Below are 57,671 nucleotides of genomic sequence, written 5' to 3'. Positions count from 1 at the left end.
CAGACTGACAGGCCTTTATGCCTCATAGGTAGGCACGAAGCATCAGCCCCGCCCCAACCCTCCCCGGAAACGAGGGCCGTAAGAATTTATCAAGTCTCCCATTCCGGGGGAGATTTAGAGGAAGCTTGCCCCGCAATAATGGCGAGACATCTACTTAACTAAAAGGCAATAAACTGAAACAATTTCCCGGTTATTTCCGTACCATGTAAAACACTGATTAACTTAAAACAAAAGCCATATAGCCTGCGGCATTTATTATAAAAGCAAAAAAAATAAAATCCTTTCCATTATTAATAAGTACCAGCCCGGCACTTTTATAAAAACTGAAAATTAAAAAACAAAATGGCAGTTACCCATCATTTAAATAAGTAAACTATTAGTATACTAAAGCCAAAAAAACGCGTTTTTTTATAATGGTAATTTATTATTTTAGCGAAGGTCATCCTATGAGTTAACAAACCAACATAATTACAATTTGGCTTATAGCTTGTATTGTTTATTTTAACCATAAGTTAACCGCAACATACATTTACAAGAAAAGCACCAACACCATAAAATGAGGCTGATATTTCTTTTTTTTTCGTGTATATCCCTGCTTTACTCCGGCCTGTGTTACCCGCAATCGCAAAGTCCGCAATTTAAACGACTTAGTACCAATGAAGGCCTTTCGCAAAGCCATGTAACTGCCATTATTAAAGACAGCCGCGGCTTTATGTGGTTTGGAACCGAGGATGGCCTAAATAAATACGATGGCTATCATTTTACACACTATAAACACGACCAAAAAAACAAAGCCACCATTATTGACAATTATGTATTGGCTATTATGGAAGATGGTGCCGGTAATTTATGGATTGGAACCGAAAGCGGCCTTGACAAATTTGACCGCGCAACAAATACATTTATCCATTACTCAGGTAACAATTTAACTTTCTCCGTCCGGTCTGTTTTTTTAGATAATAAAAAGAGGATCTGGCTGGGCACCAGTAAAGGCTTGTATTTATTTAACGCGGCAAATGGTTCATTTAAAAAATTCACACATACAGATAAAACCACCAACGGTTTAGTTAACGATTTTATAAACCAGCTTACCCAGGATAATAATGGCTGGCTATGGATAGGAACCGATGATGGCCTTTATCATTTTAATCCCCAAAACGGTAAGTTTGTTGGCTATGTTCATGACCCTGCCAACAATAAAAGTATTAGCGCCAGCTGGATAAAAGCTGTATATAAAGATGGTAAGGGCAATATTTGGATAGGAACGCATGGCGGCGGGCTGGCATTATACAACAACAAAAACGATTCATTTATAAATTTTAAACATAACCCCAATAATAGTAACAGCATCAGCCATAATGATATTCTTTCGATGCTGGAAAGCGGCGACGGCAAACTGTGGATAGGAACCGAAAATGGCGGAATTAGCGTACTTGATTACAAGGCTAATAAGTTTGTTAGTTATAAATTTGATGCAAATGACCATCACAGCCTTGGCAGTAACTCTGTTTATTGCTTATATAAGGATGATACAGGAAATACCTGGATTGGCACTTACTCAGGCGGTATAAACTTTTTGCCCGGGTTTGGTAATAAATTTACCTCCTACAGTCAAAACCCAAACAACCCAAATAGTTTAAGCAACAATATCGTTCTGGCCATCTCGGGCGACGACACAGATGAAAATATTTGGATTGGTACCGATGGTGGCGGCCTCAACTTATTTAACAGGAAGAAGAAAACCTTTACTCATTACCTGCATGACGACAACAACAGCAATACCATAAGTAATAATTATGTAATGGCAATTGTACCATTAGATAAAAACCTTATTGGTATTGGCTATCATATAGGAGGTTTTGATTTGTTTGATAAAAAAAAGGGAACCTTTACGCATCACATGCCCCAGGCTAACAATCCGCGCAGTCTTTCCCTTTCAGATATCAACAACATGTATAAAGACCATGACGGCAATATATGGATAGGAACCTGGAAAGGCGGCCTTAATTATTATGACGTAAAAACCGGCCTTTTTACCCAATACAGGAACAATCCCCGGGATAATAACAGCCTGAGCGGCGATATTGTTACTACCGTATACCAGGATAAGCAAGGCAATATGTGGATAGGTACCGATAATGGCCTGGATATATTAAACCCTAAAACCGGCCGTTTTACGCATTACCGGCATGATGAGGAAAACAAACACAGTATATCAAACAACACTATCGAATCTGTTACCGAAACAGATGATGGCGAGATGTGGATAGGTACAAATGGCGGCGGCCTTAACCATTTTAACAAGCGCAGCCATACATTTACGATATATACCGAAAGGGAAGGGTTGCCAAATAATGTGATCTACACTATTGTGAAAGATGGGAAAGGCAACTTCTGGTTAAGCACCAACAAGGGGATTTCCAGGTTTAATCCCAAAACTAAAATCATCAGAAACTATGGCATTTCTGACGGGTTGCAGGGAGATGAGTTTAAAGGCCACTCCCGTTTTCAAACTGCAGATGGGCAAATGTTTTTTGGCGGCGTTAACGGATTCAGCACTTTTTATCCCGATAGTTTAAAAGACAATAACTTTATTCCTCCCGTTTATATAACAGGTTTGCAGATTTTTAACAAACCGGTTATCGCGGGCGGTAAAAATTCACCGCTTCAAAAAGATATTAGCGAAACAAACGCCATAAATCTTTCTTACAAACAATCGGTATTTACATTTGAATTTGCTGCCCTGAACTATACCATTCCCGAAAAAAACCAATATGCTTATAAGCTCGAAAACTTTGATAAAGACTGGAACTATGTGGGCAATAAGCGAACAGCTACGTATACCAACCTCGATCCGGGTTATTATACATTCAGGGTTAAGGCATCTAATAACGATGATAAATGGAATAACAAAGGCGCATTTATCAGCATTTATATTAAACCTCCTTTTTGGCTTACCTGGTGGTTTAAGCTCATCATTATCTTGATTATTGTTGCAGGTGGGCCTACATTTTACCTCATCCGCACGCGCGCTATATTGAAACAAAAAGACGAACTGGAACGCCAGGTTAAAGAACGCACTGCGCAATTGGCCAAAGCAATAGAAATTGAAAGAAAATCGGCCCTTGAAGCAGCGGAAGCTAACAAAGCTAAAAGTATATTTTTGGCCACAATGAGCCACGAGATCCGAACGCCTATGAATGGGGTTATCGGGATGGCTTCTTTACTTGCCGAAACGCCTTTAGATGAAGAACAACGTGCTTTTACCGAATCGATACAAACCTGCGGCGAAGATTTGTTGGCGGTGATCAACGATATTTTAGATTTTTCTAAAATAGAATCGGGTAATATGGAGCTGGAGGAAAAAGATTTCAACCTGCGTACCTGTATTGAAGAAGTTTTTGATGTTTTTGCTTTAAAAGCTGCCCACTTAAAACTCGACCTGGTTTACCAGATTGACTACGATGTGCCGTCGCAAATTGTTGGCGATAGTTTAAGGCTTCGCCAAATCCTGATCAATTTAATAAGTAACGCTATTAAGTTTACAAAAAAAGGCGAGATTTATGTAGCAGTACACCTGCTCAGCGCTTCAGAAGACAACCACATCGAATTAAGCTTTGAGATAAAGGATACAGGTATTGGCATTTCTGCCGATAAGCTGCACAGGTTGTTCAAAGCGTTTTCGCAGGTTGATTCATCAACAACCCGCCAGTACGGCGGCACCGGCCTTGGCCTTGTTATAAGCGAACAACTGGTAAAACTAATGGGCGGCAAAATCAGCGTTGAAAGCGAAATTGGCAAAGGAAGCACATTCCATTTTTCCATCCTCTCGCACAAAAGCCTGCTGCCCGATCAAACCCAGGTACACCATAGTATGAATGGTTTTGAAAACAGTAAAATTTTGGTTGTTGATGACAATGATACCAATTGCCGCATTTTAAAAGGTCAATTGGAACAGTGGAAGCTAAGCCCGGTAATTGCTAATTCGGGTAAACAGGCACTTAGTATATTATCACAACATAATAATGATTTTAAGCTGGTTATTACCGATATGCAAATGCCGTTTATGGACGGAATTGAACTGGCAACCTTAATACGCAACAAATACCCCGAATTACCCATCATGCTTTTGAGCTCCATAAGCTATGTTTTCCATAAAGATAATCCCGGCCTTTTTTGCTCTATATTAACCAAACCTGCCAAGCAACATATTTTACATAAGCATATTGTAAAAGAACTTGGTAAACACTTAAATTTACCCATTCATGAACTACTGCATGCCGATGCCGCAAAACATAAGTTACCTGATAATTTTTCGGCAAAGTACCCTTTGAATATTTTGGTTGCCGAGGATAACCAGATGAACCAAAAACTGATTATGAAGGTTTTGAATAAACTGGGATATGAAGCTGATTTGGCAGCAGACGGACTGGAAGCCCTGGATTTGGTTAATAAAAAAACATTCGATATTATTTTAATGGACGTACAAATGCCAAAAATGGACGGCCTGGAAGCTACGCAAATAATAAAAAAACGTTTCCCGGCACGCCCCTTTATTATAGCGATGACGGCCAACGCACTTCAAACCGACTTAAAAATTTGCATGGATGCAGGTATGGACGACTATATAAGCAAGCCATTTAAGTTAGATGATGTGGTTAATAAGCTCGAAAAATGGGCAGTGCGTGCTAATGAATCTCCCTCATAAGTTAATGCGCCGTAAACTCAATAAAACTCCTGCAAACATTGGGTATAGGTGGCCCCGATAGGTATGATATGATTGCCAATATTCCGGGCCCCGCAAACAAATCATAGCAAAAAATCTGCACATCTAAAATCCGCACATCTGCACATCTATTCCTCCGTCTCCTTCAATTCATCTTCCTTCTTCCCTTTACCCAGGTGAACAATTGGCTTATCCTGTGTGCCGGTAATGGTCATAGGGATGCCAAATATACCCAATGGCGGCAGGCCAAGGCGAAACTGCAGGTTCAGCTTACCATCAAAACTTACCTGCCCCTCAAACCGCGGGCGGAAACCGGCCATACGCATTTTGGTGCGCTCAATGGTGATGATATTATTGGCTATAGTGGTTTTAATATCTACTTTACTTACATCGTTTTTGCCGCCCAGGCTATCGCGCCCGGTTTGTTTACCTACCGCGCCAAACAGTTTAAAACCCTTTACTTTAACCTTTTTTACCGATAGTACTCCCCCACCTTTCAATGATGGATACACCGGTTTCATATCGCTGTTGAGTTTGCCGCTCAGTTTATAATCAAGCGATACAATACCCTCGGCATTTGCTGCAGATGTGGCCATATCATGAAATAGCTTTACCTCGCGGTAGGCCCTTTTTATATCAAACTCCCTGGCGTCAATATGGTAATCAAAATATGCTTTTTGCGGGTTGATGCTGCCATAGGTGGCATCCATGGTTACAGGGGCGCCTATCAAGGTAAAACCGGTTTGTTTTAAAACAATCTGCCCTTTGCTAATGCTCATTTGCCCTTTGGCATCGTTAATATCCAGGCCATTGTATTTTACCTTTTTTACATCGGCAGTAAAATTCAAATCGAGGTTGGCGGGTACCAGGATAACACCCGGTTTAGCGGCTTTTGGCGTTGACGGGCCGCCGGCAAAGACCATAAAATCATCGGCGATAATAAGTCCGCTTGTTAGTTTAAACTCCCCTTTTAAGGGTGAGTTTGGTTTAAGGGCATAATCTATCACGTTTGATAATGCGCCATCCAGCACGATAACCGATTTACCGTAGTTGGCCGTAAACTTATCAAACTTCATTTTATCCTGGTTAAAGCTAAACAGGCCTGTTTTAACCAGGAACGGCTTAGGGAACAAATCGGACGTGAGCGCAATATCCTTCACCTTCATGGTACCCGAGTTAGCCAGCTGATTATACCGGCCGGCAGTGGCATCGCTTTGCCTGCCTTTTAAGGATAGGTTGGTGCTGATAAGGCCTTTTACATTGTAGCCATCCAGAGCAAACACCTTGTAAATTTTACCAATATCCAGCGAGCCCTGCGATTTGATGCTATAATCCAAGTCGTCGAAGTTTTTGAGGTTAGCCTTCAGCATAAAGGGCTGGCCTTCAAACGTAAAGGATACCGGTTTGATATTCACCTTCAATCCTTTTAATGAGCCGGTATTATTGCTGATAGCTGTGCTTACCTCAATATTTTGCAGCGGGTGCGGGTAGTATTTGGTTTGAATATATCCGCCATGCAGATCAATCTGCGCGTTGGTAACCGGGAAGATCCTTCTTTCGGGAATATACCTGCCTTTGGTTTGCACATCAGCATCAAGGTTGCCACGCAGGTCGATGCTATCCACAGGGTAAAATTGTTTAATATCACTTAGGTTAAATTTCGCTTTCAGGTTGGCATCAATCGTAGCGCCGGCTGTATTGCTCAATTTTAAATAGCCTTTTATATAGTTATTTAGTGCATTAATGTTAAGGTTGGTCATGGCCATGGTGGCGTGCGCAGGGTTATGGTCGGGGCAATTGGCATCCAGGTTAAAGCTGATGTTTTTCATGCCTTCGGGTAATTTGGAATACTTAAAATATCCATCCCTGAAACCCGAGTGCAGCGTAAATTTAGGTATGCTGGTTATCACCGTATCAACGTGATGCCTTATGCCTGTCTTTTTTATCCCGGTAGTGTATTTACCATCGGCTATCATGTGCAGGGAGTACCTGCCCCTTACATCAAATGCTTTAACACCAAAGGCCTTGTTCCATTTCTCCAGGTCGATCTCTGTATTGATCTTGGCAAAAACAGTTGGCGATTTGATACCTTTTACCTTAATCACCGAACCAAAATAATCTTTCCCGATATTGAAATATACCGAATCAATATTCAGGTTAAGACTATCGGGATTACAACCGGGCACTTTGGCATCCATATTGAGATACAGATTTTTTACCGGTTCGGGTGTGTTTTTATTGGCTATAAAACCATTACGCACCTTCATGCTGAAATCCAGGTCGGGCATGGTTTTGGTTGCGGCAATGTATTTACCAATAAGCGACATGGTGATTTTGCCGGTTCCGTTCAGCTCGGTATCATCAATCCATTTGGCGTATTGAGCAGGCAGTGCGGTAAAAATATCGCTCAGGTCGCTTTGCTCAGATTTAATCCTGAAATCCATACCATAGCCATCTTTTAAAAACTCAAACCGGCCTTTAAACTCAACAGGCAGCTGGTTAATCATCAGGTTATTTTTTTGAAATATAAACGCAAACGATTTTGTATTAATGCTGGTAACCAGGTCGGCATTTACTTTTTTATGAAAGATGTAAGGCTGCCCCGCGTAAGTAAAATCTACCGAGCCAATTTCGGTATGGGTGTACAGGTCAAACACATCTTTACTTAAGTCGCCGCTGCCTTTGTAGTTAAAATCGCTGGCATTAACCAGCATTGGTATTGATCTGTCGTTATAAACTAAATGGCTTTTCTCTATCAATATCTGCTCAATACCTAATGAGGCGCTTGCAGTATCCGCCGCCGCGGCAGGCTGCGCGTTTTTTGATTTGTACACATTATAATTGGCATGCCCTGCACTATCTACCTCAATATTGATGGTAGCTTTACTTAAATAAATACGGTTGATATTGATTTTGCTTTTAAACACCGACGATAGGTCAATTGCCAGTGAAACCTCCTTAGCTGCCACCAACGTATCACCCTGAAAAGGCGCACTGCCGTTAAGCGAAAAATCATTCAGCGTGAGTGTAAGCGCCGGGAATTTTTTAAAGAACGAAAGGCTGGTACCCGAAAAATTGAGCTTGCCATTGATACTGCCACCAGCCCATTGTTTTATTTTATTGGTGATGGTTTGCGGGAAAAGGTAGGGCAGCAAAAACATTAATGCTAACAGGCTCACCAGGGTAACGCCAAATATTTTGAGTGTTTTTAATATGACTTTTTTTATAGGTAGGGGCATAAAAATATAGCTAATGGGATGCCATAAAGATAATGGTAAAAGCGGAGGGCACAACGAAAAAAATATTCCCCTAAAAAGTCCCCCTTCCGGCTAATCTATACACACAACAAGTAATGTGATATTAGTATAAACTACGGATTGACTTTTATTTAAGCCTCACTTCCGGGGAGAGTTTGGTTGGGGCTCATGCCCCTCAAATATTCGGCAATAGCTATAAAGTTCCTTCTCACCTGTTCGTCCGGGCTTTCTTCCTTTTCCATATACTCTGCCCAGCCTAATGGCGTTCCTTCGTAAACCTTATCTTTTAAATCAAGCCTTGCGCCGGCCTCAACCAATAGTTTCACCGCATCAAGCGAACCTGAGTATACAGCCTGGTGCAGCGGCGTAGCATGTGTATGAAAGCCGGCATTGTTTTGAGGATAACCATTTGGATCGGCCCCTAAACTCAATAAATAGGCTACCATATTGGGTTTCCCATAAAAACCGGCCACAGCCAACGCCAGCAATAATTCCTCCTTACCTGCGGTTGCTGTCATATCAATAACATCTGGCATCCTATCAAGGCCAATTGCTACGGCCAAGGTAAGTTTACCACCCCGATCAATAAGGTGTGCAGCGGCTTCCATATTGCCGTGTGCCAATGCGCCCAAACCGCCGCCGGGCTTTGCACCCGCATCAATCAGCACATCAATCATTTCAATTTGTACACCGCATTCTTTAGGGATCCGTCCGGTTGCAACCAGCCCCAGGGTATAATCCAGTTGCATCTGCGCGGTATCCGCGGCCTTATTTTTTACAAACCCTATGAGTAGCCTGGTTATGTCAACAATATTAACTGCTAATTTGCCCGTGCGGATAGGGTTATCGGCAACAAACCACAGCAGGTACGGATCCTTAAAATATCCGGGGTCGGGATAGTTTAATCTATCATGTATTAACCGCAGGTTTTTTGTTACCAGGTCTTCCAACGTAATTATATCGCCCCGGTCAATAGCTTCTACAGCCTGGCGAAATAGCGGATCTGTGATATCGGAGTTTTCCATTGCGGTAATTAATTAGCCTTTATCAATATAACGATGCATATGTATCTTTCATATACACTAAATTAGCCCTTACAATTACATATTCCGATGAAGAAGATAATTTACCTCGCACTGTTTTTGTTAGTTATTCAAAACGCACAAGCCAAAATACCCGCCGATATTATAAAACGATACAGACAGATAGTAAGGCTTATAAAAACAAATAAAGCGAAGGAATTATCTACGATGGTAACTTATCCTATTAAAAGAGTAAACCCACTGAAAGACATTACCAATGCCAAAGAATTTATCGCCTATTTCCCAGTTTTGTTTGATGAGGCATTTAAGAAAAAGATGACGCTTTATAATGATACCGATATATTTGAGCATAATGGCGAATATGGGTTAGTTGGCGGCTCTTTTGACGGCGACATCTGGCTGAATGAAACCGGCGATTTAAAAGCCATTAACTATAGCTCAAAACGCGAGATCGAATTAAAAAATCAGCTAACCAAAGCAATCCAAAGTAAAATGTACCCCGACGTTAACCATTGGGACGAAAATATACTGGTGCTGCAATCAACTAAATTATTGATCAGACTTGATAGGGTTAATCACAATATCCGTTATGTTTCCTGGAGCAAAGGCCGGCCAAATTCCGAAAAGCCAGATCTGATATTGAACAACGGTCTTGAAGAAGCGCAAGGTACCCAGGGTGGCCGGACATATACCTTTAAAAATGGCGACTGGACCTACGTTATAGACGATGTGGAAATGTGCGAAACAGATAGCCAATGTGGCTTTTTCCTGCGCCTGTATTTTAAGGAGGTGGAAAAAAGTTCGACGAAGTTAAAAGAGATCAAATGAGTAAACACGGGCTTTAAGCAATACCTTAAAACGGAAATATCGCTTTAAAGCTAATATTCCTGCCAATGTTGTAAATGCCCAGGTGTCCGTTTGGCGATGCAGTGTAATATTCAAAATACTTTAGCCGGTTGAGGTTGGACTGATAAGCGGTATCAAACAAATTATCAACCTGTAAAAAAAGCTCACAAAAAGTTTTTTCTGATTTTCCTTTGATGGTTGTGCCTGCGCCAATGTTTATAAGGGTATACCCGGGTGTGGCTGTTTCGGTATTATCCAAAGCGTAGAAACGGTTTTGAGCGGTATATGCATCGGCTTCGGTTTTAAACCAGATTTTTGAAAACATGCCATAAGCCTGTTGTAAAGTAACCTTTAATTCCGACCGGATATGCAGCGGCGGAATAAAAGGCAGGTATTTTGCCGCGCCATTTGATTTATCTATCAGCTGTTGATTTTGATTGATACCGGTAACATAGGACATGCTGTTATTAAACGCAAGCCATTTAATGTGTTGCGGATGCAGGTTAACGGTAAATTCGGCACCATAAAGCCTGGCTTTTGATTGCTGGTACTCATAAGTGCTGTTACCTGCAACAATCACTACCGGGTTGACATTGGCATCGGTGAGCTTAGCCTGGTAAATGTAATTATCAATCTGGTTGTTAAAAAACTCGGCAATCAGGTCAACATCTTTCAAATAGGAAATAATTCCGATATCTTCCTGCAGGCTAAACTCAGGGCTGAAACCGCGGTTGCCCAGGTAAACAATATGCGCGCCCGGATCAAGCCCGTTTGAGCCGATCTCGGTAATGTTTGGTGCACGGTAACCTCTGGCAATGTTTGCTTTTACCAATAAACGCTCGCTGATGTTATATGTTAGTCCCAAACTGCCCGAAAAACCTTTATAAACATGCTTAAACGCCGGGAATTGTAAATGCGCGCCGGCAGTATCGGGTAATTTAACCTGTTGTTCAAAACCGTTTTTGGGGTTAGGGCCTACATAAAAATCATTCCAACTGATATGGCGGTTATCATACCTTATTCCTCCCGAAAGGTCGAGCTTTCCAAAGCTTTTCCTGGCAAAAAAGAATGTTCCGGCATCAAATAAGTTATAATCAGGAATCGGAAAATCTGTACCCGCCTTGCTGCGGTTGGCCTGGTACATACCATTAACACCTACTGTACTTTCTATACCGCCAAAGGTGGGCAAATTGTATTTCAGGTCGTAATTAAGGGTATTGAGCACTACATATAAACCAGCCTGCTGCGCCAAAGTGGGGTGGTTATATTCCCTGCGGATGCTTTGCTGCAAACCCAGCGAAACATCCAGGTTACCGTTGCCCAATTTTACCTGGTTATGGGTATAAACACGGTAATGCTGAATACGCTGGTGCAGCGGCGCAATGGAATAGGAGTTTAATTCATCATTGCTTACCAAAGGTCTTTGTTTAATATTGTCATCAGCAACTTCATTCACCTGCTTGGTAAATTGCCTGGTAAGCGAATCGCGGCTGCCATCTGGAATCTCCTGCCGGTTATCATATAATGTAGCGGCCATTTGCCAGTACCCCCATTTTTTATCAACCCTAACCATGCCCGATAAATTATACTCCCTGAAACCGGTATTGTAAACAAGTCCGTCAATTTTATTACGGTAATCATGTGCTGTTTTGGCCGTGGCCCTGAATGCATATTTCCAGTCATTTTTTTTATAAGCTAAGCCCAGCGATGTGCCTATCATACCGTTATTGGTATGATAATCTGCCACATAATCGCCTTTTAACACACTATCAGCTCCATTGGGAATAGCGGGGATAAGGTTAATTACCCCGGCTATGGCGTCAGAGCCATAGGTTAGGCTGGCCGGTCCTTTGATCACTTCAGCGCGGCCAATACCATACTGGTCAATCTCGATACCATGTTCATCTCCCCATTGCTGCCCCTCCTGCCTGATGCCATCATATAAAGTAAGTACCCGGTTATAGCCCAGGCCTCTAATAAAAGGTTTAGAAATGTTTGGCCCGGTAGTAACCGCGTTTACACCCGGCACTCCTTTTACTATGGCGTCAATAATGTTATTATTCACGTTTTCGTTCATTTCTTTTTTGGTCATTACAGCAATTGGTACAGGGTTACGCCGTAATTCGGTAGCCCGGGACACCCCTGTTATCACCACTTCGTTCAGTTTTGAGCTGCTCTCTTTCAGGTTGACCTTTAAAACTGTAGCCTGCCCGGTATGGATGGCTACCTTTAGCTTTTCGGGGACGTATCCTATTGCCGAAAATGACACTTCGTAGTTACCGGGAGAAATGTTTTTAAGATTGTAATAACCCTTTTCATCGCTTGTGGTGCCCAATGTTGTGCCTGTCAGGGTTACAGAAGCATAGGCAAGCGGTTCGCTTCCAGTTACAAGCCTCCCTTTTAATGCCCCATTTTGGGCTATAACGGCAGCAGGTATAAATAACATTAAAAGCAGGTATAGTATTTTCATTTTACTTTATAAGACTTGTTTAATTTAAAATACAAAACAAATAAAAATAATTAGTCTTACCTAATTTTATTTTAAAATTATAACTAAAAAATTAAGATTGGGCAGGTTTTATGCTTAATGAATACCTGTCGGGAGTATGTTAATGGAAGACTATTCCGCGTAACACATAGAACAGGGGGTAAACCTTATTGCAGGATCAATTAGCATGGTACTTAGTTTTAGGTGGCAAAAGGGGCCGAAATTAAAGCACTACCAATCGGGGTCATCAATATTGGGAAGGACATGTTCCAGTCAGCATACGTGCAAGTTGTTAGCCGGTAGTATTTGAGTTTAGGTGGAATAATAGCTAATAGTCCAGCCACTTCCGGTGCGGAAAAAAACATTCTGGATATGGCGCGGAAAATACCTGCCATGAGTTGATTTTTTTAATCGAGCGTGAAACCAATTCGCATATAAATTTAGGGGATCAAAACACTTTAAAACTCAACAAGTTGATAATAAAAGAGATAAGAATGGATGAGAAAGCGAGAATTGTCATATTTATGCCATAAAGCGTATAGACMTTCACACCTATTTTACACCCAAACTTCACAATTAAAAGGGTTTTACGAATTATATAGGCGTTGTTTTTGAACTATTAGTATTTTTGATCCCCCCCTTAACGACTGTTTTTTTGACAGTAATTTTTTTAACGGAAATTCCTTTGGTGACATTTATTTAAAAAATATGGAAACGAAAAAAACAATTACCCAAACAAGTTTACTCTGCTTAGTACTGGGTGCAGTTCTTAGTTTGGGTAGTTGTAGTAAAAATCAGGTAAGTAACATAAATCCGTTAAACAGCCAAACCTCAACCCCTGCATTAAATATACCGGGAAATGCCACCGCCTCTTTAGCTACAGTAGCAGTTTACGCCATTGATGTATCTACTTTAAGGTTAGATACCGGGTATTGCTATAAAGCAGGACTAATTCCGTTCGCAGGGGATTCAAGTCAGGAACCAACCGGATCAACCCTTAGGCTTTTTGAAAACGGAGTGGAATTAGGCCCGGCACATATTTTTCACGATGATATCCGTCGAATTGGAAGAGGAAGCTTTAGTCATTGGAAAAAAGATTTATTTTTTTCTGCATCCGACAACACAAACCCCCTTACCAATGGCAGAAAATACACTTATACGTTAGCAGGCAAATCAACCGGAACAAATGCTGGTTTGGTAGGATATGCAGCTGTTAACGGAACAACCACAGGGGGTATGGGTGGCCAATCTATAACCGTAACAACCTTAGCAGCTTTAAAAAAAGCAGTTGCAGGTTCAACTCCAAAAATTGTTTACGTCAGAGGCGCAATTAAAGGTTTAGGGTTTGACCCTGTTTATGTAGGTTCCAATACATCTATTATTGGCGAAACTGGCAGCACATTAGAAGGAATAAATTTATTTTTGTTTACTGTAAACAACGTTATTTTACAGGACTTAACCGTGAGAAACTACTTATGGGAATGCAGTTTTTATGTAAAATTCCAGTCTCGGCATATATGGATAGATCATTGTGATTTTGCAACTGATCGTAAACATGGCTGGGATTATTGGGGCAAGGATATCGGTATTACAGAAGGCTCTGATTTAGTAACTATATCCTGGTGTAAATTTCATGATACTAATTTGTCGGTGCTTATAGGATCTGTAACAAGTAATGCCTTAGCCACTAATACAGGTCAGTTACATGTAACTCTGCATCATAATTTTTGGTATAATACAAGCGAAAGAGAGCCTGCATTGRTTTTTGGCACTATACACATGTTTAACAATTACCATTTAAATAATGGGGGTTATTCAATAGGTGCGAGATTTGGAGGTACAGTAAGAACTGATAATGAATATTTCTCTGGATGCATTAAACCTCTTACAACAAATCTTGATGGTGATCCCGCAGGTCGTTTCAGCGGTATTACCACAAATATTTATTCAAATTGCGGAGCCAATGACATCACATCTTCAATTTCAACTTGGGTTCCGGCTTATTCTTACAGCTCTTTTCTTGATCCTGCAGCAAGCGTACCATCTATTGTTCAGGCGGGAGCTGGCTCGCGGTGATAGTTAATTAATTTACTATCTATTTACAGTTACTATCTACTTTACAGGAAAGAGGGGAATAAATTTAAAGATGATCAATCAGGATCATCAGCACGGGGAAGACACCGCACTGCTATTAAACACACTAAACAGCTGCATAAAATTATTGTCGCGAATATAACTAAGGCCATGGGGTATATAACTAATATTTGTTTAAAATTGAGGCAATATTGGTTTTAATGAAAGTTCTTACAGTTATTTCCTGGGAAATTCTACTATAAGATTTATTAAAATAGAAGCATAAGCCTCCTTATTGACACTAACATACAAACTCAAATAGAATATGTTATAATAGTATCGATGGATAGGCAACATTAATCGATCAAAAGCCGGTAAAAGGGCTTCCAACAAATCTTTAAATAGCGGGGTCAGCGGTTTGAATCCTGAAATTATGCTCGTTTACTTCACCTGTCTTACTTGTAATATTTAGCAGGCAAGCATCTGCCATCAGGCAAAATATCAGTGTATACAGGCCTTTTTAAAAATCAATTAGAACGGCTATAATTCCTGGTGTGATCCCATTAGGATTCGAACCTAAGACCTACAGATTAGAAATCTGTTGCTCTATCCAGCTGAGCTATGGGACCATTTACTTTAAATATAATGGCACCATTAAGGAAACCATTGCATTTTCGCGGTGCAAATATGCAAAATTATGCTTAAATATCAATCAAATTTTTAATTTGATTAGGAGCGCTTCCTTTTAACGTATTTATTGTACAGGTATTCTGCGTATCCAACGCTTACATAGTCTGGAAATTTCCACTTAGGATAATAGGTCCTTTGAATATATTTTAAAAAGCTAAAGAACAATATCGCTACTATCAAAAAAATACCCAGCGAAAGCAGAACGGCTCCAAACGCAATAATAAAATTCATTTTAATTTGTAATTTATACCTAATACGGATTTAGTTATAAATGGTTATAGGTTTTTCTGGATGAATGTTATTTTTTTTATTACCAAGCCGATAGATTTAAAAAAATCAGTAAAAACAACAACTGATCCTAATTATCCACATCGGCAAAACCTAAAAACGGCAAAAAATAAAAGCCCCTCGCACTCGCTGCTTGGGGCTTTAAACCTAAACCTTATCACAATTAATAAGTGTGAACCACTTACCTTATGAGGGGGCAAATATATTGTACTTTGCTAAAGGTTGCAACTATGAAATGTAAAAAGGACACTAAACTTCATAAATTTTTCAGAAAAGTTAAATGTTTGCCTGATAGCTAATTGCCATTCTATAAAAGCTATATTCTCTAATTATGCTTAAATGTTATCCAGCTCCGTTAACATTTCCAACCCCTAATTTTTTATATTTGATCTACCCAATCAACCATTATGAACTCAACAAAAGATCTTTTTCCACTGAATGAAGACCATAACCGGCGCAAATTTATTTTCAACCTAAGCAGAGTAGCAGCAGCTACCGCATTTTTAACAGCGCCGCTTGCCGGCAATACGGCCGACTTTTTTAACGTAAAGGAAGATGTTACCGTAGGGCAGATCATCGATAAATTTATAGCCCAGATTCCGGGCGCTCCATTCCCCTCAACCGTTGATACGCTTAAAAGCGGCAGCATGGATATTAAGGTTGCCGGTATTATTACCACCATGTTTGCCACCATTGATGTAATTAAACAGGCCATTGCTTTAAATGCCAATTTTATCATCGCCCATGAACCTACTTTTTATAACCATGCCGATGAAACCAACTGGCTGGCCAACAACGATGTGTACCAGTATAAAGCCCAACTGCTTAAAGAACATAACATAGCCGTATGGCGCAACCACGATTATATCCACAGTCTTAAACCAGATGGCGTTGGTGCAGGTTTGCTAAAGCAATTAAACTGGGCCCCTTTTTATAAGCCCGAACTGGGTAACGTGCTGGTGCTGCCTACTGCTACCTTAGGTTCATTGATTGGATACCTGAAAACTAAATTATCCATCAGCATGGTAAGGTACATTGGCAATCCGGCTCAAAGCTGCCAAAAGGTATTATTTTTACCGGGAGCCGCCGGCGGTAAAAGGCAGATAAGCGAGACCAGCAAGGTAAAGCCCGATGTATTAATAGTTGGCGAAATACAGGAATGGGAAACCGCCGAATATGTACGCGACRCACAGGCCAAAGGCGATAACTTATCGCTGATAGTGTTGGGACACATCGCCAGCGAAGAGCCCGGCTCGGAATTTATGGCGGGTTGGTTAAAAGAGCATTTTCCGGCTATTAAATCCGTTCATATCCCCTCCAAAAATTCGCTATCATTTGTTTAAACTAAATTGTTTTAGCATAATTGCAAACAACTATTATTAATAGATGTTGTTAAATTATCCAACATTACGTACAATTGCAGAAAAACTTACTTTAATGGCCTGATTATTAATTATATGTTTATTTTACATTTATTATAATACCCCAATTTTGTAAAAAATGTGTTGTTAACAATGATAGTTAAGGGCGCTTTAAGTTAGATTTTGTGCAAAAAGACAGTGTTATTAACGTAAAAATGGCAATTTTTATCTTTTAGATTACAAAGTGTTTTTTTTACAATAAGTTAATCATACTTTTAACCAATTTTTTTAATAAAACTTAATTTATGATCATAATTGCTGACGGTGGCTCAACTAAAACAAACTGGTGTCTGGTTACTGAAGAAGGTAAAAAAGTGTATTTTAACACAGAAGGTTATAATCCTTATTTTTCGAGCACCGCGTACATCATACAATCGTTAAACGAAAGTTTGCCTACCGATCTTGAAAAAGATGAAATAACCGAAGTTAATTACTACGGTGCGGGTTGTTCAACCCCCGATATGCGTAACGTTGTGAAGGAAGCTATGGAAGCGGTTTTCACCAAATCAAAGGTGAACATTGGTCACGATCTGCTTGCCGCAGCGCGTGCCCTTTTAGGTAACACCGAAGGCTTTGCAGCCATATTAGGTACCGGTACAAATACCTGTATCTATGATGGTAAGGATGTTGTTCAAAATATTGATTCGGGCGCCTATATCCTGGGCGACGAAGGCAGCGGATGCTACATTGGTAAAAAATTACTGGTTGATTACTTGCGCGGCTATATGCCCGAGCCTGTTCGCGCCCTGTTTTGGGAAACCTTTAAACTTACGCCCGATGATATCAACGAGCAGGTTTATACCCAACCGCGTGCAAACCGTTTTTGTGCCAGCTTCAGCAAATTTGTTTACGATAACAATGTTCATATTGAATACTCACGTAACCTGGTGCGTACCTCGTTTGAGGATTTCTTCCGCAACCTGGTTGCACACTACCCCAATTATCAAAAATATACATTTAACTGCATAGGCTCGGTAGGTTACAATTTCCGTAACGTGCTGGAAGAGGTAGTTACCGAAAACGGAATGGTTGTAGGTAACATCATCCGCTCGCCTATAGATAACCTGGTAAAATACCACCTGGAATTATCGCCAAGCTCTTTGTAAGAACAAGGATTTTTGGATTAAGGATAAAGGATCCTTTTGACAAAAGACAAAGGACTTTCAGACAAAAGACATAAAAAGAAGGGCCGGAAATTAACTTTCCAGCCCTTTATTTTTTATTATCCGACTCGCCTTTATTTCAAATCTTTGCTTTTTGTTCCAAAAAATCCTTTTCCGAAAATCCTTTGTCTGACCGTCCTTTGTCCGAAAGTCTTTTGTCCGACAGTCCTTTGTCTAAAAGTCTTTCATCCTAAAATCCTTGCTCTCTCTACCCCAAACTCATTTCGCCCTGAAAAATCTTGCCGTATTTACGTTTATCAAACTTGTACAGTTTGGCGGCGCGGTATGACACGCCTTTTTGTTTTTCGTCCAGCTCTTTTAAAAATCCATAGCTGAGCATTTTTTTGCGGAAATTTCTTTTATCCAGCTTTTTATTAAGCACCGCCTCATAAAGCGACTGCAATTGGGTAAGTGTAAATTTTTCTGGCAGCAGTTCAAAAGCAATCGGCTGGTAATGCAGCCTCCTGCGGATTTTGTTAAATCCGGTATTGAAGATCTCGCTATGGTCAAAAGCCAGTTTTGGCAGATCGTTAACCGGGTGCCAAATGGCTTTTTTCGCAAATTGGGTTACCGGTCGCAGCTCTTTTTGCCCGTTAATACGGATAAGTGCATAATAGGCAACCGTAATCACGCGGCCCTGCGGGTGCCTGTTCACCTCACCAAAGGTATGAAACTGCTGCATATGCAGATCGCGCAGGCCGGTAAGCTCGTACAGGATCCGTTCTGCGGCATCATCAATACTTTCATCCTGCTCAACTATATAACCGGGCAGTGCAAACCAGTCTTTATAAGGCTCTTCGTTTCGCTCGATTAATAAAATCTTAAGTTCGCCGGCTTCAAAACCAAAAATTACGCAATCTATAGAGAATACGGAATCAAACTTGGGTAGCATTAGTTCCAAAATAGTTGTTGAGATTTAAGTTAACAGTTTAAATATAGGTTCTTAATTTCTAATCTAAAAAAAAACAAATAAATTTAATGGTGTAATTTACACACTGTATCTTCGTAGCACAAATTTAGTGACGTAAAAAATGCATAAAATTTCAAAACTTGCTGTTTTAACCTCTGGTGGTGATGCCCCCGGTATGAACCCATGTATTCGTGCGGTTGTTAGAACAGCGATTTACAATGGCCTTGAGGTAGTGGGGATAAGACAAGGTTACAAAGGCCTTATCGAGAACGACATGTACGACATGAACAAACGCTCGGTAAGCAATATTTTGAGTTTAGGAGGTACAATTTTAAAAACAGCCCGCTGTTTACCTTTTAAAGAAGATGAAGGTATGGCCGTGGCCTACCAACATTTAAAAGAGCACGGTATTGATGCCCTGGTGGTAATTGGTGGCGATGGCACTTTTACAGGTGCCCTGCGTTTTTCAAGAAAGTATCCTGATATTGCGGTAATAGGCGTTCCCGGCACTATTGATAACGATCTTTGCGGCTCAACCTATACCCTTGGCTTTGATACTGCTACCAATACCGTTATACAGGCTATCGACAAAATACGTGACACTGCTGATGCACATGACCGTTTGTTTTTTATTGAAGTAATGGGCCGCGACTCGGGCGCTATTGCCCTGCGTGCAGGCATTTCCTGCGGTGCTGAAGCCATTTTACTGCCCGAAAAGCAAACCGCTATTGAAGATCTTATCCAAAACCTGAAGGAAGGTCATATGAACAAAAAGTCTTCGAGCATTGTTATTGTGGCCGAAGGTGATAAAAACGGCGGTGTTTATGACGTTGCCAAAGCGGTACAAAAAGAAGTTAAAAACTACGACATTAAAGTAACTATATTAGGCCACTTGCAAAGAGGAGGCAGCCCATCAAGTTTCGACCGTATTTTGGGCAGCAGGCTGGGCTTTGCAGCAGTTAACGCTTTGATAGCCGGGGAATCACAAAAAATGGTAGGTTTGCAAGCTAATAACATTGTGCTCACCAGTTTGGAAGATGCGCTTAACCACCATGAGTTTAAACTGGAAGCAGACCTTTTACTCATGGCGGATATATTATCGATATAATAATTAATGATTGCAGTAGTTTACAGCGGATCGTATTTTGCACATTGGCGCCTGGCAGCTAAGGGAAGAACTATTGCTTCTTTTAAAACCAATGGCATCAATCCGTACTTTAACGACGAAAAGCACATACTGCAACTCCTCAACAAAAACATTAATCTTATACACCACGCCGAGCAAATAAAACGTATTTATTTCTTTGGCGCAGGTGCATCGTCTGACGAACGCAAGCAGGTGATCCATAACGCCCTATCCGCTTTCTTCAAGTTTGGCAAGGTAAGCGTTGAGCACGATATTACAGCGGCGGCCATTGCCTGCTGCAAAAACTCGCCGGGTATTGTAAGCATTTGCGGCAGCGGTTCAAACGCCGCCTGGTACGACGGTAAAAAGGTTGAACCCAACAATTACGGTTTAGGTTACGTGCTGGCCGATGAAGGTAGCGGCAACTGGCTTGGCAGGCAGCTCATCAAAGGTTTTATGAACGAAACCCTGCCGGCAGGCATCCGCAAAAAGTTTGTTCATAAATACGATGCCGACCGCAAAACACTTTTGGAGAAGGTTTACCGGCAAAAACAACCCACTTTATTCCTGAGCTCGTTTACCGAATTTTACCTGGAAAACCGTGCAGATAACCATCTCCAAAACGTCATAAAAAAAGGATTTAGCACGCTAATTTCGACATATTTATTACCTTTACATAAGCAACATCCCGAAGCCTCCATTTATTTTGTGGGCACGGTTGCTGCCAATTTTCAGGAACTTTTATATGAATCAGCGGCTGAAGCCAATCTTCAAATAGCCAATATTATTAAAGAACCTATAAATAATTTATTAACCTACTATTTAAATAAAAATTAAAAAAATCATGAAAATAGGAATTAACGGTTTCGGCCGTATTGGCCGCCTGGCATTCAGAGCCGCAATTGAAAGATCCGACATTGAAGTTGTTGGTATTAATGACCTGGTTGAGCCAGATTACATGGCTTACATGTTAAAATACGATTCAACCCACGGACCGTTCAAAGGCACTATTGCTGTTGAAGGCGGACATTTGGTTGTAAACGGTAAAACTATCCGTGTTACTGCTGAAAAGGATCCTGCTAACCTTAAATGGGGCGAAATAGGTGCCGAAGTGATCATTGAATCAACAGGCTTGTTCCTTACCCAGGAAACTGCTCAAAAACATATTGATGCCGGCGCTAAAAAAGTAGTAATGAGCGCACCAGCTAAAGATGATACCCCTACATTTGTAATGGGCGTTAATCATAAAGAATTGAAAGCCGATCAACACATCGTTTCAAACGCTTCATGTACCACCAACTGTTTAGCACCTATTGCTAAAGTATTGGATGATAATTTCGGTATCGAAGAAGGCTTAATGACTACTGTACACGCTGTTACTGCTACTCAAAAAACTGTTGATAGCCCGTCTGCAAAAGACTGGAGAGGCGGCCGTGGTGCTTACCAAAACATCATTCCTTCATCAACCGGTGCTGCTAAAGCAGTTGGTTTGGTTTTACCTCAGTTAAAAGGTAAATTAACCGGTATGTCGTTACGTGTACCTGTTGCCGATGTATCTGTTGTTGACTTAACTGTACGTTTGAAAAAAGGTGCTTCTTACGAGGCTATCAAAGCAGCAATGAAAGCAGCATCGGAAGGCGAACTTAAAGGCATTTTAGGTTACACCGAAGATGATGTAGTATCTGAAGATTTTAAAGGTGATGCACGCACATCAATTTTTGATGCTAAAGCAGGTATCGGCCTTAACGATAACTTTGTTAAAGTTGTATCATGGTACGATAACGAGTGGGGTTATTCAAACAAACTGATCGACCTTGTTCAGGAATTAGGTAAAGTATAATTCCCTTTTTCCCAATCTTAATTAATACCAAAAGCCCTGGCAATAGCCGGGGCTTTTTGATTATGCTATCTCGCTGGCTGTCATTGGCAGGCACCTCAATGGCGGCCTTTTTTGAGAGACCCCAGGGGCACAAAAGTCCTTATTCCTTTATCCAACAGTCCTAACGTCCAAATCCTGTCCGTCCGCTACCTGGTACCGCTGCTGTGCGGACAGGTGCGGACAGCTTTTTCATCCAAAAACGGCGAAGCCCTCACCGGAGTTGATCCTTGCTCCTTGCTCCAAAAGTCCCGCTACCTGCTACCCTACTCGGTTTTCAAACTTTTAACCGGGTTCATCAATGCAGCTTTTACGGTTAATAACGACACCGTAACAAAAGCAATGATAAACACCACTATAAACGGTATAACAAACAATATCCAATTAATGCTGAGCCTGAACGAGTAGGTTTGCAGCCATTTGTTAATGGCATACCATGCCAGCGGCGCCGACACAACAAAAGCTACCACTACTAACACGGCAAAATCCTTATAAAGCAGTTGTAAAATATTGCTCACGGTAGCGCCCAGTACCTTACGGATGCCTATCTCTTTGGTGCGCTGTACAATGGTGTATGATACCAAGCCAAATAAACCCAGGCAGGCAACAAATATGGCTATGAATGTAAATATGCCAAACACCTGGCCAAAACGCTTATCAGCCTGGTATTGCTTGTTAAAATGCTGGTCGAGAAAGAAATAATCAAACTGATCATTGGGGAAATAGGTTTTCCAGTCTGTTTTTAACACACTTAATGTATGCTGAATATCGGCTGTGCTAATTTTAATAGATACCTGGTTGCGCAAATCGGGAATACACCTAAAAATCAACGCGTCATAATCATCCCGTAACGATTGCTGGTGAAAATTATCAACAACACCAACAATAGTATAGGTTTTTCCCCAAAAGTCAATTTGTTTACCTACGGCCTGTGCGGGCTTATCAAAACCCATTTGGTGAATAGCCTTTTCGTTAAACACTACTGAAGCCGTATCGGTGGTAAATTGGGTAGAAAACTTGCGGCCCGCAAGCAGCTTCATATCGTAAAAAGTTAGGTATTCCTGGTCGCCGCCAATAATGCGGTATTGCTTGCCTTGCGACTGATCGGCACCATGAGGCTTAATGCCGCCCGCGTTCCATCCCACCGGTTCGCCGGGCACCGTGGTTGAAACTGTCATCCCTTTAATAGCCGGGTTAGTGAGAATGTTATTCTTAAAAGCCATCATATTGCGGTAAAATGAATCAATTTTGGCTATCGGCGGCTTAATCACAATGGTTTGATTGATATTAATACCCAGGCTTTGGTTTTGCATGTATTGAATTTGCCTGAATACCGTTAACGAACCAATAAGCAGGAAAATTGATGCTGCAAACTGAAATACTACCATCCCCTTTCGCAAAATTATGCCCCGCGGCGATGCCGACAACTTGCCCTTCATTACTTCAACCGGCTTAAAAGATGATAGCACCATGGCCGGGTAAAAGCCCGAAAAGAACGAACCTACCAGCAATATGCCCGCCACCGTTATCCAAAACACCGGATTTAAAAACAGGCTAAAGCTGATATGCAGGCCCGATATATTGGCAAAAACGGGCAAAAAAACAACAATGAGTATAACGGCAAGCAGCAGCGCCAACAGGTTAAGCAACCCCGCCTCCAGCATAAATTGTACAATAAGCTGTTGCTTTGCCGACCCTAATGTTTTACGTACGCCAACCTCTTTTGCCCGGCCTATCCCTTTGGCGGTAGCCAGGTTAATATAGTTTATCCAGGCTATAATAATTACAAATACGGCTATGCCCAGCAGCAGGTAAACAGCATTACCATCGCCATTGGGCTGCAGTTCATACATCAGGTTGGAGTACAGGTGAATACTGCTTACCGACTGCAGCGTATAAATACCACTGTCGCCCGTACCCTTAAATTTATCATACGCTTTTTTTACAATGGGAATAAACTTAGCTTCTAAGGCTTTAGGGTTAACACCCGGCTTAAGCAGCAAATAGGTAGTGCAGCCGTCATTTTGCCATTGGTTATCAATACCTGGCGCATAAATTTTTGCCAGGGTTGCCCACGACTGCAAAAAATCCAGCTTCATGTGTGTATTTTCGGGCATATCCTCCATTACACCCGTAACCTTCATGCCCTTATCATTATAGGTGGTAATAGTTTGCCCAACAGGGTTTTGGTTGTTAAACAGCTTTTTGGCCACACTGCTTGATATAACCACCGTATTAGGTTCGGCCAGGGCGGTTTTAGGGTCGCCGCTGAGCAGTTTGTACGAGAAGATATTGAAGAAGGAACTGCCCACAAAATAATTATTGGCTACCGTCATTTTTTGATCCTTATAGCTCAGCAGGATATCGCCCGCCGGCGATAATTTCACCATATCTTCAATCTCGGGCAAATCGTTCTTAAATTCCGTGCCGGGCGCAAAAGCCCCGCCGGCCCACCGGGTGCTTAGTTTGCCATTATTATACCTATCCTGGTTAATGCGGTAAATGCGGTCTTTCTTTGTCTGAAAATTATCAAAGCTCAGTTCAAACGTAACATATTGCAAAATTAAAAGGCATGCAGCCATACCAATAGCCAGCCCCACAATATTAATAAATGAAAAGGCTTTGTTTTTGGTGAGGTTACGGAAAGCAACCAAAAGGTAATTTTTAAGCATAACACCGGGTTTATGCCAAAATTGAGGCTAATTACATGCCAATGTTTTAATTAACTAACAATCAAATAGTTATACAAATATTCAAATTAAACAACCGTCTGAATTCGTTACAATCAGCGTGCGGGAACGAACATACCGGGCGATAGCATAAAGGATTTCTAACATACTGCGGTAGCCAGGGCTTTTGGTTTGTAAAATATCATTGCGTAAACCCCCTTTTTGTCATCCTGAGGAACGAAGGATCTATTCTACACCATGCCTGTTCGCCCTGTACAGTCTGCAAATAGATCCTTCGTTCCTCAGGATGACAAACCTTTTTAACATCATTTTACTCGTAAGAGCCCCATTTTAAAATCCGCAATAACACAGCTTTTAGTCTTTTGTCCAAAAGTCCTTTATCCTTTGTCCAAAAATCCTTTATCCAAAAACTGCCACTTGTCCTGTCCGTCCACTCCCCTGCCCCCACTATTTTGCGGACAAGCCGGACAGCCTCAGCCATACCATCATTCAAATTAATGCCCACCAGCAGCCTTATTTTTAAAAATACAATATCCGCAATAATAAACATCCGGGATTTGTATATTCGATACCTACATGGAAAGGTATAAAAATATATGTTCATTAATATGAAAAAAGCGGTATTTACATTCCTGATAATAACTTGTTTGGTTAACAGCCTGTTTTCGCAATCAAAAACAAAATTTGTAAATCTGTTACAGGCAAGTTATATGCCGGGGATTGGGAGTCTTAATAAAACTTACAATTTAAAAAACAATGGTCAAACGTTAAGTTTAAGGTATACAGGAACGGTATCATTAAATACTAACTTTACTATTGGTGGTGGCCTTGGTATTGAAAGTTACACACATAACAATGATGGTTTTGTTAGCGGGCATTTCAATTTAACGCCACTAATTGCCGAATTCAGATATCATATTGATGATATAAATAAAGGGCTATCTCTGTACGCCGACCCTGGTTACGCTGTAAAAATATTTGATGATGCGGCATCAGGCTTTACGCTTAATACCGGTGTTTCCTACCGGTTTCCGCTGAAAGCCACTTCGGCCCTACAGGCTACCCTGGGGTATAACTTTCAAAAGATTAATAACAATGCTATTGCCGTTAATATAAATGCAATTACAATTGGTTTTGGATTTGTATTTTAAAGTACTTAAACGAGCCTATAAAACAGGCACGCAGTCACCAGGTTAAATTTTCCGTCTCCTTAGGGTCTCTCGATAGAGGACCCTAAGGGCCTATGCAAGTCGCAAGCACCCGGTTTCTCGACAATGATTTTGCTACACAATCCTCAGGGTCCTCGTTGAGAGACCCTGAGGGTACAGGAAATTCCTTTGTCTAAAAGTCTAACTCCGTCTCCTTAGAGTCTCTGGGGGAGAGGGCCCTGAGGGTACAGGAATAGATTTCTTTTGGCACTAAATTTCATGCACCGATTGAAAAACCCTAATTCTATTTATAGCTTTTTGCAGTCGTGGCCTATTATAACGTTGAACACCAACCGGGTAAGCATTTAATATAACATTTAGCATAAGCAGCCATAATGATTGCTTAAATCCGTAATAAAATGCTACGAAAAGCGTAGGGACCAATACGATAAAGAAGATAATTAAATGCCCAAATTCCGATTGCCGGGTGGTATACTCCAAATGTTTTAGCGCATCCAAACTCTTTTTTACCGGATTGGAAGCCTTGTTGAGTTTCTCCCAGCCAACCCATACCAAAACCTTTCTAAATCCATGAATCCCGAACCATTTATAGATCTTTCCACCAGCCTCCCATTTTTTCGAATCGTAATAAGCCGATGCTAATGGCAGTTTGAAGGTATGAGTGAAGAATAAAACACCCATCATTAGCATAAAATTTAATACCCACGCAAACAAAAAAGAATGCATGCCTTGCCGAAGAGCTACCGCCACCACCGTGCATACAACAATTAATAACACTACACAAACTCTTAAATATTTACTCATAGCGCTCTGTTTTTGCTTCCCTATTAAATGTGTAATGAATTATAGCACTGCATGCTAAGTATACGCCAATTAATGCATACCTGCAGCCTTCTTTTTTAAAAATACAAAATCCCGCATCAATAAATAACCGGGATCTGCATATTTAATACCTTGCATGCGGGTCACAAGGCCGGAGGCATGGGGCAGCGAAAGGTACATGAAAGTCCTTTATCCAAAAGTCCTTTATCCTTCGTCCAAAAATCCTTTGTCTAAAAACTCTGCCCTTGTTGGAATTGTTTCCAACAAGCCAAAGTTAGTCCATTGAGAAAGCATTTAGTGAGACCTAAAGCCGCGTACATACCGAATTGATGGTGAAAGTACAGATACGCCATGCCTCGGAAACAAGCCACTATGGCTGATTCAAAATCCCGTATCAAATAAACATCCAAAACTGTTTTTATCCAGGAAATATCCATCTTTATAAAAACACGCTCAGTAAATGCAAACTATAACCATCATGCTGCTAAGGTTTATTCTATTTGTTGCTTTTAACATCATCGGAATTAACTTTTGCGTTGCTCAGCATTACAGCATTATTAAGCCTACTGTTCAATCTGCTTCCAAACACGTAGGCGAGTTGGTTCGCGTTTATGGAGTAGCTGGAAAAGTCACCGAAAAGGACTCCACACTCTGTTATTTCGAAGTCTCCATATCAAAAAAAAACTCGCTTACTGTCGTAGTTTACGGTGCTGGCGCTGTTGAAAGTGCATTACGCATTTCAAATTCAAATATGTTTTGGGGTCCTGTCAAAAGATTCAAAAAAAAGCCTGCTATCTTTATGTCAAGTGAATATCTTAAACGGAGGTGGCAAATAGTTGAAAGTTGGAAAGGAGACCCAAGCCGGGACGGAGAAAATTAATGATGATTATAAATTGGCACCACGACGGCGCATGCGTTTCGCTCCCCCTTGTCGGAATCCCGGTCTCATCAATTTTAATAAATCAATTACGATGACGAAAGTAGTTATATATTGTTTACTTCTAATTGGATTTTTTCTAGTAAACACTAACGTTTCTAAAGCACAAAGCCCGACACGCGTCAATAAGTTTAATCAAAATAACATCGGCATTCCAATTACAAAGACGGATTTTGATAGAAAAGTATCAAATTATATCAAATTAATGGGTGATTGGACTACGTTTAAAACCGAAGACTACATTGATATGGTAAGAGTTTATAATACAATAGGAGGATCGTTGCCGGTTAAAAATGATTTTTACAAGATGTATTATATGGTGTTTTTGGTGATGTATTATAAGCTTGCCGCCAAAGAGTTAGATGCGAAATTAAGCAAGGGAATGGCAATGTATTCAGAAAAATACAATCTTTGGCTGGATGACGTGCCGCTTGGTAATGATAGCAGTCGATTTAAAGTGGATACAGCCATGTAATATCCCCCCGCTCTCCGAAGTCTCCCGCTGTTCGAATGTCTCTGAACTACTATACCTGTAGTTTGCAACTACCCGTATGTATTGCAAAAGTAGAGCACAGTACGAGTAGTCTGTAGACTACTTTACATATTGGTTCGAAGTCGGAGACATTCGAACAGCGGTACTTCGCAATAAAGTGGTGATGACAGGCTATCCCAAAAACAAACAAGGCCACCCAAAGGCGGCCTGGCTAAACTTATTATTATTACTGCCCTTTTTTGTTGAAGGGCTTTAAAATACAGTAAATTAGTCTTTAGGATAATGCAGCACTAACGATGTGCCTGCTGCCACGCTTACGTCGCCGCCATCGGTTTTTACAGCATTATCGTCAATTTGGTAATGATACTCCCCAATGGCGCCATCGGGGGTAATGCTGATAAGCAAATGATCGCCGGTGGAGATGGTTGTGCTATAAGCAAAATTGGTACCGTTATTGGCTACCAATGCTGATACTTTAGCATCCTCGGCAGCAGTTCCTTTTGCCTGCAGGCTTATCACGGTTTTGTAGCCGTTTGCATTTGTACTGAAGGTAACCTGGTGACTGGTTACCGGCGTTACGTTGTTTTTTTTACTGCAGCCAGCCATAGCCATAACTGCAAGTAAGGATAAAAATGGAAGTGTTTTTTTCATAGTTGATATGTTTATATAGATAGATAGGTGTTGCCCCGGCAGGCCTATACGGCCCGCGGAACGCGCGCAAAACTATGCAATTTATTCTCGCATAAAGAAAAAAATTAATCTAAAAATATAATCCACTCAACTTAAAGCGGATAAACCCTTTAGCGTGGCTGCCTGGGGGTTGGCTCACCTGCGCTAAAAGCGCTTGTCCGGACCATGTCCGCAACAGGCCGGTGCAGGAAAGCGGACGGACAGGAGTATCTTTTTAAAAACGTTTTTTTTTGCAATAGGGATAGAAGTGGATACCGTCAGCCGGCTGGCTGATAATGCCTGCGCAGTATGAACGCATAGCCCGGACCACAGGTATTGCCATTCTGGTTCATTAGTTTATTGGTGGATGGCGGGTGATTGCTTAAACGGAGGAAAAACGCAACACTTTTTGCACAACACCTGCGCTAAAAACGGAATAATGCGGACTTCGTTACCGCCTCTTAAACTTCCTCTTCCCAACAAACGCGAATACCGAGGTGATTACTATCCCCGAAACAAAATAGAAGAGTATAAAATTAAGTTTGGTTGGTAAGTAAGCCATTAAAATACCGGTTGAAAGGGCTATTGCCGCATTGATGAGCATTAAACCGCCTACCCAGTTGCATAAACCGTTAACATTGGTAACCAGATCTTCATTAAAACCAGATATCAGGCTGGCTTTCTTTTTATACTTTATCTGGTAGCCTAATACAAGCATCACCATGGCAATAACACCAAATACAATGAGGTTAAACATTTATGTCAAAAATAATCAAATTACATCAGCTCCCCATCCTTATGTACATGGTAAGTTTTGTAAGCCAGGTAATAAAGCAACAATGCGGGCAGGGTATTCAATAATATTCCCTGGGCATTCATATGTGGATATGTCATGATAACCTGTACAATAAGCAGCACCAAAGCAACTGTTCCTCCTATTAAATACAGGTTGCGAAATTTGGGATTCATAGGCAGGCAGGTTTATAATAACCATTTCATAAACTTTTACGCTTATGAAATGGTTAAATTAAAAAACATTATCGTTTTAATTCGTATTTAGCAGGCGTTGATGATACCTTTTTAAATATGGTTGCACCCAAAGGTGGTATTGTAATCCTGATAGAGTTATCCTTACCATGCCATTTTTCGGGTTCGGCTTTTACAGGCTCATAATTGATGAGGCCGCTTCCCCAAAGGTTTTTAGCATCGGAGTTAAAGATCTCTTTCCAGTCGCCGTCGGCCGTTACGCCTATACGGTATTTGTAGCGTGGTACGGGCGTCATGTTCAGGATGATAACCAGGTCGTCCTTACTGTTGTTCCCCATACGACTGTAAACCAGTATAGAATCATTAGCGTTGCCGCCATCTATCCATTGAAAGCCGGTAAAATCAAAGCTTTTTTCATGCAGGGCTGGCTCATCACGGTATAAGTGATTGAGGGTTTTCACCGTTTCTGACATGCCCTGGTGATTGGCGTACTCCAACACATGCCATTGTAACGACTGGCCGAAGTTCCACTCATCGCCCTGGCCAAATTCGGCCCCCATAAACAGCAGTTTTGTACCCGGATGGGTAAACATATAGCTGTACATCAGGCGCAGATTGGCAAACTGCTGCCACTCATCACCCGGCATTTTGCGCAGCATGCTGCCTTTGCCAAATACCACCTCATCGTGCGAGAAAGGCAGCATAAAGTTTTCGGTAAAGGCATATATGGTGCTAAACGTGATCTCGTTATGGTGATATTTACGGTGGATAGGATCCTCCTTAAAGTAATCGATAGTATCGTGCATCCAGCCCATCATCCATTTCATCCCAAAACCTAATCCACCCAAATAAACCGGGCGGCTAACACCTGTGAACGATGTGGACTCCTCTGCAATAGTTTGCGTTGATGGGAAATGGCTATAAACTGCCTCGTTAAATTCTTTAAGGAACGATATGGCCTCCAGGTTTTCATTACCGCCATAAATGTTGGCTTCCCACTCGCCATGGTTACGCGAGTAATCAAGGTAAAGCATAGATGCAACCGCGTCTACACGTAAACCGTCGGCATGGTATCTGTCGAGCCAAAACAGTGCGTTACTGATCAGGAATGCCCTAACCTCGTTACGTCCATAATTAAATATGTACGATTTCCAATCGGGGTGAAAGCCTTTACGCGGATCGGCGTGCTCATACAGGTGCGTACCGTCGAATTTATAAAGCGCATGAATATCACCGGGAAAGTGCGAAGGCACCCAATCAAGTATTACACCAATACCGGCCTTATGAAATTCCTCAATTAAGTACATCAATTCCTGCGGCGAACCATAGCGTGAGGCGGCTGCAAAATAGCCCGAGATCTGGTATCCCCAGCTTGGGTAAAAGGGATGCTCCATAATTGGCATAAACTCTACATGCGTAAAGCCCATTTCCTTAACGTAGGGCACCATTTTATGCGCAAGCTGCGTGTAGGTTAAAAACTCGTCGGGGCTTTCCAAACTGCGCGCCCATGAGCCTAAATGCACCTCGTAAACGCTGTATGGTTTATCAATGGCGTTATGTTCGTGGCGATTGGTCATCCAGTCGCTGTCTGACCACTCGTAAAAAGTATCGGCAACTATTGATGCAGTGCTTGGGGGTACTTCCCAACGCAGCGCAAAAGGATCGGCCTTTTCCAGGTCTTCGCCGGTTGATGATTTGATATAATATTTATAAGTTTCGCCATTACCTACATTTGGGATAAAACCCTCCCATATGCCCGATGAATCCCAGCGGGCATATAAACTATGCGAACCGCGGTTCCAGCCGTTAAAATTAGCTATAACAGCTACATACTGGGCATTTGGCGCCCAAACAGCAAAATAGGTACCTATAATGCCATTAAACTCCACCACGTGCGAACCCAGCTTCTCGTACAGTTTATAGTGTTTACCTGATTTAAATAAACCAATATCAAAATCGGTAAACCTGCTGTATGGCTCTACCGCATTTTTTATCACATGCGTAGCCTGCACGGCATCTGCAACTTTTCCGTTTACAGATTTAGGCTTGGGCTCAGCAATTTTTTCTGCAGGAGCGGCTTTCGTTTTAACCGCTTTTTTGGCCTCGGCCACTAAAACTTCGGGTTCAACTTTAACTGCTTTTACCTTGGCAACCTTTTCAGGCGCTTTTATATCTGTTGCTGTAGATTTTGCCTTTGGGGCTTTTTTTTCTTTTACAGGCTTTTCTTCCGGTAACGGGTTTTCGGTTTTCTTAATTTGTTTCGCCATAATATAGATAACCTGTTGGGGCTTATAAGGATAACCCAAATAACAGGAATGAGTTTTGGTTTATGTAATAACCAAATATATTAATATGATTCCACTGATTGTTAAATGATTTTACCAATTATAAAAAAAATCATCATCTAAAAGCGTTATTGTGGGTAAACACCGGTGCAAAGCTGCTAAAACAGTAGTGATAGCTCATAGAATTTTCAAATAACAAAAAACCCCTATAAGTCAAATCAAACAAAAAACCCCGGCAGGCCGGGGTTTCATTTTATTTTGTTATTTCTATGTGTTTAAAGTTTTTACTAAACTTAAACTCAACTGTTCCGTCGGTGTTTACTTTAAACTCCTTCACCGTTTTACCATCGGCTACAATTTTGCCCGGTTTAAATGGCAAACCGATAATGTTTAGGTGATAGCCTTCATATCGGGGCGTATACAAACCCTCCATACTTTGGTTGATAGTAAGTATTCTTGCAGCACCATTTACAACAAATTTTTTCTCGAGGTAAATATCCTGCTCATAGGCAAAAGTTTCGCCGTAATCTTCAAACAGGAATGAATTAACCTCGTAATCAGTATAATAAATATTAAGTTTTACTTCTTCAATTTCTTTTTCGCCTACGTATTGCATTACCTGGTATTCTGGTATTACAGAACCGGCTTTAATAAACACAGGAATGATATCCAATGGTGTTAATACCGATACCTCTTTACCCCCATCAACAACTTCAAGGGTCCAGAAGTTAATCCATTTACCTTTTGGCAGGTATACATTTCTTTTTGTTTGACCGGGTTCCATAACCGGGCAAACCAGTATTTTATCGCCATAGGTAAACTCATCCTGGCGGAAATGATTCAGCATCACATCCTGCTCATGCATTACAATAGGCCTTAAAATAGGGAAACCGTAACGGTGATGCTCCCAAAAGGTAGAGTATAAATAAGGGATTAAACGGTAACGCAGCTCAATAAATTTACGGTTGATAGCCGTATATGGTTCACCAAAGCTCCATGGTTCACGCTCCTTGGTATCGCCGGCAGAGTGCGCGCGCATGAAAGGCGAAAATGCTCCCATCTGGATCCAGCGGGTAAACAGCTCACCATCGGGTTCGCCGCTAAAGCCACCTATATCTGTACCGCAAAATGAGATACCAGATACCGATAAACGCTGGCACTGGATATTGCCTAATTTTAAATGCTCCCAGGAGGCCACATTATCACCCGTCCAAACGGATGAAAAACGCTGAACGCCCGAGTAACCAGCCCTTGTAATAGTAAACGGACGTTTATTTTTCATGAGCTTGCGCAACCCTTCGTAGGTTGAGCGCACCATTTGCATACCGTAAATATTATGCGCCTTACGGTGCGATCCGCGGTGCCCATCGTACTGGTGGCGAACATCATCTGGGAAAGTGCCTGCCCCAAAAACAGCAGGCTCGTTCATGTCATTCCAAACACCTGCAACGCCCATTTGCACCAGCTCATCAAACAAACCACCCCACCATTCACGTACGTCGGGGTTTGTAAAATCGGGAAACTGGCAGCGGCCCGGCCAAACATGGCCTTCCATAAAATAATCGTCACTCCGGCGGCAAAAATACCTGTTTTCTTTACCTTCCTTAAACACCTCGTAGTCATCATCCACACGAATGCCAGGGTCAATAATTACTACGGTTTTGAAACCATCCGCCGCCAACTCGCTAATCATTTTTTTAGGATCAGGAAAATATTTACGGTTCCAGGTAAAGCAGCGATAGCCATCCATATAGTCAATATCCAGGTAGATACCATCACAGGGAATCTTATTTTCGCGGAAACCATTGGTAATCTTTTTCACCTTAGCCTCCGGATAATAGCTCCAGCGGCACTGGTGATAGCCCAACGCCCAAAGTGGCGGCATGGGATGTGTGCCGGTTAAAATATGGTAACTTTTTACCACATCCATCATGTGCGGCCCATGTATATAGTAGTACTGCAATTCGCCGCCATCGGCCCAAAAACTTGTTTTGGTTTTATCTTCGGCACCAAAATCAAACTGCGCTTTAAAGGTATTATCAAAAAAGATACCGTGTGCTATACCTTCGTTTAAACTAATGTAAAAAGGGATACTGCGGTAAAGCGGGTCCTGGTTCCAGGCAAATGAATAGGCATCGGTGTTCCAGTTCTTGAGCCGTTTGCCGCGCAGGTTAAGCTCAGTTGGTTTATCTCCCAAGCCAAAAAAGCTTTCGTTGGGGCTGCAGGTTTTGGTGCAAAACACGTAATAGCCGCCAAACTGCACATTCTCTTCCCAGTGCATGGGCACAGCATCCATGCTGGTTACGTGATTATTACTATCAGAAAAAGATATAAAGAAATCCTTTTTGCGGATATGACAGTTTATCGATTTAGTGGCTACGCGAAATTCATTTAAATCCTCGTACAAAAAAGACGAAGCCGCTTTATACCCCAATTTGGGAACTGCATAGGAAAATTCTTCTAAAAAAACACCATGTGGGGATAATCTTACCCGGATGATCTCATCGGTTACCACAACTACCTCAACCTTGGCATCGCCATCGGTAAAGAAGAATTTATTTCCCCATTGATCGGCATGATTGGGTACTCCAAGATATTTTTTTATGATCGGCTTTATGCCATCGGCAGGGTTATTAAGGTGGTGAAACTCCTCTTCCCCTTCCAATAAGCTCTCTGCTTCTATTATCTTACTGGTAATCTCTTCGGGATTTGGTGTATTACTTTTCATTCAAATTATTTAAAAGGGGTTACTGCAAATATGTATAATGTGTTCTTACTACGCAATATACAACATTTGATTTGAGGAAAAATCATTAACCGTGCCAGTTTATAATGATTTCATTAATTTGTTCCCCCAATTATTTGAATTCTCTTACCATCCTGTACAAAAAACGCCGATAACGATGCCATAATTGTAAATACGCCCCGTTACAAAACCGTAAATTGCACAGTTATTCTTCTTCTTTTATACGAAGTGTTAGCAAAGCTGCCAGTATCATAAGGCAACCACCTATTTCAACTGCCAGTAACCTGTCATTATTTAACCAGTGCGACATGATCCAGCCAAAAAGCAATGAGGCCAATATTTCTGGCAACACAATAAAGAAATTAAATATCCCCATATAAATGCCCACCTTATTTTCGGGCAAACAACCACCAAGCATAGCATAAGGCATTGACAATATGCTTGCCCAGGCAATACCCACACCAGTCATAGATACATATAACATATTGGGACTATGAATAAATGATACCGATATTAAGCCTGCAGCACCAGCCAGCAAACAAAGCATATGGGTATACTTTCTGCCTAATTTAGCCGCAATGAGGGGGATAAAAAAAGCAAAAACAAATGTAACCAGGTTATAATACGATAGCGTAAGCCCGGCAAATTCAATTCCTTTAGTATAAAGAACATCCTTTTCGCTAACAGCGCCAAATACGTTTCTTGCTACAGCCGGCGAATAATAAAACCACATTAAAAACAAACCGGGCCAGGTAAAAAACTGTACCAATGCCAGCTTACGCATTCGTTTGGGCATATTTACTATGGCATGAAAAATTTCGGATGCGCCTGCGCCAAAGCCTCGTTTTTCTTCTTTTGTCTTTTGCCGCTCATCGAGATCTGCCGGGGGATACTCGGTACTGGTACAGACAGTATAAACAACTGCCGTAATAAATGCTGCTGCGCCAATATAAAACGAATAACGTACGGTAGCCGGTATGCTGCCGCCAACAAGGGAGTTATGTACATTAAACCAATGGCTCATCATCCAGGGTAATGCCGATGCGATAATTGAACCTAAACCTATAAAAACGCTTTGCATAGCAAAACCGCGGGTGCGCTGATCGTCGGGCAGTTTATCGGTAACAAACGCTCTGAAAGGTTCCATACTTACATTTATGGATGTATCCATAATCCATAGCAACCCTGCAGCCATCCATAGGGCCGATGAGTTGGGCATAAAAATGAGCGTTATTGTACTAATTATAGCACCAACTAAAAAATATGGCCTGCGCCTGCCCAGCCTTGGATGCCAGGTATGATCGCTCATATAACCAACAATTGGTTGTACAATTAAACCGGTTAGCGGGGCCGCTAAAAACAGCATGGGGATTTTATCGGGTTTGGCCCCCAGGTATTCGTATATGGCGCCCATATTTGCCATTTGCAGGGCCCATCCAAACTGGATGCCTAAAAAGCCAAAGCTCATGTTCCAGATCTGCCAGAAACTCAATCTCGGCTTTTGTGTTGTTTGGTTCATTGGTTTAATTTTATTGGTTTTGTCCCATGATGTTATTGAGCGCTAATCCTATCCGTTATTGCAAATTTGCCTTGTACAGTTCTCGATTGCGGTACGCCTTACAATAAGACCACAAGTAGCTGATTATCAATATACATAAAATATACTTATAGACCATTTCATTGCGAGGCACGAAGCAATCGCAGGTTTGACAAAGCGGATCTGCACAGTTCGCGATTGCTTCGTGCCTCGCAATGACATGATTTTTTATAGTTTTAAAACTCCAGCATCAATCCACTACTTGCTTTTACGGCTACTTCAACACCATTGTTAATATCATCAGTATTGAATTTGGCTCTACTTAGCAAGTCAGTAAAATGTTTTTCACCACTCAGGTTTAATTTATGTAAAAGATCATCCGGGAGTTTTAGGCGTATTTTGCGTGCTTCCTTATTAAAATTGGTTATCACTAATATACGCTGATTATTGGTATACCGAAGATAAATGTACAGCCTGGTATCAAAGCCCGGCTGGCGCTCGTTGGCCATCATTAGTTCATAAAACTCGCCTGTTTTTATAGCTTCACTGTTGTGTACAGCGTTTAGCAGGGCCTGGTAAAAGCCGCGCAGTTTTTTCTGATCGTTGGATAATTTACCGCCATCGTAAGCGCCGTTATTGATCCATTTCTGATGCTCGGGTACGCCCCAGTAATCAAATATAGAAGTACGGCCATCGCTGCCGCTAAAACCTTCACTGCCTGCTCCCGGCTCGCCAACTTCCTGGCCAAAGTAAATCATTACCGGTCCGGTGTTCAGCGTAGCGGTCACAATCATGCCTGGTATGGCCAGCCATGGGTTGCCCGCAAAATCGGGCGAGGCTATGCGCTGCTCGTCATGGTTTTCCATAAAGCGGAGCATATGCTGATCAATGCCTTTGCTATCATGGTTCCAAACGCTGTTGATGCCCCAGGTATTGGTGTTATGCTCGTTGCGGGTAAGGTTCCTTATCGTATCGTACAAGCCAACCTTATCATACAGGTAATCAAAATGCCCCTTGAATATATAATCGCTGTATTTGCCTTTGTCGTAAGCTTCGCCGATGAAAACAATACCCGGATGCCCGGCTTTCATTTTAGGGATCACCCATGCCCAAAACTCAATGGGCACCATTTCTACCATATCGCAACGGAAACCGTCAACACCTTTTTGGCTCCAGTAGTGCAAAATATCATATACCTTGTTCCAAAGCGGCGGTATTGGGTCGAAATAGCCGCGGCGGTGATCCATGTAATCAACCCCGTAGTTCAGTTTCATGGTCTCAAACCAGTCGTTAATAGATGGCGACGCACTGAACACATCGTTACCGGTTGCTTTGGCCGGATTCTCATCAAATTTGCCATCCTTTAGCGGGCTTTTAAATCCATCCCCTCCCGGGTTATACCCCGAAGGAACAACAAAGGGCTGGCCAGGGATATAGTAAAAATCGTTTTTAGCATCAAATCCTTTCGATTTATCATCATCCTGCCCAAAATCGCGGATGCCGGCCGGTTTTACATCCGATGAATAGGTGCGGGCAACGTGGTTGGGCACCAGGTCCATCAGTACTTTCAGACCGTTGTTGTGGGTGCGTTTGATAAGGGCTTCGTATTCACCGATGCGATTTTTCACATCGACAGCTAAATCGGGATCGATATCATAGTAATCCTTGATAGCATAAGGTGAACCTGCCCGGCCTTTTACAATATCAGGATCATCGGCCTTAATACCATAGGCCGAATAATCTGTCATGGTAGCATGCTCAATAACGCCGGTATACCAAACATAGGTAAAACCCATTTTTCTGATCTCCTGCAGGGCTTTATCATTTATGTCGTTCAGTTTGCCAGCGCCGTTCTCTTCAATTGAGCCATTGCTTTTATTGAGGGTTTTAGTATTGCCAAACAGGCGGGGCAATAATTGATATATAATAAGCTTATGATCTGTTTTCGGTTGTTCCATTTTTTTTGATTTCTTGTGATGTTTTATCTGTGCAAACGAAATTAGCGGTATCATGGATATCGCGATTAAACAGACGATAATTTTATTTTTATTCATTATGCTTCAACCAACAATTCGTCATTGGCTTTAATCAATTTATCCTTGCCATAAACCGAAACCGTAGTTTCAACAGCCGAAAGGTTTTTGATCTGTACCCCCTCCTTGCTTACCTTGATATTCAGCAGTGCTCCCCTAAAACCGATATGGAACGAGAACGAAGCCCATTTCTCGGGTATAAACGGCTGAAACAATAATTTGCCATCTCTTACACGCATTCCGCCAAAACCTTCCACAACGGCCATCCAGGTACCGGCCATCGAGGTAATATGGCAGCCATCTTCGGTATCGTTGTTATAATCGTCCAGGTCCAAACGCGCGGTGCGCAGGTAAAACTCATAGGCGCGGGCCTCATCGCCCAGTTTGGCGGCCAAAATAGCGTGTACACATGGCGATAAAGAAGATTCATGTACGGTACGGGGCTCATAATAATCAAAATTCCTGCGGATGGTTTCTATATCATACTGATCTTCAAAAAAGTAGATCCCTTGCAAAACGTCGGCCTGTTTAATGTAGCAGGAGCGCAGGATCCTGTCCCAGCTCCATTTCTGGTTCAGCGGGCGGTCTGTAGCAGGCAGATCTTTAACCAGGATCTGTTCTTTATCAAGGTATCCATCCTGCTGTAAAAATATCTGCTGCTTTTCATCGTAGCCATAATACATTTTATCAATGATATGCTTAAACCTCGATGTTTCGGCGCCTTCATCAAAGCTGATCCTGCTTACCAGCGCTTTGTATTTGGCACTATCTGTGGCTTTTACCTTTTCGATAACCTCCATGGTATATTCCATACACCAGGTAGCCAGTTTGCTGGTATACCAGTTGTTGTTAACGTTGTTTTCGTACTCATTCGGCCCGGTTACGCCCAGCATCACATATTGCTCCTTATCCTGCGACCAGCTTACCCTTTGCGACCAGAACCTTGCTATAGCGATTAAAACTTCCAAACCATAATCCGCCAGGTAAGCTTCATCGGCAGTATAGCGCACATAGTTGAAAATGGCATAAGCAATGGCACCGTTACGGTGAATCTCCTCAAAGGTAATTTCCCACTCGTTATGGCATTCGGTACCATCCATGGTAACCATGGGGTACAAGGCAGCGCCGTTTTTAAAGCCTAACAGAGCCGCATTCTCAATGGCTTTACCCAATTGCTTATAGCGATATAAAAGCAGGTTACGGGTCACCTTTTGCTCTGCTGTGGAAAGATAGAAAGGCACACAGTAAGCCTCGGTATCCCAATAAGTAGAGCCGCCGTATTTTTCGCCTGTAAAGCCTTTAGGGCCAATGTTAAGGCGATCGTCTTCGCCGGTATAAGTTTGGTTCAGCTGGAAAATATTAAAGCGGATAGCCTGCTGTGCCGATTCATCGCCCTCGATAATGATATCGTTGTGTTTCCATTTCTCGGCCCAGGCAGCTGCCTGTTCGGTCAGCATGGTATCAAACCCTTTTTTGCTGATGCGATTTAAAGTTGATGTTAACTGCCCAACCAGTTCTTCGGGTTTATAATTTTGAGAGGACAGGTTTGCCACATATTTAATAATGCTGATGCTTTGTCCCTGCTGCGCCTGCAGTTCAATTTTTGAGGCCACATATTTTTCTTTTTGGATGGATTCTGTTTTAGGTTGGATAACCTCGCCATTTTGCACTATGCTGAACTTCATACCGGTTGCCACCTCGAAGCCTGTTTTTTTGGTGCGCATCACAACATAACCGCCATCGGGCTGGTTTGCCTTGCTGATTTCGTCCCAAAACTTCTCATCGTAGTTGGAATCTTTATTCATCACATCACCATCGATAGCCGGGGTGAGGGTGATAGTACCGCTAAAGTTTAAAGGCGTTATAGTATAGTTTATAGCAGCGGTTTCATCGTCAGCCATGCTGCAAAAGCGACAGGCTTCTACAGAAACTTCTTTGCCTGATGCTGTTTTGGCAGTGAAAGTACGTTTCAGATAACCTTCCTTCATGTTCAGTTCCCTGCGGAAGTTGCTTACCTCGCATTTGGCCAGGTCAAGCTGCTCGCCATCAAGCACAATATCAATGATAGTCCAGTTGGCGGCATTAAGCACTTTGGCAAAGTATTCGGGATAGCCGTTCTTCCACCAGCCTACGCGGGTTTTATCGGGATAATAAACCCCGGCAACGTAATTGCCCAGCAAGGTTTCACCGCTATAGGCTTCCTCAAAGTTGGCCCTTTGCCCCATGCGGCCATTACCCAAACTAAATATGCTCTCAGATATTTGATGATGATGCGGGTTAAAGCCCTCTTCAATTATCTTCCACTCATCAACTTTAATATAGTCCTTCATTTAATTGCAATTGTAATAATGTTTAAGCCTTGTATATCATTGCGAGCGCGCAATGACGTATCGGGGCTCTATAATTTTAATAATTTATCCAACGTCATTTTATCTAAACCGCTTATCACCAGGTCGGCATCCAGTACGCCGGGCTGGCCTATGCCAACTACCTTCATACCGCCGGCTTTGGCTGCTTCAACCCCGGCAATGGCGTCTTCAAATACCACGCACTCCCCGGGTTCAACGCCTAATTCTTTTGCACCCTGTAAAAACACCTCAGGATCGGGTTTGGCCTTGCTTACTTTGTTGCCATCAATAACCGCGTCGAACAGGTTGGTGATCCCTGTTTTGTTGAGTATGGTCATGGAGTTTTTACTGGCCGATCCTAATGCTATTTTAATACCGGCCTTACGGCATGTTTCCACAAACTCCTTTGCGCCGGGCAGTATCTCATCAGGTTTCATCTGGTTCACCATTTCCATGTACCAGGTGTTTTTTTGTGTCGCCAAAACCTCCTGCTCTTCTTCAGTTTTGGTAACTCCGCCCCAGCCTAAGATAAGTTGAAGTGAGCGCACACGGCTTACACCTTTCAATTGTTCGTTCTGGTGCTCTGTAAAATCGAACCCTAATGAATTTGCCAACCTTCTCCAGGCTTTATAATGATAAACAGCTGTATCTACAATTACACCATCCAAATCGAAAACACAGGCCTTAATATTGTTCATTTTTAGTTTTTAAGTACGTGGTATAAAGCCACTAAGATATAGTTTTAATGAGTATGGCCGGGTAAAATCTCCAGCACCAATGCTGTTTTGCCTGGTACGGTTAGCTGCGCCAGGTCATTCGGCTCATCGGTAATCACATTGCGGGCTTTTTTTGCATCTCCAATGCGTTCAAAATACCTTTCGGTAGTGGTGGTTTGCTCTTTTTCGCTGCTGTTGAATATAATCATCACCGTTTTTGCAGCATCGTACCTAAAATACACATAAATGCCTTTTTCGGGTACAAACTGCATCAGTTTACCGGTTTGCAGGGCGGTTGTTCCTTTACGGTAGTTTGCCAGTTTGCTTACATAGTTATAGGCTTCATTTTCTTTTTTGCTCCTGCCATCGGCAATAAATTTGTTGTCTTTATCGCCTTTCCAGCCACCAGGAAAATCCTCGCGAACCAAACCATCCGGATCGGAATAGTTTTTCATCAAGATCTCATCGCCATAATATAATTGCGGTACACCACGCATGGTTAACAACATTGCCATGGCCGATTTGTATTTGGTAAAATCTTCTTTCACCATAGATAGTAAACGACTCATATCGTGGTTATCCATAAATATGGTATTGCGGGTGGCATCCTGGTATAAAAAATCCTGTGCTATTACGGAATAAAGGCGACCAACACCATCCACCCAGCCGTCGTTGCCATTAATCGCCTCATAAATGGCATCCTTAAGCACGGCATCGGTTATACCAGGCAAGTGGGTATCCATACCGCGGTTAACCGTATTGCCCTGTGTAAAAAAGGCCTGGTTGGCAGCCGACCATACCAGGGTTTCGCCAAATATAGAAAGCTTAGGGAATTCGGCTTTAACATCCTGCGCCCATTTTGCCATGTAAATAGGATCGTTATATGGATAGGTATCCAAACGGAAACCATCTATACCGGCATACTCTACCCACCAGATGTGGTTTTGAGTTAAATAATTTTGAACGTAAGTATTATTCTGATTCATATCGGCCATCCGGTGATCAAACCAGCCATCTGCCATTAGTTTACGGTCCATTGGTGAGGCATGCGGATCCATCACCGCAGCATCCCTGAAATTTGATTTGGTATAGGTTGGCCACTGGTGTACCCAGCTTTTCATCGGCATATCCATAATGGTATAGCCTTCGGTACCGGCATGGTTGTGTACAAGATCTTTAATCACCTTTAAACCCATGGCATGGCATTTCTCTACAAACTTTTTGTACAGTTCATTGGTGCCATAGCGTGGGTCTATCTTATAATAATCGGTAACAGCATAACCGTGGTATGATGCGTGTGGCTCATCGTTCTCAATTTCTGGTGTTAACCATATAGCGGTTACGCCCAAACCTTTCAAATAATCAAGGTGGTTCATTATGCCCTGCAGATCGCCGCCGTGGCGGCTGTACATCGAATCGCGGTGCACACCTTTCTCGCGCATGTTATCAAACGAGTCGTTGCTTTCGTCGCCGTTGCTGAAGCGGTCGGGCATGATCAGGTATATCAGGTCCTTGCTGGTTACGCCTTGCACCCGGCCGGCAGATTTGTCGCGATTTTTAAGCGTATATTCATAAACAATGTCCTTTTGCCCGGCCTTTTTAAATTTTATCGGGAACGTTCCCGGACGTGAGGATGAAAAAATTTGCAGATCGAGGAATAAATAATTTGGATTTTCGACTTTGTGTACTGCTTTAAGCTTAACACCGGGGTAATTTAAAGTCACATTACAGCTTGCAATATTGTTGCCATGAACAACGAGCTGAAGATTGGGATTGCTCATACCCACCCACCAAAACATGGGCTCAACACGCTCTAAAGCGGGTATTTGAGCCATAGCGCCCAATGCAAGCATAACACTGCACAAGGTAAAAAGTAAAGTTTTTTTCATATGGAAACAGGTCAAAAAATATAATTGGCTGCGTAACGGGTTTGTGACCAGCATCGGCGTCTCAAATTTATAATAAAATTGATTTGTTGTGCGAAAATTTTAATAATTATTGACGTGGATAAACCGCGGATCAAAAAAAAGTTTAATCTTATTTGGATTAATTATAAACAATGGCGATATTTGCGACGTTATATGATTGCAACTCCCACCCTAACAACCCAATGGACTGATGTTTTTAAAACAGCCAAAGGTGCCATTTATCAATGCGACGAAGAGCGCTGCTGGTATGTTGATTTTGCCGGTAAGGTTGCCAGGTTTGATTACCGTTGTTTGCTGAAACTCCGTAAAGCCGTTTATCATATAGATATTGAGCATGCCCTGTTAAACACTACCAAAGATCCGGATGTGGAGATCATTTTCATCTGCGCCTGTGATCATTGCTATGTTTTATCCCTTTTACAGATCATCGCCCTTAAAGAGCTTTTAGAAGGCACTTTTGTAATGCTGGAATTGAACCACATCCTGCATGATCGTTTATGCACCGTTAGCATATAGTAATTTAGATTAATTTCATATTGCTTTTATATTGAACTAATATAAACTTATTGCGTTATTATTGTATAACCCCGCAGTAACTTAATACATCTATTCAATTTAATCCGATCATGAAAGACTTACTCCGTATAAAAAGCCTTATTTCTACCGAGATAGAAGCGCTTTTAAACCAACAGGTAAAAAAAGAAGCATACTCGTCATCTGTATACCTGTCAATGGCATCATGGTGTAACCGTAACGGTTATGACTTCTCGTCCGACTACTTTTTCAAACAGGCTGAAGAAGAAAGACTACACCAGTTAAAATTTTATAAATACATCCTTGATATGGGTGGCAATTCTATCTCCCCGGAAATTACCGGCATTAAGCAGGAGTACAACTCGTTCCGTGAAGTGTTTGAGGAGGCTTTGGACCAGGAGATCGGCGTTACCAATGCCATCAAAAATATATATGCGCGCTGCATGAAAGAGCAGGATTTTATAACTATGGAGTTTTTAAACTGGTTCCTGAAAGAGCAACGCGAAGAAGAATACAAAGCCCGCCGCGCCCTTGAACTGTTTGATGTTATAGGCGAAGAGGGAACCGGCCGCTGGCAGATTGATAAACACGTTGGCGATATAAAATATAATGGCGAGGCGTAGCCCCACCCAAACCCTCCCCGGAAGGGAGGGCTTTAAAATAAAAAAGTCCTTTTGCTTATCGCAGAAGGACTTTTTTGTTAAGATTCTTATTCAAAAAGTCTGCCCTACTGGGGGGGGATTTAGAGGGGTCTGTCCTCCTATTCAATCAAATCCATCAGCTTCAATACATCCTTCGCCTTATATTCACTTAACCAGGTGTTACCGGGTTGAATACTACAAACCGGCGCAAATTTGCACCTGTCGGTACATTCTGTTTCTATCACTTCAATTTCTTCCTTACCATGGTAATGCTTAATGTACGATTTGGCCAGTTTGTACATTTCCTTGCCACCCCTTTTGCCGCATTTACTGCCGGTGCATACGTACAGTACTTTATCGGGTATAGTGAACTTACTCATATCGAGGTATGTTATAACAATGTTAAGCTATAACAAAGTTATAACAATAAAGTTCCATAAAGGTAATTCAGGCCGTTGATTTATTTGCTGTAATGACGTTGATAGCCTTTTACACAGCATTCTTCTCACTCATTTATTCAGTTTGGCCTTTATCAATTTGGCTGCCATGGTATACCCGCCTTCGGCCCCGTCTACAAAATGGATATGGCCATCGTCCCAATCCCTTACGTAGCATGACATTACCGATTCGCGGCTTACATGAAATCCATAATACAACTCACCATTATTCTCCAACTTATTTAAGGCATCCTGCAATGCTTTGCGCTGAAATGATGTACCGGTTATAACCGTATTTATTTTCCCGTCTATCACCAGCGTATCCGACATTTCGACCAGTTTATTCAAATAATGCTTTCCTTTTTCGGTTCGGAAATAAATAAACCCGTATAAATTGGTAAGCCAGGTTTGCATCAGTTCAAAAAAGCGGACCTTTCCCATTCTTACACGTATTTCGGTCTCAATTCTGTCAAAGGTTATTTTAAGCCTGAGCTTTGCTACCGAAATAGGTTGCCTCTTTTTTGGATCGCCGTAGATCTCGTCGATATGGCAAATAACTTTTCTGAAAACATCGGGCTGTTGGTCTTCATGCAATGCCACAACTAATAGTGAAATTACCTCCTGGGTGTTTTGCGGCGGGGCAATTGCATCCCAGCGGCATTGCATCCCTGTCAGGTCAAGCTCCTCTAATTGGACGGCGTAGTCCGGTTTACTGTCATTTCCTTTAATCATTTTTTCGGCAAAGCTTAAACCGTTACCCAAAATAATTGGAATTGAAAATGCTTCGGACATTCGGAATTTAGCTATCCTCAGTTTATACCCCTGCTCATAAACCTTTTTCACAGGTACGGTACCGGTACGCAGTTCCATTTCAAAATTGGTCATTGTATTATCCCTGTACAATAGCAGGGCGCTCATAACATCGTTAATAATTGAAGAAGGTACAAGGAAAGTTGCGCCATCCCCTCCAAAGAAAAACGGAACAGTTATATGATTTTTTAAAGCAATATTAAGCACCGAAACGATGCTGCCCGTGGCGATAAGGTTTACATTTTGAGAACCGCCGGCAAGTACCGCGAGGGTTGAACTTTTAATATCTGTAATAATAATGTGCCAATCATCTGGTACATCCTTAAACAGATCTTCCTTAATGAAAAGCTCGCCAAGCGGGATGTTGTTAACCCGCAGGTTACCATAAAACTGATCATCATTTGTCAACATGATTTTATGAAATATGCTTATCAAACTATGAATATAACCAATTGAACCTTAATACTAAATTAACCTTTTGACACCGAATATTATTGATTTTTTAGAACTACAAAACCGAGTTAAACGGCGATCGAAAAAGAATAAAAAAACTTGCATAACCCATAAGTTACCTATAAACTTGAATAACCTGCAAGTCGACGCCATGAACCTTTAAACCAAAAACATAAAACCAAATAACATGAAAGCAATTGAAATTATTTCTATCCCGGTTACCGACCAGGTAAAAGCAAAAGAGTTTTACCTGCAACTTGGCTTCGAAGTCCTGGTTGAGGCCCCTTTCGGCCCCGGCGAGTCGCAATGGATCCAGATGGCTTACCCGGGCTCCGCAGTTTCTATTACGCTGGTAAACTGGTTTCCAGAAATGCAGGCCGGCAGCACCCGTGGCTTTGTTATTAAAACCGATGACCTTAATGCCGATATAAAAGACCTCACCGCAAAAGGTATCCAGCTTGGCAAAGTAGATGAAACCCCATGGGGAAAATTCCTGAACATCAAAGATCCGGATGGGAACGTGGTGAGCCTGCATGAGGATTGATGTGCAGATATGCAGATTTCAAATGTGCAGATGGCTTTGTCTGAAGACCAACTACCTCAATTAGACTGTTTGAGATATTCTGCCAGTGGCTCCAATTCCATCTGCTTTCGGAGTTTATCAACCAACTTCGGATATTTTAGCGGGAAAGGTAAAAATTTACCTGTTTTGCTATCGCGTTTTAACTGGGTACCGTAAATTTGTTTTTGATTTTTGTTTACCAGCACCCTATCGGTAAGTAAGGCGTAGTTGGATTTATCCGCGTTATTTTTATCTATTTCCTTTTTCAATAATACCAATACCCGCTCCTGAAATGGTATATCGTCATCGCAATGCTGCACTATCGACCAAAATGAATTACTTGATTCGCCCACCTGGTCGTACCCCGGATATCCGTATTGGTTGATGATCACTTTGGCCTTAAGTTCGTTTATACTATCTGTCTCGACCCATTTCTGCTGAATAGTTTCTGCGCTATAAGCTGATTTTTGGTGGTTTTGTAATTTCCTATCCTCCTTACGCCAAAACTGATCATACTTAAACATTGAATCAATTTTTTGAATCAAGGCAGTATTTAATTTTGTTTGGGCTTGCGCTGATGAAAAGACACACCCGCAAATTAAAATCAGTAATTTAAAGTATTTCATATCTTAAACTAAAGATATAGTTATTTATGGTGCCTTTCAAACTATATCATTAAAAAAATCTACATATCTGTAGCCTGCATATTTGCACATCTCATTTTAATCTGCACATTTGTAATCCATGTTCAAGAAAAAGTCTACCCTATTCCTCGTCCTTCTGCTGACCATTTGGAGCTGTAACCGTAAGCCGGATAACCTGTATAAGGTTGTAAAAATTAAAGATGGTGATACCCTCGGTTTACTCAGCAGCGATAACCAGGAAATGACTGTCAGGCTGGCCGAGGTTGATTGTCCCGAGAAAACGCAGGCATTTGGACAGGCTGCTAAAAAATTTACTTCCGATATTTGCTTTGCCAGGTATGTAAAGCTGGTAGGCAACGTGCATGACCGTTATGGCCGCACTGTAGCCCTGGTAATTTTAGAAGATGGCACCAACGTAAATTATGCTTTGGTGAAAAATGGCTTTGCCTGGCAATATAAACAGTATTCACAAAATGCTGAATTGGCAGGATACGAATTGCAGGCCCGCGAAAACAAACTCGGGCTTTGGGCCGATCCTGATCCTACCGCACCCTGGGAGTATCGGCGCGAAAAGAAGCCGGCTTACCACAAAAGTAAGCCTGATAGCCTCGAAAACAAACCCCGTAAAAAACATTACAGGAAGCGCAAACCAAAGCTTGAAGAAGTATATTAAAACCTTAACTTTATAGGCATTATACCTCACACTAATGAAGTTTATAAAAGCATTTTTATCCATTGCCTTTACATTGACCCTTATTTGGGCCTTACAAACAAAATTTGGTTCGGTGCCCCCCCTGGGTAAGTTTTTAAGTCCGGCGGATGGTTTTTGGCAAAATGCCGAGAGCAAGAATATCTTAACTGCCGGCACATTAAACCTGCCGGGGCTTCAGGCTGAAGTAACCATTAAGTATGATGAGAACCGTATCCCCCACATATTTGCCCAAAACGAACATGACCTGTACTATGCCCAGGGTTATGTAACGGCAACCGATCGTCTTTGGCAAATGGATATCCAAACCCGTAGCGCTGCAGGCAGGCTGGCAGAGATTGCCGGCGCGCAGGCATTGGAGATAGACCGATACCACCGCCGTATGGGCATGGTTTACGGCGCCGAAAAAACGCTAACAGCTATGATGCGCGATAAGCCGATAGCTGAAATGATAACAGCTTATTCTGCTGGTGTAAATGCTTACATACACCAACTTGGACCAAGGCAATACCCGCTTGAATTTAAGCTGTTGGATTATGCCCCTGAAGATTTCAAGCCTATCAACTGCGCATTTTTATTAAAGCTAATGTCAGAGACATTGGCCGGCGGATCAAACGAATTTGCGATGAGCAACATTTTGAAACGGTTTGGCGCCAACGCCACTAATGATCTGTTTCCTGATTATCCCTTCAGGGAAGACCCCATTATCCCGGCAGGTACCAAATGGAGTTTTAAACCCCTGCCTATCCCAAAACCGTCGGCCAGTTTTTTAGCTTCGATGAATGCTAACGCAAAACGGGTAGTAAAAGAAGAAGGCATCGGCAGTAATAACTGGGCGGTTGCCGGCAGCAAAACAGCCAACGGTTATCCCATTTTAGCAAACGATCCGCATTTGAATCTTACCTATCCATCCATCTGGTTCCAGGTGCAGCTTTCCGCTCCTGGTGTAAATGTTTACGGCGTGAGTTTGCCCGGTGCACCATGCGTTATCCTGGGTTTTAACAGTAACATCAGCTGGGGCATTACCAATGTTGATGCTGATGTGCTTGACTGGTACCAGGTTAAATTTAAGGATGATAAAAAGACCGAATACTGGTACAATAATCAATGGAACAAAACCAGCCGAAGGGTTGAAGTGATCAATATCCGCGGGCAAAAACCATTATATGACACCGTTATTTATACCCATCACGGGCCGGTTGTTTACGAGGATAAAAGTAAAATAACAGCACACACTCCCGATTTTGTTCCTGTTGGGGATGCCCTGAGATGGATAGCCCATGATGAATCGGACGAACTGATGACCATGTACATCCTGAACAAGGGTAAAAACTATGATGATTACCGCAAGGCGCTCACTTATTTTAATGCCCCGGCATCAAACTTTGTATTCGCCAGCAGGGATAATGATATCGCTATTACGCCTAACGGTAAATTCCCGCTGAAGTTTAAAGATCAGGGTAAATTTATTTTGGATGGAAGCGACGCTGCAAACGACTGGCATGGCTGGATCCCTTTTGACCAGAACCCCACCGTTAAAAATCCACCGAGAGGATTTGTGAGCTCCGCCAATCAATCCTCAACAGATCAAACTTATCCTTATTATATCAACTGGTCGTTTGCGCCATACCAACGCGGCAAGCGCATTAATGACAGGCTTAGCCTAATGCAAAAGGCTACCATTGATAGTATGCGCATTTTGCAAACAGATGTATACAGCGTTAGGGCACACGATAATTTACCGGTATTGCTCAGTTATATTGATGCATCCAAGTTGGATCAAACTCAGTTGGCTGCATTAAATATGGTAAAAACCTGGGACAATAACTTTTCAATAAATTCAACAGGCGCTACCATTTTCAACTCCTGGTGGTTGAAAATTTATAATATGATCTGGGGCGATGATTTTGCCGGTAAAAACCTGCAGACCAACTATCCTTCGATGGATCGAACCGAACAACTCATCCAGAAAGAACCGGGTTCAAAATGGTTTGATAATATCCATACTCCTGCAAAGGAAAACTGTGCCGATATTATTAACCAGGCTTTTACCAGTGTTGTTGACAGCCTCACCCGCCAATACGGAAAACCAGGTAAAAGGTGGCAATGGGGGCTGGTTAAAAAAATGGAGATCTCGCACTTAACCGGCCAGGAAGCGCTAAGCTCGGGCAATTTTGAATCAGGCGGAACCGGCACTACGGTTAACGCCTTGAACAACGGGCACGGCCCATCATGGCGCATGGTAGTACAGATGGGGCCTATTGTAAAGGGCTATGGCATTTTACCCGGTGGAGAAAGCGGCAACCCCGGTAGCTTTTTTTACGATGATATGTTAAAAACCTGGCAAAACGGGCAGCTTAAAGAGTTGCTTTTTATGCAATCGCCGGATGAAAAATCAAATCGCATCAAAACAACCTTAACTATCAGCAACAAAAAATAAAAACTATGTTATTTCTTATTATCCTCATACTTTCATTTGCAAGCGGTTTCTTTTTACCCTGGTGGGTAGTGGCTATCGCGGCATTTTTTGCGGCTTTTTTTGCGGGTAAAACACCTGGACAGGCCTTTATATCCGGGTTTGGCGCAGTGTTTATTGTTTGGATAGTTTTAGCCCTCTTCAAAAGTGTTCCCAACGACCACCTGTTGGTTAAACGAATAGCCGAACTTTTCCATTTGCCCTCCTGGGGGTTTATACTGGTGATTAGCGGCATTGTTGGCGGTTTGGTTGCCGGGTTTGCGGCGCTGTCGGGATTGTTATTGAAAAAAGCGCTCGAAAAATAAGTTCATGCGAATGCCCGGCATTGCTGACGGGCATTCGCATGAGCAGTTTTACTATAGTGATCTTAAAGTTTCTTTCAGTACACTAACAGCTTCAGATTTGTTTTTCGACGTAGCAAAAATATCTGCTGAGGAATTGTTGTGGCCATAGAAGTTGGCGTTGGCCGTTTTATCAATAGCCAGGTTTGAGCCATTAATAGTTATCCCGGCAAATAAACCACGACTGCGCGAATAAGAATATATCTCGGCTTCCAGTTTATAATCGGTGTTAGCAGTAGAGCTGCGCCCAACCGGACCGGCAGCTGCCGATATATCGCCACCAATAGTAAAATCGCCGTTTTTTACTTTGGTAAGCACGCCTTTATGGCGGAACACCAAAACCAGATCGACAGATTGCACCCCTATCTGTAAGCCAAAACTACCACCTGTAAGAGTAACAAATACGGGATCGCTCCACTTTCCATCAGCTAATTTAACCATAGCTACACCTTTGCCGCGCTTGCCGCCAATAGCAAGACCTGCATTAATCAGTTTAGGAATAATGATGATACCTTCATACTCCTGTAACAATTGACGGGGTATGCTCTCCTTCATTTTGCCAAACTCTTTTAACACATTGGCCGAATTATGTAAACGTTCTGTTTCTTTATCTCCCTTTGCAGAGATCAACAAAAAGAAAAGGCTCAGTATTAACGGAACCCTTAAAAATTTCAGTGCTTTCATGGGGTCAAATATTTAATTACAATTATTACCATTAAATAATCAACCTTAAAAACACACCGTTGTTTTTAAATTATCTGAAAGTTGTGATTGATAGCAAGTATTACTTAAAACACACGTATTTTGTTAGCACTTTAAAAACCGGCTAATGTTTCTTTCAGCACATTAACAGCATCGGAATTATTTTTTGCGGAGGCAAAAATATCCTGCGATGAATCGTCGTTACCGTAAAAATTGCTGTTTGATATATTATCTATAGCCAGGCCCGAACCATTGACACTAATACCGGCAAACAAACCCCGGCTACGTGAGTAAGAATAGATCTCGGCCTCCATTTTGTAATCTGTAGTAGCAGATTTGTTCTTGTTAACCGGGCCTGCCGCTGCTGATATGTCGCCACCGATGGTAAAATTACCTTTTTTGATTTTGGTTAACACATCTTTATGACGAAACACCAAAACCAGGTCGACAGATTGTACACCTATCTGGAAACCTACACTGCCACCTGTGAGGGTTACAAACACAGGGTCGCTCCATTTGCCATCGGCCAGCTTTACCATGGCAATTCCTTTGCCCCGCTTGCCGCCAATTCCAAAACCCGCGTTTATCAGTTTCGGGATAATGACAATGCCTTCGTACTCCTTTATTAACTCTTTGGGAATACTCTCCTTCATCTGGCTAAAATCCTTCAATACGTTGGCCGAACTATGTATTCTTTCCGTTTCTTTATCAGCGGCCTTTGCCGATACCAACACAAAAAAAAGGCTTAATATCAACGGGAATCTTAAAAATTTCAATGTTTTCATTGGGGTCTGTTAGTTAAAATGCAATGTTAACAATTAACGTAACCAACTCATAAAACGTGCAGGTGTTTGACAATTAAATTATTTAACCATGACTTTACACCCGTTCAACTTTGCAAATAAAACAACAGGCCTGCGCATTACGGACATGTAAGTATTCAACCTCCGGGTATTTATCAAAAATCTCACCTATTAGTTCATCAACATCTGCATCGCCAACAAGCCGGGTTAAAACCATCATCTGATCGCGATTATAACCAATGAGCGACAACGGAAAACTTTGTTTATTAGCCTTAATCTCCGGCGGGAAACGAAAAATATCACGATACTCATCCACATCTGCCGCATTTACAAATACCGGGCCGGGCTGGTTATAAGCATTCTCTACCTCAAAAGGCGAATGCTTAAATAACAAACGCTTATCAACACCTTTATTAAATGGTTTTAAGGATATGCGGCAGGGTCCCAGCCCCGTAGCCAGTTGTTCCACAACCGGGTTACCAAAATCATCGGTCATGTTTGTTTTTATCTGTTGAACCAAGGCTTTTGAAAGCGGTACTATTTTAAATTTGTTCATAATGTTATTTCTATTACAACTCAAAAGTGCAGTTATCCGGATCGGTTTAAAACCCGGAACTTGCGGAGATTTTGCATGAACCAAATCCTCCGGATTAAAGAATTTTTAGAATTTGTGTATGAATCACCATTAAAGGATTTTTGAATCCGGCTAATTCTTTAATTCTATTTCGGTTCAGGCAATCTACACATCTGAAACTTGCACATTTGCACATTTACCTATCTTTGCATTAAATGAGTCTCCCTAATAAGCAACAGGTATTTTCAATAGATAACAAAGAGCAGTTTGAAGCGGCGGCACTGGAGATTTTTAATTACCAGGCCCAAAACTGCGCCGTTTACAAGCAATTTATTACAGGATTAAAAATCAACCCTGCTAAAATTACCACTGCAGATCAAATCCCTTTTTTACCTATAGAGTTCTTTAAATCGCACCGGGTGCTCAGCATAAATGCCCCCGTTGAGGTGACGTTCACCAGCTCGGGCACTACCGGGATGGTAACCAGCAGCCATTATGTAACCGATAAAACCTGGTATGAGGATAGTTTTAAAAATGCGTTTAAATTGTTTTATGGCGACATAAAAGATTATACCGTGCTGGCCCTGCTGCCATCATACCTGGAGCGGGAAGGTTCATCGCTGATTTATATGGTTGATGAGCTCATCAAACTATCCTGCAACCCGGATAGTGGCTTCTTTTTGTATAACCATGATGAGCTTTATCATCAGCTAAAAAAACTACGGGATGCCCAAAAGCCTACCCTATTAATTGGTGTTACTTTTGGCCTGCTCGATTTTATTGACAATTACCATATTAATTTCCCCGGACTTATTGTGATGGAAACCGGGGGGATGAAAGGCCGGCGTAAAGAAATGATCCGTGAGGAACTCCACGAAGTTTTATGCAAAGGATTTGGCGTTGGCGCCATTCACTCCGAGTACGGCATGACCGAATTACTTTCACAGGCCTATTCAAAAGGCGAGGGTATTTTTGAATGCCCACCCTGGATGAATATCGTCATACGGGATACCAACGACCCTATCAGTACGTTAGCCACAGGTAAAACCGGTGGCATCAATGTGATTGACCTGGCTAATATTAATTCCTGCGCGTTCATTGCCACACAGGACCTGGGTAAAACCTATGCTGATGGCTCGTTTGAGGTATTGGGCAGGTTTGATCAAAGCGACATACGGGGCTGTAATTTGCTGATTGCTTAAAACTTATAGGCAATTGAAGTATTATCATTATTTTTGCGGGCATCATAAATGCTAAAAACATGATTGAGAAATTTTTAAACGAGGAACAAGATCCAAAAACGGTTGAAAAAGTTTATTCCCGTTTGGTCGACCTGCTTTCTTCTGGTGAAGAGGTAATATATATTGCTGTTCAGAAAAAACCATTGGTAAATTTATTTCCTGATTGCATAGCCATAACCAACAAACGTATATTGTTTTTTACCCCGGCAAATCTTGGCCTTTCTATCAAGTTTGTTGATTTTGTGTGGAAGGATATTGTTGATGTATACACCAAGGAAGAGATCATTGGCGCCATATTCAGTGTAAAAACTACCAACGGTGCCGAGATGGCTGTTGATTACCTGCCTAAAATACAAGGCCGTAAATTATACCAATATGCCCAGGAACGTAAAGAGGTTGAGCGTGAAGCCCGCCGCCTGCGCGATCTGGAACAAAAACGTGCGGAGTCTGGCTCTATTCAATTTGAAAATCCGGCTGCAGCACATGCTTCAACCACGCAACAGGCGTACGCTGCGCAAGCACCTGTAGCTGCTCCACAACCTCCGGCATCAGCCCCGGTTGTACCACAGGCCCCTGCCCCAATAGTTCATGAAACGCCAAAGCCTGATGAGCTTACTGAAAAATTGAAGAAGCTGAAAACCCTTTTCGATAATGGTTTGATATCGCAGGAAGAATACAATAATAAAAAACTGGACCTGCTAAGCGACTTTTAAGTTATTTAACATATAAAACAAAATAAGCTGTCTCAAAAAGGGGCGGCTTATTTTGTTTTGGGGATGTTTGAATTTAAAAACATTGGAAATAAATCAACAATCCTTTTTTACTCCAATCAATTATAGTTCGAAAGTTATTTATGGCTTTTTTTAATTTAACTTTTAACTTAGCGGTTAAAATTTAAACGATGTCGGCATTATATCCATTAAAATTTAAAACCATATATAAAGATAAGATATGGGGTGGTCAAAAAATCAAAACCTATCTGCATAAAGATTTTGGCGATTTGCCAAACTGCGGCGAAACCTGGGAAATATCGGGCGTAAAATCTGATGTGTCTGTAGTAGCAGGCGGAGCCCTGGAAGGTGAATCACTTGCCGGTTTATTGGAACAATATAAGGAGGAACTGGTTGGTAAAAAGGTCTATGATCATTTTGGTAATATTTTCCCGTTACTGGTGAAGTTTATTGATGCCAATGACGATCTGTCTATCCAGGTGCACCCTGATGATGAATTGGCCAAAAAACGCCACAATTCCTTCGGTAAAACCGAAATGTGGTATGTTATTGAAACCGATCCCGGATCGACACTGATTGCCGGCTTTAACCAGGAACTGGATGAGCAAACCTACCTTGATAAGCTGAACAGCGGCCATATCATGGATATTTTAAATAAGGAAGATGTAAGCGCAGGTGACGTTTTCTTTTTACCAGCCGGTCGTGTACATACTATTGGTAAGGGTTTACTAATTGCCGAAATACAGCAAACATCAGATATAACTTATCGTATTTATGATTTCGACAGGGTTGACGACCATGGAAACAAACGCGAACTGCATACCCAGGAAGCCCTTGCAGCCATTGATTATAAGCATTATCCTGAATATAAAACCAAATATCAGCCCAAAAAAAACGAGGCTGTTAAATTGGTAAGCTGCCCGTACTTCACCACCAATTTGCTGGATTTTGACAAGAGCACTTCAAAGGATTACACCTCGCTTGATTCATTTGTGATTCACGTTTGTGTTGAGGGTGCTTATAACGTAACCTATAATGGCGAAACTTATCCTGTTAAAATGGGCGAGTGTATATTGCTGCCAAAAAGCATTGATAAGGTTGAGCTGGAAACCACCGGTGGCTTTAAAATACTGGAAAGCTACATTGAGTAACAAAAACTATATAAGTATAGGTCTTGAACTATCAGGGTCTATACTTATAATTTTTTGTTTCCGATTGCCTTCCCCTTTAAATTGATTAGTTTTTTTATCCGAAAGTATAAACCTGGCTGTCATCCGCTAACCAAACACCCACGACATCGTTCTTTGCCTTCTGTACTGATTGTATAATAATTATTATACAAATCTGATGGTAAATTTTGTACCGATATTTACTGTACTGTCTACCTTAATAGTGCCGCCGAGTGCCTCTATCTGGTTACGGGTTATAAACAAACCAATTCCTTTAGCATCAGGGTTTTGATGAAACGTTTTATACATCCCGAAGATTTTATCACCATAGCGCTCCATATCTATACCCATCCCATTGTCCTCAAAAAACAGATAGATATGATTGCGTTCTTTCAGTGTACTGCATTTAATAACAGGCTTCCTTTCCGGATCGCTGTATTTTAAAGCGTTGGTAAGCAGGTTTTGCAGAATGCTTTCCATATAAGCCGGGATATAGCTTATTTGCGGGCATTTACTAAAATCAAATTCTATTGTAGCATCAAGCGCTTCAATATTGCTTTTAAGCGCCGATAAGATGTTTTTAAAAAGCGTTTCGAAGTCGATTACCGTTTTTTCATTGGTAATTTCGGTTTGTATCGTAACTATTTCATTTAAGTGCTCAATGGTAGCGCTTAGGCTATTACTTATGGATTTAATATGCGAAAAAATCTCTGACCTGTCTTCTTCAACTGCGGTATCATCATATAAATTTACCATAAACTGCAAATTACCGGTATGTGATCTCAGGTTATGAGATACTATATAAGCAAAGTTTTGCAGTCTCCGATTTTGATCTGTTAGTAAATTTAATGAGGATTCCAGCGCGAGTGTCTTTCGCCTTTTATTGTCGATATCCTGTATAATACCACGTACCGTTACACATTTACCAAAATCATCAATAATAGGTATCCCCTTAACCCTCACCCATATTACTTTATTTTTTGCTGATCTGAAAAGCAATTCCAGCTCATAAGGCTGACAAAATTCGATGGCGTTATCAATAGCATTTTTCATCACCGGGCGATACTGGGGTTCAAAGAAACTTATAGCTTCTTCAATTGTCAGTGTAACGTGGTTTTGCAGTTCATAAATATTATATAACTGGTTTGATAACCATAACCCCATGGTAGCAGTATTGATTTCCCAGCTACCCAATTTAGCAATTTTAACAGTCTCGTTGTAAATCAGATCATTATGCGCGGCCTGTATTTGAACTTGCTTAAATTGATTAATGTTGATGATAGAGCCGTAAATGATCTGTCCGGTTTCGTCACTATATTTTTTTACAGTACTTTCAAACCAGTGATAGCCCGATGCTTTGGTTAACAGTCTTATTTGTAAAGGTTTAACAATACCGGATGGTTGATCATTTAAAGCCGCCAAAAATGCTGGCTTATCCTGGTGGTATAGCAGGTGTTCAAAAAACATATGGTTTGAGCATTCTATTTCGCCAGGTTCATACCCCAAAACTGTATAAAACCCCGATGACCATTTAATATTTTTAGTTGTAATATTATACTCCTGTAATATTATACTCC

The 57,671-nt window shown here is 41.7% G+C and carries 45 protein-coding genes and 1 tRNA gene; 20 read left to right on the top strand and 26 right to left on the bottom strand.

Features of this window, described 5'->3' with window-relative positions; translation table 11 throughout:
• The first annotated feature begins 556 nt into the window (after positions 1 to 556).
• Positions 557 to 4,708, top strand: a complete 4,152-nt coding sequence (locus AC1DQW_RS21460) for a two-component regulator propeller domain-containing protein (protein WP_477455930.1) — start codon at positions 557 to 559, stop codon at positions 4,706 to 4,708.
• Positions 4,709 to 4,854: 146 nt separating this feature from the next.
• On the opposite strand, the gene AC1DQW_RS21455 is transcribed toward AC1DQW_RS21460, so the two are convergent.
• The gene (locus tag AC1DQW_RS21455) at positions 4,855 to 7,965 is read right to left on the bottom strand and encodes an AsmA family protein (RefSeq protein WP_477455929.1); all 3,111 of its coding nucleotides are present in this window, start codon (positions 7,963 to 7,965) and stop codon (positions 4,855 to 4,857) included.
• A gap of 149 nt (positions 7,966 to 8,114) precedes the next feature.
• Entirely contained in the window at positions 8,115 to 9,008 is an 894-nt protein-coding gene (locus AC1DQW_RS21450; RefSeq protein ID WP_477455928.1) for an ankyrin repeat domain-containing protein, read from the bottom strand.
• Positions 9,009 to 9,095: 87 nt separating this feature from the next.
• On the opposite strand from AC1DQW_RS21450, the gene AC1DQW_RS21445 reads away from it, so the two are divergent.
• Positions 9,096 to 9,854 (top strand): hypothetical protein, encoded by a 759-nt coding sequence (locus AC1DQW_RS21445; RefSeq protein WP_477455927.1) that lies wholly within the window; start codon positions 9,096 to 9,098, stop codon positions 9,852 to 9,854.
• A 25-nt stretch (positions 9,855 to 9,879) separates the two neighbouring features.
• Here the strand turns inward: AC1DQW_RS21445 and AC1DQW_RS21440 are convergent, their stop codons facing one another.
• Entirely contained in the window at positions 9,880 to 12,342 is a 2,463-nt protein-coding gene (locus tag AC1DQW_RS21440) for a TonB-dependent receptor (protein ID WP_477455926.1), read from the bottom strand.
• Between the two features lie 726 nt (positions 12,343 to 13,068).
• Here AC1DQW_RS21440 and AC1DQW_RS21435 point away from each other — a divergent pair.
• Positions 13,069 to 14,436 carry a pectate lyase family protein gene (locus AC1DQW_RS21435; protein ID WP_477455925.1) on the top strand — a complete coding sequence of 456 codons (1,368 nt, stop codon included), beginning with the start codon at positions 13,069 to 13,071 and terminating at the stop codon, positions 14,434 to 14,436.
• Positions 14,437 to 14,988: 552 nt separating this feature from the next.
• On the opposite strand, the gene AC1DQW_RS21430 is transcribed toward AC1DQW_RS21435, so the two are convergent.
• Positions 14,989 to 15,062 (bottom strand) — tRNA-Arg (locus AC1DQW_RS21430).
• A gap of 100 nt (positions 15,063 to 15,162) precedes the next feature.
• Positions 15,163 to 15,354, bottom strand: coding sequence for a hypothetical protein (locus tag AC1DQW_RS21425; protein WP_477455924.1), 192 nt, complete (start codon positions 15,352 to 15,354; stop codon positions 15,163 to 15,165).
• A gap of 464 nt (positions 15,355 to 15,818) precedes the next feature.
• On the opposite strand from AC1DQW_RS21425, the gene AC1DQW_RS21420 reads away from it, so the two are divergent.
• Both AC1DQW_RS21420 and AC1DQW_RS21415 read left to right on the top strand, forming a co-directional pair.
• The gene (locus AC1DQW_RS21420) at positions 15,819 to 16,754 is read left to right on the top strand and encodes a Nif3-like dinuclear metal center hexameric protein (RefSeq protein WP_477455923.1); all 936 of its coding nucleotides are present in this window, start codon (positions 15,819 to 15,821) and stop codon (positions 16,752 to 16,754) included.
• 323 nt (positions 16,755 to 17,077) lie between these two features.
• A complete protein-coding gene (locus AC1DQW_RS21415) occupies positions 17,078 to 17,938 on the top strand; it encodes an N-acetylglucosamine kinase (RefSeq protein WP_477411999.1) in 861 nt (286 codons plus the stop codon).
• 265 nt (positions 17,939 to 18,203) lie between these two features.
• Here AC1DQW_RS21415 and AC1DQW_RS21410 read toward each other — a convergent pair whose 3' ends face one another.
• Complete coding sequence (locus AC1DQW_RS21410) at positions 18,204 to 18,896, bottom strand: NUDIX hydrolase (RefSeq protein ID WP_369829634.1); 693 nt, start codon at positions 18,894 to 18,896, stop codon at positions 18,204 to 18,206.
• A gap of 130 nt (positions 18,897 to 19,026) precedes the next feature.
• Here AC1DQW_RS21410 and pfkA point away from each other — a divergent pair, with 130 nt between their 5' ends.
• Genes pfkA through gap form a run of 3 tightly spaced genes read left to right on the top strand, consistent with a single transcriptional unit; the run spans position 19,027 to position 21,871 of the window.
• On the top strand, positions 19,027 to 20,013 hold the full coding sequence (gene pfkA, locus AC1DQW_RS21405; RefSeq protein ID WP_477411997.1) for a 6-phosphofructokinase: 987 nt from the start codon (positions 19,027 to 19,029) through the stop codon (positions 20,011 to 20,013).
• A gap of 6 nt (positions 20,014 to 20,019) precedes the next feature.
• Entirely contained in the window at positions 20,020 to 20,868 is an 849-nt protein-coding gene (locus AC1DQW_RS21400; protein WP_477455922.1) for a hypothetical protein, read from the top strand.
• Between the two features lie 7 nt (positions 20,869 to 20,875).
• The gene (gene gap / locus AC1DQW_RS21395) at positions 20,876 to 21,871 is read left to right on the top strand and encodes a type I glyceraldehyde-3-phosphate dehydrogenase (protein WP_477411993.1); all 996 of its coding nucleotides are present in this window, start codon (positions 20,876 to 20,878) and stop codon (positions 21,869 to 21,871) included.
• Positions 21,872 to 22,173: 302 nt separating this feature from the next.
• Here the strand turns inward: gap and AC1DQW_RS21390 are convergent, their stop codons facing one another.
• Complete coding sequence (locus AC1DQW_RS21390; protein ID WP_477455921.1) at positions 22,174 to 24,579, bottom strand: ABC transporter permease; 2,406 nt, start codon at positions 24,577 to 24,579, stop codon at positions 22,174 to 22,176.
• Between the two features lie 328 nt (positions 24,580 to 24,907).
• Positions 24,908 to 25,147 (bottom strand): hypothetical protein, encoded by a 240-nt coding sequence (locus AC1DQW_RS21385; RefSeq protein WP_477455920.1) that lies wholly within the window; start codon positions 25,145 to 25,147, stop codon positions 24,908 to 24,910.
• Between the two features lie 58 nt (positions 25,148 to 25,205).
• Here AC1DQW_RS21385 and AC1DQW_RS21380 point away from each other — a divergent pair, with 58 nt between their 5' ends.
• Positions 25,206 to 25,748: a hypothetical protein gene (locus AC1DQW_RS21380; protein WP_477455919.1), complete on the top strand. Its 543-nt coding sequence runs from the start codon at positions 25,206 to 25,208 to the stop codon at positions 25,746 to 25,748.
• Between the two features lie 267 nt (positions 25,749 to 26,015).
• On the opposite strand, the gene AC1DQW_RS21375 is transcribed toward AC1DQW_RS21380, so the two are convergent.
• A complete protein-coding gene (locus AC1DQW_RS21375) occupies positions 26,016 to 26,570 on the bottom strand; it encodes a glycosyl-4,4'-diaponeurosporenoate acyltransferase CrtO family protein (protein WP_477455918.1) in 555 nt (184 codons plus the stop codon).
• A gap of 478 nt (positions 26,571 to 27,048) precedes the next feature.
• Here AC1DQW_RS21375 and AC1DQW_RS21370 point away from each other — a divergent pair, with 478 nt between their 5' ends.
• Together AC1DQW_RS21370 and AC1DQW_RS21365 are read left to right on the top strand one after the other, a co-directional pair.
• Entirely contained in the window at positions 27,049 to 27,468 is a 420-nt protein-coding gene (locus tag AC1DQW_RS21370) for a hypothetical protein (RefSeq protein WP_477455917.1), read from the top strand.
• A gap of 91 nt (positions 27,469 to 27,559) precedes the next feature.
• Positions 27,560 to 28,000 carry a hypothetical protein gene (locus AC1DQW_RS21365; RefSeq protein ID WP_477455916.1) on the top strand — a complete coding sequence of 147 codons (441 nt, stop codon included), beginning with the start codon at positions 27,560 to 27,562 and terminating at the stop codon, positions 27,998 to 28,000.
• Between the two features lie 285 nt (positions 28,001 to 28,285).
• On the opposite strand, the gene AC1DQW_RS21360 is transcribed toward AC1DQW_RS21365, so the two are convergent.
• The 10 genes from AC1DQW_RS21360 to AC1DQW_RS21315 form a co-directional block, all read right to left on the bottom strand.
• Positions 28,286 to 28,669 (bottom strand): hypothetical protein, encoded by a 384-nt coding sequence (locus AC1DQW_RS21360; RefSeq protein ID WP_477455915.1) that lies wholly within the window; start codon positions 28,667 to 28,669, stop codon positions 28,286 to 28,288.
• 469 nt (positions 28,670 to 29,138) lie between these two features.
• A complete protein-coding gene (locus AC1DQW_RS21355) occupies positions 29,139 to 29,444 on the bottom strand; it encodes a DUF3784 domain-containing protein (RefSeq protein ID WP_477455914.1) in 306 nt (101 codons plus the stop codon).
• A 20-nt stretch (positions 29,445 to 29,464) separates the two neighbouring features.
• Positions 29,465 to 29,656 (bottom strand): hypothetical protein, encoded by a 192-nt coding sequence (locus tag AC1DQW_RS21350; RefSeq protein WP_477406513.1) that lies wholly within the window; start codon positions 29,654 to 29,656, stop codon positions 29,465 to 29,467.
• 68 nt (positions 29,657 to 29,724) lie between these two features.
• Complete coding sequence (gene glgB / locus AC1DQW_RS21345) at positions 29,725 to 31,941, bottom strand: 1,4-alpha-glucan branching protein GlgB (RefSeq protein WP_477455913.1); 2,217 nt, start codon at positions 31,939 to 31,941, stop codon at positions 29,725 to 29,727.
• 271 nt (positions 31,942 to 32,212) lie between these two features.
• Entirely contained in the window at positions 32,213 to 34,687 is a 2,475-nt protein-coding gene (locus tag AC1DQW_RS21340) for a glycoside hydrolase family 31 protein (RefSeq protein WP_477411963.1), read from the bottom strand.
• A 223-nt stretch (positions 34,688 to 34,910) separates the two neighbouring features.
• Positions 34,911 to 36,224 (bottom strand): MFS transporter, encoded by a 1,314-nt coding sequence (locus AC1DQW_RS21335; RefSeq protein WP_477455912.1) that lies wholly within the window; start codon positions 36,222 to 36,224, stop codon positions 34,911 to 34,913.
• Between the two features lie 254 nt (positions 36,225 to 36,478).
• Complete coding sequence (locus AC1DQW_RS21330) at positions 36,479 to 38,200, bottom strand: alpha-amylase family protein (RefSeq protein WP_477455911.1); 1,722 nt, start codon at positions 38,198 to 38,200, stop codon at positions 36,479 to 36,481.
• Positions 38,201 to 38,295: 95 nt separating this feature from the next.
• On the bottom strand, positions 38,296 to 40,605 hold the full coding sequence (locus AC1DQW_RS21325) for a glycoside hydrolase family 65 protein (protein WP_477455910.1): 2,310 nt from the start codon (positions 40,603 to 40,605) through the stop codon (positions 38,296 to 38,298).
• A 68-nt stretch (positions 40,606 to 40,673) separates the two neighbouring features.
• Positions 40,674 to 41,321: a beta-phosphoglucomutase gene (pgmB, locus tag AC1DQW_RS21320; RefSeq protein ID WP_477455909.1), complete on the bottom strand. Its 648-nt coding sequence runs from the start codon at positions 41,319 to 41,321 to the stop codon at positions 40,674 to 40,676.
• A gap of 44 nt (positions 41,322 to 41,365) precedes the next feature.
• Positions 41,366 to 43,228: a glycoside hydrolase family 13 protein gene (locus AC1DQW_RS21315; protein WP_477455908.1), complete on the bottom strand. Its 1,863-nt coding sequence runs from the start codon at positions 43,226 to 43,228 to the stop codon at positions 41,366 to 41,368.
• Positions 43,229 to 43,420: 192 nt separating this feature from the next.
• Here AC1DQW_RS21315 and AC1DQW_RS21310 point away from each other — a divergent pair, with 192 nt between their 5' ends.
• Positions 43,421 to 43,783 carry a hypothetical protein gene (locus AC1DQW_RS21310; protein ID WP_477455907.1) on the top strand — a complete coding sequence of 121 codons (363 nt, stop codon included), beginning with the start codon at positions 43,421 to 43,423 and terminating at the stop codon, positions 43,781 to 43,783.
• 110 nt (positions 43,784 to 43,893) lie between these two features.
• Positions 43,894 to 44,424: a ferritin gene (locus tag AC1DQW_RS21305; RefSeq protein WP_477455906.1), complete on the top strand. Its 531-nt coding sequence runs from the start codon at positions 43,894 to 43,896 to the stop codon at positions 44,422 to 44,424.
• A gap of 137 nt (positions 44,425 to 44,561) precedes the next feature.
• On the opposite strand, the gene AC1DQW_RS21300 is transcribed toward AC1DQW_RS21305, so the two are convergent.
• Both AC1DQW_RS21300 and AC1DQW_RS21295 read right to left on the bottom strand, forming a co-directional pair.
• A complete protein-coding gene (locus AC1DQW_RS21300; protein ID WP_477411947.1) occupies positions 44,562 to 44,822 on the bottom strand; it encodes a (2Fe-2S) ferredoxin domain-containing protein in 261 nt (86 codons plus the stop codon).
• A gap of 129 nt (positions 44,823 to 44,951) precedes the next feature.
• Positions 44,952 to 46,100, bottom strand: coding sequence for a DUF3095 family protein (locus AC1DQW_RS21295; protein ID WP_477455905.1), 1,149 nt, complete (start codon positions 46,098 to 46,100; stop codon positions 44,952 to 44,954).
• Positions 46,101 to 46,329: 229 nt separating this feature from the next.
• Here AC1DQW_RS21295 and AC1DQW_RS21290 point away from each other — a divergent pair, with 229 nt between their 5' ends.
• Positions 46,330 to 46,686 carry a glyoxalase superfamily protein gene (locus tag AC1DQW_RS21290; protein ID WP_477455904.1) on the top strand — a complete coding sequence of 119 codons (357 nt, stop codon included), beginning with the start codon at positions 46,330 to 46,332 and terminating at the stop codon, positions 46,684 to 46,686.
• A gap of 56 nt (positions 46,687 to 46,742) precedes the next feature.
• On the opposite strand, the gene AC1DQW_RS21285 is transcribed toward AC1DQW_RS21290, so the two are convergent.
• Positions 46,743 to 47,228: a DUF6624 domain-containing protein gene (locus AC1DQW_RS21285; protein WP_477455903.1), complete on the bottom strand. Its 486-nt coding sequence runs from the start codon at positions 47,226 to 47,228 to the stop codon at positions 46,743 to 46,745.
• A gap of 220 nt (positions 47,229 to 47,448) precedes the next feature.
• On the opposite strand from AC1DQW_RS21285, the gene AC1DQW_RS21280 reads away from it, so the two are divergent.
• The 3 genes from AC1DQW_RS21280 to AC1DQW_RS21270 are packed head-to-tail and all read left to right on the top strand — an operon-like array spanning position 47,449 to position 50,838.
• Positions 47,449 to 48,021 (top strand): thermonuclease family protein, encoded by a 573-nt coding sequence (locus AC1DQW_RS21280; protein ID WP_477455902.1) that lies wholly within the window; start codon positions 47,449 to 47,451, stop codon positions 48,019 to 48,021.
• 34 nt (positions 48,022 to 48,055) lie between these two features.
• Complete coding sequence (locus AC1DQW_RS21275) at positions 48,056 to 50,497, top strand: penicillin acylase family protein (RefSeq protein WP_477455901.1); 2,442 nt, start codon at positions 48,056 to 48,058, stop codon at positions 50,495 to 50,497.
• Positions 50,498 to 50,502: 5 nt separating this feature from the next.
• Positions 50,503 to 50,838 (top strand): hypothetical protein, encoded by a 336-nt coding sequence (locus tag AC1DQW_RS21270; protein ID WP_477455900.1) that lies wholly within the window; start codon positions 50,503 to 50,505, stop codon positions 50,836 to 50,838.
• 51 nt (positions 50,839 to 50,889) lie between these two features.
• Here AC1DQW_RS21270 and AC1DQW_RS21265 read toward each other — a convergent pair whose 3' ends face one another.
• From AC1DQW_RS21265 to AC1DQW_RS21255, 3 genes are all read right to left on the bottom strand, one after another.
• Positions 50,890 to 51,558: a lipid-binding SYLF domain-containing protein gene (locus tag AC1DQW_RS21265; protein WP_477404757.1), complete on the bottom strand. Its 669-nt coding sequence runs from the start codon at positions 51,556 to 51,558 to the stop codon at positions 50,890 to 50,892.
• Positions 51,559 to 51,689: 131 nt separating this feature from the next.
• On the bottom strand, positions 51,690 to 52,361 hold the full coding sequence (locus AC1DQW_RS21260; protein ID WP_477455899.1) for a lipid-binding SYLF domain-containing protein: 672 nt from the start codon (positions 52,359 to 52,361) through the stop codon (positions 51,690 to 51,692).
• A 94-nt stretch (positions 52,362 to 52,455) separates the two neighbouring features.
• A complete protein-coding gene (locus tag AC1DQW_RS21255) occupies positions 52,456 to 52,935 on the bottom strand; it encodes a DUF1203 domain-containing protein (RefSeq protein WP_477455898.1) in 480 nt (159 codons plus the stop codon).
• Positions 52,936 to 53,168: 233 nt separating this feature from the next.
• Between AC1DQW_RS21255 and AC1DQW_RS21250 the strand changes: the two genes are divergently transcribed.
• The 3 genes from AC1DQW_RS21250 to AC1DQW_RS21240 all read left to right on the top strand — a co-directional run bounded on the left by AC1DQW_RS21250 (position 53,169) and on the right by AC1DQW_RS21240 (position 56,076).
• Positions 53,169 to 54,155, top strand: coding sequence for a LuxE/PaaK family acyltransferase (locus tag AC1DQW_RS21250; RefSeq protein ID WP_477455897.1), 987 nt, complete (start codon positions 53,169 to 53,171; stop codon positions 54,153 to 54,155).
• Positions 54,156 to 54,214: 59 nt separating this feature from the next.
• A complete protein-coding gene (locus AC1DQW_RS21245; RefSeq protein WP_477455896.1) occupies positions 54,215 to 54,907 on the top strand; it encodes a PH domain-containing protein in 693 nt (230 codons plus the stop codon).
• 188 nt (positions 54,908 to 55,095) lie between these two features.
• Positions 55,096 to 56,076: a type I phosphomannose isomerase catalytic subunit gene (locus AC1DQW_RS21240; protein ID WP_477455895.1), complete on the top strand. Its 981-nt coding sequence runs from the start codon at positions 55,096 to 55,098 to the stop codon at positions 56,074 to 56,076.
• A gap of 183 nt (positions 56,077 to 56,259) precedes the next feature.
• Here the strand turns inward: AC1DQW_RS21240 and AC1DQW_RS21235 are convergent.
• On the bottom strand, positions 56,260 to 57,671 hold a 1,412-nt coding region (locus tag AC1DQW_RS21235; protein WP_477455894.1), incomplete at its 5' end, for a PAS domain-containing sensor histidine kinase.

Source organism: Mucilaginibacter sp. P5_A4, assembly GCF_056400605.1.
Note: the sequence above shows the minus strand (reverse complement) of the source record. Positions and strands in the feature narration are given on the sequence as shown.

Bases quoted from the DNA above. Each gene is read 5' to 3' on its own strand.
- AC1DQW_RS21275 (WP_477455901.1), top strand. From the start codon at position 48,056: ATGAAGTTTATAAAAGCATTTTTATCCATTGCCTTTACATTGACCCTT.
- AC1DQW_RS21350 (WP_477406513.1), bottom strand. From the start codon at position 29,656: ATGAATCCCAAATTTCGCAACCTGTATTTAATAGGAGGAACAGTTGCT.
- AC1DQW_RS21450 (WP_477455928.1), bottom strand. From the start codon at position 9,008: ATGGAAAACTCCGATATCACAGATCCGCTATTTCGCCAGGCTGTAGAA.
- AC1DQW_RS21280 (WP_477455902.1), top strand. From the start codon at position 47,449: ATGTTCAAGAAAAAGTCTACCCTATTCCTCGTCCTTCTGCTGACCATT.
- AC1DQW_RS21360 (WP_477455915.1), bottom strand. From the start codon at position 28,669: ATGAAAAAAACACTTCCATTTTTATCCTTACTTGCAGTTATGGCTATG.
- AC1DQW_RS21365 (WP_477455916.1), top strand. From the start codon at position 27,560: ATGACGAAAGTAGTTATATATTGTTTACTTCTAATTGGATTTTTTCTA.
- AC1DQW_RS21265 (WP_477404757.1), bottom strand. From the start codon at position 51,558: ATGAAAGCACTGAAATTTTTAAGGGTTCCGTTAATACTGAGCCTTTTC.
- AC1DQW_RS21270 (WP_477455900.1), top strand. From the start codon at position 50,503: ATGTTATTTCTTATTATCCTCATACTTTCATTTGCAAGCGGTTTCTTT.
- pgmB (WP_477455909.1), bottom strand. From the start codon at position 41,321: ATGAACAATATTAAGGCCTGTGTTTTCGATTTGGATGGTGTAATTGTA.
- AC1DQW_RS21375 (WP_477455918.1), bottom strand. From the start codon at position 26,570: ATGAGTAAATATTTAAGAGTTTGTGTAGTGTTATTAATTGTTGTATGC.
- AC1DQW_RS21310 (WP_477455907.1), top strand. From the start codon at position 43,421: ATGATTGCAACTCCCACCCTAACAACCCAATGGACTGATGTTTTTAAA.
- AC1DQW_RS21425 (WP_477455924.1), bottom strand. From the start codon at position 15,354: ATGAATTTTATTATTGCGTTTGGAGCCGTTCTGCTTTCGCTGGGTATT.
- AC1DQW_RS21455 (WP_477455929.1), bottom strand. From the start codon at position 7,965: ATGCCCCTACCTATAAAAAAAGTCATATTAAAAACACTCAAAATATTT.
- AC1DQW_RS21315 (WP_477455908.1), bottom strand. From the start codon at position 43,228: ATGAAAAAAACTTTACTTTTTACCTTGTGCAGTGTTATGCTTGCATTG.
- AC1DQW_RS21460 (WP_477455930.1), top strand. From the start codon at position 557: ATGAGGCTGATATTTCTTTTTTTTTCGTGTATATCCCTGCTTTACTCC.
- AC1DQW_RS21390 (WP_477455921.1), bottom strand. From the start codon at position 24,579: ATGCTTAAAAATTACCTTTTGGTTGCTTTCCGTAACCTCACCAAAAAC.
- AC1DQW_RS21245 (WP_477455896.1), top strand. From the start codon at position 54,215: ATGATTGAGAAATTTTTAAACGAGGAACAAGATCCAAAAACGGTTGAA.
- AC1DQW_RS21300 (WP_477411947.1), bottom strand. From the start codon at position 44,822: ATGAGTAAGTTCACTATACCCGATAAAGTACTGTACGTATGCACCGGC.
- AC1DQW_RS21415 (WP_477411999.1), top strand. From the start codon at position 17,078: ATGATCATAATTGCTGACGGTGGCTCAACTAAAACAAACTGGTGTCTG.
- glgB (WP_477455913.1), bottom strand. From the start codon at position 31,941: ATGGCGAAACAAATTAAGAAAACCGAAAACCCGTTACCGGAAGAAAAG.
- AC1DQW_RS21355 (WP_477455914.1), bottom strand. From the start codon at position 29,444: ATGTTTAACCTCATTGTATTTGGTGTTATTGCCATGGTGATGCTTGTA.
- AC1DQW_RS21285 (WP_477455903.1), bottom strand. From the start codon at position 47,228: ATGTTTAAGTATGATCAGTTTTGGCGTAAGGAGGATAGGAAATTACAA.
- AC1DQW_RS21440 (WP_477455926.1), bottom strand. From the start codon at position 12,342: ATGAAAATACTATACCTGCTTTTAATGTTATTTATACCTGCTGCCGTT.
- AC1DQW_RS21250 (WP_477455897.1), top strand. From the start codon at position 53,169: ATGAGTCTCCCTAATAAGCAACAGGTATTTTCAATAGATAACAAAGAG.
- AC1DQW_RS21400 (WP_477455922.1), top strand. From the start codon at position 20,020: ATGATTGCAGTAGTTTACAGCGGATCGTATTTTGCACATTGGCGCCTG.
- AC1DQW_RS21445 (WP_477455927.1), top strand. From the start codon at position 9,096: ATGAAGAAGATAATTTACCTCGCACTGTTTTTGTTAGTTATTCAAAAC.
- AC1DQW_RS21380 (WP_477455919.1), top strand. From the start codon at position 25,206: ATGAAAAAAGCGGTATTTACATTCCTGATAATAACTTGTTTGGTTAAC.
- pfkA (WP_477411997.1), top strand. From the start codon at position 19,027: ATGCATAAAATTTCAAAACTTGCTGTTTTAACCTCTGGTGGTGATGCC.
- gap (WP_477411993.1), top strand. From the start codon at position 20,876: ATGAAAATAGGAATTAACGGTTTCGGCCGTATTGGCCGCCTGGCATTC.
- AC1DQW_RS21325 (WP_477455910.1), bottom strand. From the start codon at position 40,605: ATGAAGGACTATATTAAAGTTGATGAGTGGAAGATAATTGAAGAGGGC.
- AC1DQW_RS21255 (WP_477455898.1), bottom strand. From the start codon at position 52,935: ATGAACAAATTTAAAATAGTACCGCTTTCAAAAGCCTTGGTTCAACAG.
- AC1DQW_RS21240 (WP_477455895.1), top strand. From the start codon at position 55,096: ATGTCGGCATTATATCCATTAAAATTTAAAACCATATATAAAGATAAG.
- AC1DQW_RS21260 (WP_477455899.1), bottom strand. From the start codon at position 52,361: ATGAAAACATTGAAATTTTTAAGATTCCCGTTGATATTAAGCCTTTTT.
- AC1DQW_RS21305 (WP_477455906.1), top strand. From the start codon at position 43,894: ATGAAAGACTTACTCCGTATAAAAAGCCTTATTTCTACCGAGATAGAA.
- AC1DQW_RS21330 (WP_477455911.1), bottom strand. From the start codon at position 38,200: ATGGAACAACCGAAAACAGATCATAAGCTTATTATATATCAATTATTG.
- AC1DQW_RS21370 (WP_477455917.1), top strand. From the start codon at position 27,049: ATGCAAACTATAACCATCATGCTGCTAAGGTTTATTCTATTTGTTGCT.
- AC1DQW_RS21290 (WP_477455904.1), top strand. From the start codon at position 46,330: ATGAAAGCAATTGAAATTATTTCTATCCCGGTTACCGACCAGGTAAAA.
- AC1DQW_RS21385 (WP_477455920.1), bottom strand. From the start codon at position 25,147: ATGTTTATTATTGCGGATATTGTATTTTTAAAAATAAGGCTGCTGGTG.
- AC1DQW_RS21335 (WP_477455912.1), bottom strand. From the start codon at position 36,224: ATGAACCAAACAACACAAAAGCCGAGATTGAGTTTCTGGCAGATCTGG.
- AC1DQW_RS21295 (WP_477455905.1), bottom strand. From the start codon at position 46,100: ATGTTGACAAATGATGATCAGTTTTATGGTAACCTGCGGGTTAACAAC.
- AC1DQW_RS21340 (WP_477411963.1), bottom strand. From the start codon at position 34,687: ATGAAAAGTAATACACCAAATCCCGAAGAGATTACCAGTAAGATAATA.